This window comes from Massilia sp. MP_M2 (assembly GCF_039123635.1).
In the GTDB taxonomy this organism is placed as follows: domain Bacteria; phylum Pseudomonadota; class Gammaproteobacteria; order Burkholderiales; family Burkholderiaceae_D; genus Telluria.
Window position 1 is genome coordinate 1 of the sequence record NZ_JBCHJF010000015.1, and the last position, 57,671, is coordinate 57,671.

Annotated in this window: 41 protein-coding genes (1 of these 41 running past the window's edge); 17 read left to right on the forward strand and 24 right to left on the reverse strand. The window is 66.0% G+C overall.

What is annotated here, in order from left to right; genetic code table 11:
* The first annotated feature begins 111 nt into the window (after positions 1-111).
* Complete coding sequence (locus RCH14_RS23010) at positions 112-570, forward strand: hypothetical protein (protein ID WP_343028430.1); 459 nt, start codon at positions 112-114, stop codon at positions 568-570.
* Between the two features lie 89 nt (positions 571-659).
* Here the strand turns inward: RCH14_RS23010 and RCH14_RS23015 are convergent, their stop codons facing one another.
* From RCH14_RS23015 to RCH14_RS23025, 3 genes are all read right to left on the reverse strand, one after another.
* A complete protein-coding gene (locus RCH14_RS23015) occupies positions 660-1,796 on the reverse strand; it encodes a PQQ-dependent sugar dehydrogenase (protein WP_343028431.1) in 1,137 nt (378 codons plus the stop codon).
* Between the two features lie 337 nt (positions 1,797-2,133).
* Positions 2,134-3,213: a glycoside hydrolase family 43 protein gene (locus RCH14_RS23020; protein WP_343028432.1), complete on the reverse strand. Its 1,080-nt coding sequence runs from the start codon at positions 3,211-3,213 to the stop codon at positions 2,134-2,136.
* Positions 3,210-4,202 carry a family 43 glycosylhydrolase gene (locus RCH14_RS23025; RefSeq protein ID WP_343028433.1) on the reverse strand — a complete coding sequence of 331 codons (993 nt, stop codon included), beginning with the start codon at positions 4,200-4,202 and terminating at the stop codon, positions 3,210-3,212. Before RCH14_RS23025 ends, RCH14_RS23020 begins: the two co-directional genes overlap by 4 nt.
* A 186-nt stretch (positions 4,203-4,388) precedes the next feature.
* Between RCH14_RS23025 and RCH14_RS23030 the strand changes: the two genes are divergently transcribed.
* The 6 genes from RCH14_RS23030 (at position 4,389) to RCH14_RS23055 (ending at position 12,947) form a co-directional block, all read left to right on the forward strand.
* Positions 4,389-5,918 (forward strand): family 43 glycosylhydrolase, encoded by a 1,530-nt coding sequence (locus RCH14_RS23030; RefSeq protein ID WP_343028434.1) that lies wholly within the window; start codon positions 4,389-4,391, stop codon positions 5,916-5,918.
* Positions 5,919-6,056: 138 nt separating this feature from the next.
* Positions 6,057-8,411, forward strand: coding sequence for a glycoside hydrolase family 2 TIM barrel-domain containing protein (locus RCH14_RS23035; RefSeq protein ID WP_343028435.1), 2,355 nt, complete (start codon positions 6,057-6,059; stop codon positions 8,409-8,411).
* Between the two features lie 105 nt (positions 8,412-8,516).
* A complete protein-coding gene (locus RCH14_RS23040) occupies positions 8,517-10,769 on the forward strand; it encodes a carbohydrate-binding protein (protein ID WP_343028436.1) in 2,253 nt (750 codons plus the stop codon).
* Between the two features lie 37 nt (positions 10,770-10,806).
* Positions 10,807-11,343 (forward strand): PEP-CTERM sorting domain-containing protein, encoded by a 537-nt coding sequence (locus tag RCH14_RS23045; RefSeq protein ID WP_343028437.1) that lies wholly within the window; start codon positions 10,807-10,809, stop codon positions 11,341-11,343.
* A gap of 129 nt (positions 11,344-11,472) precedes the next feature.
* The gene (locus tag RCH14_RS23050) at positions 11,473-11,613 is read left to right on the forward strand and encodes a hypothetical protein (RefSeq protein WP_343028438.1); all 141 of its coding nucleotides are present in this window, start codon (positions 11,473-11,475) and stop codon (positions 11,611-11,613) included.
* A gap of 35 nt (positions 11,614-11,648) precedes the next feature.
* The gene (locus tag RCH14_RS23055) at positions 11,649-12,947 is read left to right on the forward strand and encodes a glycosyl hydrolase family 28 protein (protein WP_343028439.1); all 1,299 of its coding nucleotides are present in this window, start codon (positions 11,649-11,651) and stop codon (positions 12,945-12,947) included.
* On the opposite strand, the gene galK is transcribed toward RCH14_RS23055, so the two are convergent.
* The 4 genes from galK to RCH14_RS23075 form a co-directional block, all read right to left on the reverse strand.
* Positions 12,922-14,139: a galactokinase gene (gene galK, locus RCH14_RS23060; protein ID WP_343028440.1), complete on the reverse strand. Its 1,218-nt coding sequence runs from the start codon at positions 14,137-14,139 to the stop codon at positions 12,922-12,924. The two genes, RCH14_RS23055 and galK, sit on opposite strands and share 26 nt — an antisense overlap.
* Before the next feature lie 7 nt (positions 14,140-14,146).
* Positions 14,147-15,208, reverse strand: a complete 1,062-nt coding sequence (locus tag RCH14_RS23065) for a UDP-glucose--hexose-1-phosphate uridylyltransferase (protein WP_343028441.1) — start codon at positions 15,206-15,208, stop codon at positions 14,147-14,149.
* Between the two features lie 34 nt (positions 15,209-15,242).
* A complete protein-coding gene (locus tag RCH14_RS23070; RefSeq protein WP_343028442.1) occupies positions 15,243-16,913 on the reverse strand; it encodes a sodium:solute symporter family transporter in 1,671 nt (556 codons plus the stop codon).
* 184 nt (positions 16,914-17,097) lie between these two features.
* Positions 17,098-17,907 carry an NAD(P)-dependent oxidoreductase gene (locus tag RCH14_RS23075; protein WP_343028443.1) on the reverse strand — a complete coding sequence of 270 codons (810 nt, stop codon included), beginning with the start codon at positions 17,905-17,907 and terminating at the stop codon, positions 17,098-17,100.
* 296 nt (positions 17,908-18,203) lie between these two features.
* Between RCH14_RS23075 and RCH14_RS23080 the strand changes: the two genes are divergently transcribed.
* From RCH14_RS23080 to RCH14_RS23090, 3 genes are all read left to right on the forward strand, one after another.
* Positions 18,204-21,296 (forward strand): TonB-dependent receptor, encoded by a 3,093-nt coding sequence (locus RCH14_RS23080; protein WP_343028444.1) that lies wholly within the window; start codon positions 18,204-18,206, stop codon positions 21,294-21,296.
* A 65-nt stretch (positions 21,297-21,361) separates the two neighbouring features.
* Entirely contained in the window at positions 21,362-22,375 is a 1,014-nt protein-coding gene (locus RCH14_RS23085; protein WP_343028445.1) for a glycoside hydrolase family 43 protein, read from the forward strand.
* A 67-nt stretch (positions 22,376-22,442) separates the two neighbouring features.
* The gene (locus RCH14_RS23090; RefSeq protein WP_343028446.1) at positions 22,443-26,261 is read left to right on the forward strand and encodes a beta-galactosidase; all 3,819 of its coding nucleotides are present in this window, start codon (positions 22,443-22,445) and stop codon (positions 26,259-26,261) included.
* 168 nt (positions 26,262-26,429) lie between these two features.
* Here the strand turns inward: RCH14_RS23090 and RCH14_RS23095 are convergent, their stop codons facing one another.
* From RCH14_RS23095 to RCH14_RS23120, 6 genes are all read right to left on the reverse strand, one after another.
* Positions 26,430-27,836 carry an FGGY family carbohydrate kinase gene (locus tag RCH14_RS23095; RefSeq protein WP_343028447.1) on the reverse strand — a complete coding sequence of 469 codons (1,407 nt, stop codon included), beginning with the start codon at positions 27,834-27,836 and terminating at the stop codon, positions 26,430-26,432.
* Between the two features lie 19 nt (positions 27,837-27,855).
* Positions 27,856-28,908, reverse strand: a complete 1,053-nt coding sequence (locus RCH14_RS23100) for an ABC transporter permease (RefSeq protein ID WP_343028448.1) — start codon at positions 28,906-28,908, stop codon at positions 27,856-27,858.
* Entirely contained in the window at positions 28,905-29,924 is a 1,020-nt protein-coding gene (locus RCH14_RS23105) for an ABC transporter permease (protein WP_343028449.1), read from the reverse strand. Before RCH14_RS23105 ends, RCH14_RS23100 begins: the two co-directional genes overlap by 4 nt.
* 20 nt (positions 29,925-29,944) lie before the next feature.
* Entirely contained in the window at positions 29,945-31,531 is a 1,587-nt protein-coding gene (locus tag RCH14_RS23110; RefSeq protein ID WP_343028450.1) for a sugar ABC transporter ATP-binding protein, read from the reverse strand.
* A 61-nt stretch (positions 31,532-31,592) separates the two neighbouring features.
* Positions 31,593-32,612 (reverse strand): rhamnose ABC transporter substrate-binding protein, encoded by a 1,020-nt coding sequence (gene rhaS, locus RCH14_RS23115; protein WP_343028451.1) that lies wholly within the window; start codon positions 32,610-32,612, stop codon positions 31,593-31,595.
* Positions 32,609-33,469, reverse strand: a complete 861-nt coding sequence (locus tag RCH14_RS23120) for a DeoR/GlpR family DNA-binding transcription regulator (RefSeq protein ID WP_343028452.1) — start codon at positions 33,467-33,469, stop codon at positions 32,609-32,611. Before RCH14_RS23120 ends, rhaS begins: the two co-directional genes overlap by 4 nt.
* A gap of 377 nt (positions 33,470-33,846) precedes the next feature.
* Between RCH14_RS23120 and RCH14_RS23125 the strand changes: the two genes are divergently transcribed.
* The 4 genes from RCH14_RS23125 to RCH14_RS23140 all read left to right on the forward strand — a co-directional run bounded on the left by RCH14_RS23125 (position 33,847) and on the right by RCH14_RS23140 (position 39,158).
* Entirely contained in the window at positions 33,847-35,955 is a 2,109-nt protein-coding gene (locus tag RCH14_RS23125) for a bifunctional rhamnulose-1-phosphate aldolase/short-chain dehydrogenase (RefSeq protein ID WP_343028453.1), read from the forward strand.
* 98 nt (positions 35,956-36,053) lie between these two features.
* Entirely contained in the window at positions 36,054-37,349 is a 1,296-nt protein-coding gene (gene rhaI, locus RCH14_RS23130; RefSeq protein WP_343028454.1) for an L-rhamnose catabolism isomerase, read from the forward strand.
* Between the two features lie 65 nt (positions 37,350-37,414).
* A complete protein-coding gene (locus tag RCH14_RS23135) occupies positions 37,415-37,738 on the forward strand; it encodes an L-rhamnose mutarotase (RefSeq protein WP_343028455.1) in 324 nt (107 codons plus the stop codon).
* A gap of 241 nt (positions 37,739-37,979) precedes the next feature.
* Positions 37,980-39,158, forward strand: a complete 1,179-nt coding sequence (locus RCH14_RS23140) for a GGDEF domain-containing protein (protein WP_343028456.1) — start codon at positions 37,980-37,982, stop codon at positions 39,156-39,158.
* On the opposite strand, the gene RCH14_RS24070 is transcribed toward RCH14_RS23140, so the two are convergent.
* The 6 genes from RCH14_RS24070 to RCH14_RS23165 all read right to left on the reverse strand — a co-directional run bounded on the left by RCH14_RS24070 (position 39,155) and on the right by RCH14_RS23165 (position 44,855).
* On the reverse strand, positions 39,155-39,412 hold the full coding sequence (locus RCH14_RS24070; RefSeq protein ID WP_407070109.1) for a DUF6869 domain-containing protein: 258 nt from the start codon (positions 39,410-39,412) through the stop codon (positions 39,155-39,157). The two genes, RCH14_RS23140 and RCH14_RS24070, sit on opposite strands and share 4 nt — an antisense overlap.
* A 73-nt stretch (positions 39,413-39,485) precedes the next feature.
* On the reverse strand, positions 39,486-39,893 hold the full coding sequence (locus RCH14_RS23145) for a BLUF domain-containing protein (protein ID WP_343028457.1): 408 nt from the start codon (positions 39,891-39,893) through the stop codon (positions 39,486-39,488).
* Positions 39,894-40,774: 881 nt separating this feature from the next.
* Positions 40,775-41,746: a dienelactone hydrolase family protein gene (locus tag RCH14_RS23150; protein WP_343028458.1), complete on the reverse strand. Its 972-nt coding sequence runs from the start codon at positions 41,744-41,746 to the stop codon at positions 40,775-40,777.
* A gap of 242 nt (positions 41,747-41,988) precedes the next feature.
* Positions 41,989-42,348 carry a VOC family protein gene (locus RCH14_RS23155; protein WP_343028459.1) on the reverse strand — a complete coding sequence of 120 codons (360 nt, stop codon included), beginning with the start codon at positions 42,346-42,348 and terminating at the stop codon, positions 41,989-41,991.
* A 205-nt stretch (positions 42,349-42,553) separates the two neighbouring features.
* Positions 42,554-43,489, reverse strand: coding sequence for an alpha/beta hydrolase (locus RCH14_RS23160; protein WP_343028460.1), 936 nt, complete (start codon positions 43,487-43,489; stop codon positions 42,554-42,556).
* 16 nt (positions 43,490-43,505) lie between these two features.
* Complete coding sequence (locus tag RCH14_RS23165; RefSeq protein ID WP_343028461.1) at positions 43,506-44,855, reverse strand: hypothetical protein; 1,350 nt, start codon at positions 44,853-44,855, stop codon at positions 43,506-43,508.
* Between the two features lie 154 nt (positions 44,856-45,009).
* Between RCH14_RS23165 and RCH14_RS23170 the strand changes: the two genes are divergently transcribed.
* Positions 45,010-47,337 carry a DUF6250 domain-containing protein gene (locus tag RCH14_RS23170; RefSeq protein WP_343028462.1) on the forward strand — a complete coding sequence of 776 codons (2,328 nt, stop codon included), beginning with the start codon at positions 45,010-45,012 and terminating at the stop codon, positions 47,335-47,337.
* A gap of 16 nt (positions 47,338-47,353) precedes the next feature.
* The gene (locus RCH14_RS23175) at positions 47,354-48,778 is read left to right on the forward strand and encodes a glycoside hydrolase family 88 protein (protein ID WP_343028463.1); all 1,425 of its coding nucleotides are present in this window, start codon (positions 47,354-47,356) and stop codon (positions 48,776-48,778) included.
* Positions 48,779-48,829: 51 nt separating this feature from the next.
* On the opposite strand, the gene RCH14_RS23180 is transcribed toward RCH14_RS23175, so the two are convergent.
* From RCH14_RS23180 to RCH14_RS23200, 5 genes are read right to left on the reverse strand one after another with little or no spacing between them, the layout of a single operon-like run.
* A complete protein-coding gene (locus tag RCH14_RS23180) occupies positions 48,830-49,816 on the reverse strand; it encodes a glycoside hydrolase family 43 protein (RefSeq protein ID WP_343028464.1) in 987 nt (328 codons plus the stop codon).
* Complete coding sequence (locus RCH14_RS23185) at positions 49,813-51,126, reverse strand: rhamnogalacturonan acetylesterase (protein WP_343028465.1); 1,314 nt, start codon at positions 51,124-51,126, stop codon at positions 49,813-49,815. The genes RCH14_RS23180 and RCH14_RS23185 overlap by 4 nt, the downstream gene beginning before the upstream one ends.
* A complete protein-coding gene (locus RCH14_RS23190; RefSeq protein ID WP_343028466.1) occupies positions 51,123-53,852 on the reverse strand; it encodes a Tat pathway signal sequence domain protein in 2,730 nt (909 codons plus the stop codon). The genes RCH14_RS23185 and RCH14_RS23190 overlap by 4 nt, the downstream gene beginning before the upstream one ends.
* Before the next feature lie 2 nt (positions 53,853-53,854).
* Positions 53,855-55,087 (reverse strand): DUF4861 family protein, encoded by a 1,233-nt coding sequence (locus RCH14_RS23195; RefSeq protein ID WP_343028467.1) that lies wholly within the window; start codon positions 55,085-55,087, stop codon positions 53,855-53,857.
* Positions 55,088-55,098: 11 nt separating this feature from the next.
* On the reverse strand, positions 55,099-56,970 hold the full coding sequence (locus RCH14_RS23200; RefSeq protein ID WP_343028468.1) for a rhamnogalacturonan lyase: 1,872 nt from the start codon (positions 56,968-56,970) through the stop codon (positions 55,099-55,101).
* Between the two features lie 212 nt (positions 56,971-57,182).
* On the opposite strand from RCH14_RS23200, the gene lldD reads away from it, so the two are divergent.
* Positions 57,183-57,671, forward strand: the 5' portion of a protein-coding gene (lldD, locus tag RCH14_RS23205; protein ID WP_343028469.1) for an FMN-dependent L-lactate dehydrogenase LldD. It continues 651 nt past the right edge of the window; only the first 489 of its 1,140 coding nucleotides appear in the window; the start codon lies at positions 57,183-57,185; its stop codon lies off the right edge, out of view.

The following is a 57,671-nucleotide window of genomic DNA, read 5'->3' on the forward strand; positions in this document are numbered from 1 at the left end:
CAACATGGCCCTCGGTGGTATTACGCCAAAACAGAAACTGGCGCTCGCCGCTTAACCTCTACTTTTAGCGTGCTCTAAAAATGGGGGGATTACCGCCGACAAGGAATAATCATGAGTAACGAAGACATTGTGCGGGCGAACTTCTGGAACGAATCGACAGGGCACTGCGATTGCTGCGGTAAGCAATCCAAGACTATCTGGGGAGATTTAGCGGACTCGTCTGGAGCGAAGGCTGTCTACTTTGTGCAGTGGACAGTTGACGAGCCAGAGCATATGCCGAACTTCGACATGGTCATTGGGCCATGGGGAGATGGAACCTTGCCAACTGACCGCGTGTTGGTTTCCTTGTTATATCAGCCTCGTCCAGGTGGCGGGTCATTCATGGTGGCAGACGGCAAAGGAAGGCGTGTGGATGACCGTAGCGTCTGCGGCCGGGCACTTGAGCGAGCGGAAGTCGTCGGTACCCCGTTAGCGAATCAAGTGTTTTCGCTAGTCGATTCGCTCTGGCTGACAGAACCACGGCTAGAAGGAATTCGGGCTTTGGATACCCTCGCACACTCAAGAATTTGAATGGCTGCTTCGGGTCGATCCCTACCGTACACTGCACGATAGAAATCGGCCAGGAGCGGGCATCCCCGCTCCACGCAGTCCCCGCTGACCTACTTCTTCGGTGTCAGGGTCAGGAGCTTGCCGCGCGGACCGTCCTCCAGCAGCCATAGCGCGCCGTCCGGCCCAGTGCGAACGGCGCGGATGCGTTCCCCCATGTCCCAATGGTCGACCTTGCTCGCATTCTCGCCGTCGAGGGTGATGCGGTCGAGCGACTTGCCCGAGAGACCGGTGATGAACAGGGAATTTTTCCACTTCGGGAACAGGTCCGCATCGTAGTAGGCGAGGCCGCCCGGTGAGATGGCCGGATCCCACGACACTTTCGGGGCTTCGAAGCCGTCGCCAGGCGCGTGGTCGGGGATGTCCCGGCCGTCATAGTGGCTGCCATTCGATGCTTTCGGCCAGCCATAGTTGAGGCCTGGCTTGATCAGGTTGATCTCGTCGCCATGGCGCGGTCCCATCTCCATTTCCCACAGGCGCCCCTGCCTGTCGAAGGCAATGCCCAGCAGATTGCGATGGCCATACGACCAGACGGCTGGATGGAAACCTTTGGCCGCGAGCGGGTTGCCAGCCGCTGGCGTGCCGTCGAGATTCAGGCGCAGCACCTTGCCGAGTGTCGACTTGGGGTCCTGTGCCGGATCGAAAAGCTGGCGGTCGCCACTGGTGAAGAAGAGATACTTGCCATCCGGCGAGAGGCCAATGCGGCCCGAATAGTGCCCGCCAGTCGACGCATCCTGGCTGCGGAAAATCACCTTGGTATCCTTGAGCGTGCCGCCTGTCTGATCCAGTGTCGCAGTTGCGAGCACGACCCGGCTCCCGGCACCGGAACCCGCTTCGGAGTAGCTGAAGTAGAGCAGCTTGCTCGCCGCGAAATCGGGAGCGGGCACGATGTCCATGAGCGCGCCCTGGCCCTTGCTGCTGACGGCGGGTGTGCCGGACACTGTCCGCTTGGTACCGGTGGCGGGATCGAACAGAATCATCGTCCCCTCTTTTTGCGTCACCAGCACGTTGCCATTGGGCAGAAATGCCATGGCCCATGGGCTCTTGAATGTGCCAACCGGCTTGACCTCGAAAGGCAGGTTGGCGGTTGCGGTTGCACTGGCCTGCGCGTTTGCGACCGCCGGGGTGGCGGCTAACGCGAGCAGGGTGAGCGAGAAAGTGGTGGCAAGGCCGTGCATGCTCAAATTCATGTTTTCCAGTTCTCCATTTGCGGATTGATGCCAGGTTGTTGACGCGATGCGCACACGTCGCCCAGACGCCCGAAGTACGCGCCGGCGCTGTTGGTCCAAAGGGGCGATAGGAAGTGTAGAGCAAAAATCCCATTACCGACGCTGCGCTGTTCGCGACCGGCCCGCTCAGCGCCTTGGGCGGTCGGTTGGCGGTGGCACGCGACAGCGTCGCGCCCTCGAGAAAACGCGGTAGCTTCATGGAGAACCCTGTGGCAGACTTTATTGCATGACTCCACCCGGGGCATGCACCGGCCTGGGTCAACCGGTCGCGGCACGGCCAGATGGCGATAGCGTCGCGTCATAGCAGGCTTGCGTTGCGGGTCGAGCCGACCGGCCACCGGGCCTGCAGGCGCCGGTATTCGTCGGTCGTGATATTGAGGATGGACCCGTGGCGCTTCTTGCTCTGGCCATAATCGACACTCGCGGCATCGACACGGCGCATGCGCTCGGGGCGTGACAGGTCGTCGCTGACCAGGGCCAGGTAGCCGCCCTTGCGTGCGTACTGGTCGACCCACATCCCCCATTCGCCGGTCTGCGCGATCTTGAAAAGGATGGGGCCTTCGACGTCCTTGCCGGTCAGGCCCAGCGGTTGCAGGTCGCCCAGGATGTCCCACTTGCCCATCAGCGTCGTCGCGCCTTCGACCGTCAGTTGGCCGTCGCCCGAGGCGCGCACGTAGCGGTAGCGCGCCGTGGGATCGTCGACCTTCACGATCTGGGTGTCGATCAGCCCTGTCGTGCCGGGCCGGTCGATATAGAGCGTGGCCGGGGTGAAGCTGACGAAGTCGCGCGTGCGGGCGGAATAGATGCGTGGCTTGGTGATGCCGTCAGCCGGCGAGATGGTCGCCCAGTAGACGAGGTAGTCGCCGCTGGCCTCATCATAAATGGCTTCCGGCGCCCAGGCGCAGCCGGCGTCGGGAATGGCGCCGGCGACGTCCACCAGGCGCGGTGCCGACCAGGTGACCAGGTCGGCCGATTCCCAGATCACCAGCTTGGTGCTGCCCTTGTTCATGGCGGCGGGCCAGCCTTTGCCGTTCGCGATACGCAGGTCGGTGGCCAGGATCCAGAACTTGTCGCCGTCCGGCGAGCGGACGATTGCCGGGTCGCGCACGCCGCCGTCGCCGAGGGTGCTGCGCAGCACGGGCTTCGATCCATTCAGGTCGGTCCAGCGGTAGCCGTCCTGGCTCGTGGCGAAGTAGAGCTGTTCGCCATCGACGGTCTCGCTGGTGAAGTGCACCAGCAGGTAGTTGGGCTGCGCCGCGGCCGTGGCGCTCGGGGATGGGGCGGTACCAGGCGCGCTGCAGGCGGACAGCAAGCCGACGCTGGCGGCGCACAGGGCGCACATGGCGATCCTGGCGGCGCTTGGGAGCATCGTCATCATGGCGTTGGCACGCCCTTGCCGCCGATGAGTGGTTCGCCCATGTCGCCCGGCTGGAAGGCCGGCTGCATCGGGTCCATCGGCAGGATGTTCCCTTGCGCGTCGAACGTCATCTTCGCCAGCACCGTCTGGCGCCGGTAGCCATTGCCGTCCGGGATCGCGTGACGATGGTAGGCGACGTACCAGCGGTCGGTGCCCGGCACATTGACGACGCTGTGGTGGGCGGTGCCGACTGCCGGTCCGTTTTTCTGCAGGACGATGAAGTTGGTCTGCGCCGCCCGCACCGGTCCCAGGGGCGAGTCGGCCGTGCCCCAGCCCACCCGGTAGTTCGGGCTGCGCGCGTCGTCGATCGACCACATGAAGTAGTACGTGCCCTGGCGCTTGAAGACGACCACGCCTTCGCGGAAGTCCTTCATCGGCATGCGGTGCACGGCCCCGTCGAGCGTGACCATGTCCGGTTTCAGTTTGCGGACGTTGGCTTCGTCGCCGTTGCCCCAGTAGATGTAGGCCTGGCCATCGTCGTCGATGAACGGGTAGGGGTCGATGGTGTTCGTGGTCATCGTGGCGTCGCGCACCAGCAGCGGCTTGCCGAGTGCATCGACGAACGGGCCGATGGGGGATGTGGCGGTCGCAACGCCAATCTTGTGGTCGGCGCTGAAGTAGAAGTAATAGGTGCCGTTGCGTTCGATGGCGTCCGGCGCCCAGGCCTTGATATTGGCCCATGCCAGGCCATGGCTGACGTCGAGAATCATGCGCTCTTTCTTCCACGTGAGCAGGTCATTCGATGACCACACCGAGAAGTCGGTGGTCATCCAGTTCGGCTTGTCCGAGGTGGGGTAGAGGTAGTAGGTGTCGCCGAAGACCCGGATCGCCGGATCGGCAGTAAAGCCGTCGAGGGCAGGTGCCGGCGCCTGCGCCTGTGCGTGGGAGAACACCACGACGCTGGCCACTGCCACTGCCACGGCGATGGTCGACAGGAGGGAACGATGCATGCTCGGATGGACTCCGCAGGAATGGACATCCCATTATGGGCGATGTCGCTGCGTGCATCCGGGGCCGGCGGCGAGTGCTCAGCATCTTGATTGATTCGGCGTCCCGCGTTCTCACGCCACCCTCCGCTTTATACTGCCGGGCCAGGCACCGCCGCGCCGCGCCGCCTGTCCCTACTGGAGATGTCGATGACCCAATCGTTCCGCCGTCCGCTTGCCTGCCTGGCCCTGGGCCTCGGCATTGGCATCAGCCTTGCCAGCAGCTCGCTCCACGCCGCAGGGGCCGACACGACAATCCGCAATGGCGTGTTCTGGAAAGACACCACGGGCACACCGATCTACTCGCAGGGCCGCGGCATCCTCAAGATCGGCGCCAGGTATTACTGGTATGGCGTGAAGTATGCCGAGGCGGTCACCTATGCGCGCGCGCCGGGACCGACGACCGACCAGCCGCACTTCAGCGCGGTCACGGCGTATTCGTCGACCGACCTGGTGAACTGGACCTTCGAGGGCGACGTGCTCACGCCAGTTGGCCTGGGCCAGCAGTACGACCCGAATGCCTGGCTTGGCCGCATGGGCGTGGTGTACAACAAACAGACCCGCAAGTACGTGTTGATCACCCAGTACAGCAGCAAGGGCACGGGTGGCGGCGTGCTGTTTGCCACGAGTGACAGTCCGGCCGGTCCGTTCGTCTTCGAGCGGCTGCAGGCGCGCATCGATAACGTGGCCACGCCGACCTCGGGCGACCAGACCGTCTTCATCGACGACGACGGCAAGCCTTACCTCATCTTCAGCAACAATGGCGACCGCCGCCAGCTGTACGTGGCGGCGCTGCGCACGAGCGACTACCTGGCGGTCGAACCCGCGACGCACATCTACAGCGCGCCAGCCGGCGGGCGCGAAGGCAATGCGATGTTCAAGTACAAGGGCCTGTACTACTTCTGCTCATCCGACCTGCACGGCTGGAACGCGTCGCGCAGCTTCTACATGACGTCGCCGAACATCACCGGGCCGTTCACGCCGGAGAAGATCATCGAGGGCACTGAAGCGGACTTTTCGCACGTGTCGCAGAACGGTTTCTTCATCCCTGTGCACGGCAGCGCCGGCACCACGGTGCTGTATGCGGGCGACCGCTGGAGCAATTTTGTCGGCAATGGCCACGGCTACAACGTCTGGGCGCCACTGTCCTTCGACGGTGCGGTCCCCAGGTTCAATTCGCTCAGCGAATTCGTGCTCGACGCGCCCAGGGGCACATGGGAGGTCGGCAAGGGCAACAACTATGTGCGCAATCCCGGCTTCGAGGCGGACCGGGTGCGCCAGACGAGCGTGGCCGGGTGGGTCAGCAGCTGGACCAGCCTGAAGGGCGACGCGCCATTCATGAACACCGCGGGCGGCCGCGCCAGCAAGTGGGCCTTGACCCTGCGCCATCCGGGGCAGACGATGGGAAGCGCGATCCAGAACGTGACGCTGCCCAACGGCAGCTACACCCTGAAAGCGTGGATCAGGAGCAGCGGCGGCCAGCGCGTCGCGCGCCTGTACGCGGCCGGCCACGGCGGCGCGACGATCGCGCTGGCCCTGCCGGACCAGCTGGAACAGTGGACCGAAGTCACGCTGCCCGGCATCCGGGTCACTACCGGCAGCGTCCAGGTCGGCGTCTACTCGGAAGGCAAGGAAGGCGATTGGCTCAGCCTGGACGATGTGAGCCTGGTGCGCGACTGAGCACGCCCCGCGTCCATGCGGCGCGGTCGAAAATCTCAAAACCGTGAGTGTTTCATGCGCCGCGACGATATCGCTTGCGACGCTTGGCGGGATGTACCTAGACTGGCAATCCGCTCCAGCTGCTTCAACACCACCACCATGACCTTCTTCGATTTCGCCGGCGCAGCGCGCCTGCGCAAGGCCGCCGTGCGCCTGCTGCCGCTGTGGTTTGGATTGCTCGCCCATGCGCATGCCGCCGACATGAACCTGAACGCGGGCTGGCAGTTCTACCGCATTGATGACCGCCAGATCGCCAGCGCCGAGCAGGTGTCGGCCGGCGCCTGGACCCGGGTCGACCTCCCGCACGCAGCGCGGCTCGAGCCGCGCGCGCCCACGGCGCCCTGGCAGGGCACGGCGTACTACAAGAAGCGGCTCGACGTAACGCTGCGCCCGGGCGAGCGCGCGATCCTGCGCTTCGAGGGCGTCATGAACGTGGCCGACGTCTGGTTGAACGGCACGCACCTGGGCCAGCACCTGGGCGGCTACCTGCCGTTTGCGTTCGACATCACCGCGGCCCTGAACGCCGGCGGCGTCAATGAACTCGTCGTGCGCGCCAATAACGAGGACAACCCGGTCACCGGTCCCAAGCCGCTCAAGGACCTCGACTACATCCAGCACGGCGGCATCTACCGCGACGTGCGGCTCATGATCAAGCCGGAGGTGCACATCACGGACGAGATGCTGTCGAACACCCCGGGCGGCGGCGGCGTGTTCGTCACGTATCCGAAGGCGGGCAAGGTGGCGGCCGTGGTGCAGGTCAAGACCGAGGTCGCGAACACGTCGGACGCCGTGCAACTGGTCACGCTGCGGCACGCGCTGGCGTGGCAAGGCAAGGCGGTGGGCACGGCGCAGGAACAGGTGCGCCTGGCGGCCGGCGAACGCCGCCACGTCACGCTGTCGATCGCGCTGAAACGGCCGAAACTGTGGTCGCCCAGGGAACCCAATCTGTACGCGCTTGCGTCGACGGTCACCTCAGCGGCAGGCCTGGATGCGGTGACGCACCGCATCGGCGTGCGCCGCCTTGCCTTCGAGGGCGCGCGGCTGCTGCTCAATGGCGAGCCGCTGCAGCTGCGCGGCGTCAACCGGCACCAGGAATACCCGTATGTCGGCTACGCGCTCTCGCCGCAGGCCGATGCGCGCGACGCGCTGTTGATCAAGCGCTACGGCTTCGACTTTGTGCGCCTGTCGCACTATCCGCAGTCGCCGGCCTTCATGCGCGCGGCCGACGAACTCGGGCTGATGGTGCTGCCGGGGATCCCCGGCTGGCAGTTCCACAACCCGGACCCGGCGTTTGCGCGCCAGGTGGTGCAAACCTGCGCCGACATGATCCGGCGCGACCGCAACCACCCGAGCGTCGTGGCCTGGGAATGTTCGCTCAACGAGACGCAGATGCCGGACCCGTTGATCAAGGCGCTGCACGCGACGGTGCACGCCGAATACCCGGGCGACCAGGCCCACTCGGCCGGCTGGGTGCCGCAGACCTATGACCTGTACCTGCAGGCGCGCCAGCACCGCATTGGCAGCAGGCATCCGCTGCCGGCCAAGCCACTGATCGTCTCGGAATACGGCGACTGGGAGTACTACGCGATGAACGCGGGCTTCAACCAGACCGCCTGGGCCGACCTCAAGCCGGCCGACCGCTCCAGCCGCCAGAGCCTGGGGCAGGGTGAAGCGCGCCTGCTGCAGCAGGCCCGCAACGTGGCCGAGGCCCGCGACGACAATGCCGCCACGCCGGCCTTCGCCGACGGTTACTGGGTCATGTTCGATTACGCGCGCGGCTATGCGCCCGATCTGGAAGAATCGGGCGCGCTGAGCATCGAGCGCCTGCCCAAGTTTGCGGCCCAGTTCTTCCGCTCGCAGAGAAGCGCAGTGGAGCGCGGGCCGCAACACGGGCCGCAGTGGGGCGGCGGCCCGATGGTCTTCATCGCCAGTTACTGGCAGGCCGGTTCGGCGCCGCGCGTGCGGGTGTTCTCGAATGCCGACGCAGTCGAGTTGCGCCTGAACGGCAAGCCGGTGGGCCGTCTGAAGAGCGGATCTTCGACAACCCACCCGCACCTGGCGCATCCGCCGCTGGAATTCGAGACGGGCGGGTTCGTTCCTGGCGAACTGGTGGCGCGCGCGTATACCAAGGGCCGTCTCGTGGCCGAGCACCGCGTGCGCACGCCGCAAGCGCCAGCATCGCTGGCGCTTGCGCTCGACGACATGGGCGTGCCGGTGGCCGAGGGCGACCTGGTGTTCCTGCGCGCACGCGTGCTCGACGCGCGCGGCACCACGGTGCCCGCGAGCGGCCGCGAAGTCGCGTTCTCCGCAATTCATGGCGCGCAGATCGTCGGCAGCGCTGTCGCAACGCTCGAGGCAGGCGTCGCCAGTGTGCTGGTGCGCATCACGGGGCCACGCGCCGGTGTCACTGCGCAGGCGCAGCTGGGCGCGCTGACAGGCAGCCTCGAACGCTGACTAGCGCCACGACCTCTCGACCTTTTTTTCAACGGGCCGTCCTGACCCGGGCAGCGCAATTCAGGCATACGCAGGCATCACCAATCGTTAGCTAACGGAGACAAAATGATCCAAAATAAAGCTAGAGCCTCGTACTTCCTGCTCGCACTGCTGGCCGCGGCCGCAGCCGGTAGTGCGAGCGCCGTCATCACCATCCCGGGCAAGCAGATCGAACGGCTGGACCGGGGCGCCGTCGCCATCAGTGCCGGTGCCGGTGTTGGCGCCGGCGTATTCATCAGCTGGCGCCAGCTCGCCTTCGATGCGCCCGGCACGCGTTTCAATCTGTACCGCGGGGCCACGCGCCTGAACGCCGCGCCGCTCGATGCGCTGAACTACACCGATCCGTCCGGGACGACAGCGCATGCCTACACGGTGCGCGCCGTCGTCGGCGGCGTGGAACAGGCGGGCGTCGCTGCAGGCGCCACCTGGAACAAGCCCTATCTGTCGATCCCGGTGCAGGCGCCGACATCGGGCACCACGCCAGACGGCGTGGCCTACACCTATGAGCTCAACGACGGCGCACCAGCCGACCTCGATGGCGACGGCGCCTACGAAATCATCGTCAAGTGGCAACCGACCAACGCCAAGGACAACTCGCAGTCCGGCTACACGGGCAACACCTACCTGGACGCCTACAAGCTCGATGGCACCCGCATGTGGCGCATCGACCTGGGCAAAAATATCCGCGCCGGCGCCCACTACACCACCTTCGTGGCCTACGACTTCGATGGCGATGGCCAGGCCGAGGTGATGGCCAAGACGGCCGACGGTACCGTCGATGGCAAGGGCGTGGTCATCGGCTCGGCCACGGCCGACCATCGCAGCCCGAACGGCTACATCCTCACGGGGCCGGAATTTCTGACCGTGTTCAACGGCTTGAGCGGCGCGGCCATGAAGACGGCAAATTACCTGCCGGCGCGCGGCAGCGTGGCCGCCTGGGGCGACAACTACGGCAACCGGGTCGACCGCTTCCTGGGCGGCGTGGCCAATCTCGATGGCAACCGCCCGAGCGCCGTCTTCTCGCGCGGTTACTACACGCGCGCGGTGATCGCGGCCTGGGACTGGCGCGACGGCGTCTTGAGCAGCCGCTGGGTCTTCGATACCGACGTCGCCGGGGCGGCCGCGCGCGGCCAGGGCGCCCACTGGTTCGCAACCGGCGACGCCAATGGCGACGGCCGCGACGACATCGTGTACGGCGCGGCGACGATCGACAGCTATGGCCAGCTGCTCTACACGACGGGCCTGGGCCATGGCGACGCGCTCCACTTCGGCAAGTTCGACCCGAACCGCGCGGGCCAGCAGATCTACATGATCCACGAAAGCCCGTCATCCTATGGCGCCAACGGCTCCGGCATGCACGACGCGGCCACGGGGGCGCTGATCTGGGGCGCGAGCGGCGCCAATGCGGACGTGGGCCGCGGCGTGTGCTTCGATATCGATCCGGCCTACGCTGGCACCGAATGCTGGGCCTCGCGCGGCGGCCTGCGCAGCGCCACTGGCCAACTGATCAACGCGACGCCGCCCAATTCCATGAACTTCGGCGCCTGGTGGGACGGCGACCTGCTGCGCGAAGTCGTCAGCGGCGCCGCGGTGCAGAAGTGGGATCCGGCGACCCGGACCCTGGCCACGCTCATCGACGGCGCAGCCAACGGCGCCACGACCAACAACGGCACCAAGGCGACGCCGGTGCTGAGCGCAGATCTGTTCGGCGACTGGCGCGAAGAGATCGTGCTGCGCAACAGCAGCAACACGGAACTGCAGATCTACAGCACCACGATCCCCACCGGCACCCGCATCACGACCCTGATGCACGACCCGCAGTACCGCAGCCAGGTGGCGGGCCAGAACGCCGGCTACAACCAGCCGCCGCACCCGAGTTTTTACCTGGGGCATGGCGCGACGGCGTTCCCGCAGGCGCCGGTGCACGTGCCGTTTGACGGCAGCGGCGCCGTGCAGGCCGAGACCGCGATTGTCGGTGGCAATGTGCAGGTCATGACCGACCGCCCGGGCTTTCGCCACATCGGCTTTCTCAACTTTCCGTTAAAAGGCGGCAGCGCGCAGTTCCAGCGCATCAACGGCGGTGCGGGCGGCGTGACCACCATCATGATCCGCTACGCCAACGGCAATCCGACGCCACGCACGGGCGTGCTGCGCGTGAACGGGACCGCGCAGCCGGTCACCTTCCGCCCGACCGGCGCCTGGAACAACTGGCTGACGATGAGCGCGAGCGTGAACCTGGCCGCCGGCCAGGACAACACGCTGCGCTTCGAATCGACCGGCCAGGGCCTGGGCAATCTCGACGAACTGACGGTGCCGTAAGCCGTTCTCTTTCCTCTTTTGATGACAAGGTAACCCCATGAAAAAGCTTCACATGCTATTCGCGATGGTGCTGTACATGCTCTTTCACTCCGCCTGGGCGGCGCCAGTTGGCTGGTACGACCTGAAGGCGACCTGGCGCGACGGCACGTTTGACGGGCAGTTCTACTACGACAGCAGCGCGTCCACGCACGTCACGGCGGTCCAGGGCACGCTGGTCGACCTGGTACGCACCGTCGCCATCGACCGTGTCTGGAACCTGGGCCAGGACGAGCCCCAGCCGTGGATCTTTCTGAGCAATACCAATCCCGCCGATCCGGGTGGCCATGACGCCGGCTTTTACCTGACCCTCGTCGACCTGGGTACGTCGCTGACGCTCGACCTGGCCGGGATGAACGGCCTGTACGACTGGAGCGACTGGGATGTCTACAATCCTGGCCAGCTCGACGATTCGCCGCTGCTGTCGTTCAGCATCGTGCAGGCGACTGCCGTGCCCGAGCCGGCCAGTGCGATGCTGCTGCTGTGTGGGCTGGCGGGACTGCTGGCGCTGCGGCGCCAGCGCGCCGTCAACGGTTGACGCACAGGCCCGTGGCTGGCCCCGGGGGGGAGAATCGATCGTCCAGATGATTATTGCTGACCAAGCAGCGACCGCTGGGCGGCGCGGTTGCATACTCCATCGCACCCATAGTGATGATGGAGACGTGATTTGCCCACCTTCCTCCCGGCCCGGCGGCGCTTCGTGCAGCTCGCTGCCGACCTGGCCCTGCGCGCCTGGTGTGAACTGTTCGCATCGGACTTCATGAAGGCGCATGCGCAGGCGCGCCAGCACCGCACGCTGCGGCCATGATCTTCCACGACAAACCCCCACAGAGAAAGCCTGAGATGTCCACGCCTTGTTCCAGCCGTCGCCGCACCACCATGTCGCTCCTGGCCACGCCCTTGTGCCTGGCTGCGTTTCCGGCCCTGGGCGCTGGTGGCAGGCAGGCCGACATCACGGCCCACGGCGCCGTGCCCGACGACAGGACAGTCAACACCGGCGCCATCCAGAAGACCATCGATACCCTGGCCTCTAGCGGCGGCGGTACGGTCGTCGTGCCGCGCGGCGTGTTCGTCAGCGGCGCGCTGTTCTTCAAGCCGCAGGTCAACCTGCACCTGGCCAGGGGAGCGGTCCTGAAATGCTCGACGGACCTGACGCATTTTCCGGCCGGGCGCACCCGGATCGAGGGCCACTTTGCCCCGCACTTCAATCCGGCCCTGATCAATGCCAATGGGTGCGATCACTTCCGTATCAGCGGCGAAGGCACGCTCGATGGCGCCGGGCGCCCGATCTGGGACCAGTTCTGGAAGCTGCGCAACGCGGCCCGAGACCCGGGCAACTTCCCGAACATCAACGTCCCGCGCGCGCGCCTGGCGCTGATCGAGCGCTCACGCGGCGTCATCGTCGAAGGCGTGACATTCAAGGATTCGCAGTTCTGGAACCTGCACCTGTACCGCTGCCAGGATGTGTTGGTGAAAAATGCGCGCTTCGTGGTGCCTGACGACTACCAGCAGGCGCCCAGCACCGACGGGATCGACCTCGACAGCTGTCAGCGCGTGACGATCGACGGCTGCTACTTTTCGGTGACCGACGACTGCATCGCTGCCAAGGGCTCGAAAGGCCCGTTCGCACTGGACGACAAGGACAGCCCGCCCGTGGTCGATATCCGTGTGCGCAACTGCGAATTCCGGCGCGGGCACAGCGTCATGACGCTCGGCAGCGAAGCGACACTGGTGCGCGACGTGCTGGTCGAGGATTGCCGTGTGACCGGCCAGGTGCTCAATGTGGCGGTGCTCAAGCTGCGGCCGGACACGCCCCAGCACTACGAGAATATCCACCTGCGCAACCTCACGCTCGACTCGCCGCGTGGCGCGATCGTGTCGGTGCAGCCGTGGACGCAGTATGTCGACCTGAAAGGTGCGCCGCCGCCGAAGTCGATTGTACGTAATCTCAGTCTGGTGGGCATCAAGGGACGTTACGGCGGCTTCGGCAAGATCGCCCCGAATCCAGGCCAGACCGAGATCAGCGACATCGTGTTCAGGGATATCGCGCTGACCCTGGCCGACGCGCGCCCGGACATCACTGGCGCGAGCGGGGTCCGCCTGGAGAATGTCGTCGTCAATGGAAAGCAGGTGACGCTGTAAGGTGCTGGCGCGGTGGAGACGCCGCTTCGACCGGGCCTGCGCCGGCAGCGGCGCGGCACACGTGCACGGTGGCCAGCTCGCCATTGGGCGCGCGGTAGTCGCGCGCCACGGCCAGGCGGGCCGCGTCGACCAGAGATTCCGGCACCAGCGCCACGACACAGCCGCCGAAGCCGCCGCCCGTCATGCGCACGCCGCCGGCCTCGCCGATCGCCGACTTGATGATCTCGACCAGGTGGTCGATGGCGGGCACGGTGATCTCGAAGTCGTCGCGCATCGAGACGTGCGACTCGGCCATCAGCACGCCCATGCGCGCAAGGTCGCCGGCGGCGAGTGCCAGCGCGGCCGCTTTCACGCGCGCGTTCTCGCTCACCACATGGCGCGCGCGCTGCAGCACGACCGGATCGAGGCCGGTGCCGAGAAGCTGCAGGTCGGCCAGGTCGACGTCGCGCAGGGCCGACACGCCAAAGTGGCGCGCGGCTGCCTCGCACTGCTCACGGCGCGTGTTGTAGGCGCTGTCGACCAGGCCGCGCGTGATGTGCGACTCGACGATCATGATCGCTGCGCCCTCAGGGATCGGCACCGGCCGGACGTCCAGCGAACGGCAGTCAATCATCAACGCATGGTCCGCGACCCCGCAGGCCGAACTGATCTGGTCCATATTGCCGCATTTGCAGCCGACGAAGTCGTTCTCGGCGCGCTGGGCGACCAGTGCGCCTTCGATCGGCGTCAGGTCCTGGAACGCCGGCTGGGTGGCGAACAGGGTGCAGACCGCCACCGATAACGAGGCCGACGACGACAGGCCGGCGCCCTGCGGCACGTCGCCCGCGATCGCGAGGTCCATGCCGCGCGCGGCGCCGTGCACCGATTCGCGCGCCAGCAGTTCACGCACCACGCCGCGCACGTAGTTGGCCCACATCGGAGCGGCCAGGCGTTCGATCGGCGCGTCCAGCGAAACCGTGTCGACGGCGTCGTCGTAGTCGGCCGCCACGACCCGCAGCAGGCGGTCGTCGCGTTCGCGCGCCACGATCACCGTGCGGTAGCCGATCGCGCAGGGCAGCACCAGGCCATCGTTGTAGTCGGTATGCTCGCCGATCAGGTTGACGCGGCCTGGCGCCTGGACCTTGACCGTTGGTGGCTGGCCGAACGCGGCCAGAAAGACATCGGCCGCGCGGGCCGTCAGGGAATCGCTCATCGTGTTGTCAAAGGGTGGGTTCGGTCGGGAGGGCATCGAGGTAGTGCACGTCCGCGGACACGGCGCGCAGCATCGCGGCCGCCTGCTCCGGCGTCAGGTCGCGCTGCGCTTCGGCCAGCATCTCGAAGCCCACCATGAATTTGCGCACGGAGGCCGAACGCAGCAGCGGTGGATAGAAATGGGCGTGCAGCTGCCAGCCGTCAGCATTGTCATCCGGTCCATACGGGGCGCCGTGCCAGCCCATCGAGTATGGGAACGAGGTCTGGAACAGGTTGTCGTAGCGCGTGGTCAAGCGCTTGAGGGCGAGCGCCAGGTCGGTGCGGTGGGCAGCGGTCAGGTCGTCGAGGCGGCGCACCGGAAAGCGCGGCAGCAGCAGGGTCTCGAACGGCCACGCGGCCCAGTAGGGCACGACGGCCAGCCAGTGTTCGGTGGCCACCACGACCCGTTCCTGGGCTTCGGCTTCGCGCTCGACCACGTCGAGCAGGAGCGTGCGGCCATGCTCGGCGCAGTAGGCGCGCTGCTGCCGGTCTTCGCGCGCCGGCAGGTCGGGCAGGAAGCTGGTGGCCCACACCTGGCCGTGCGGGTGGGGATTGGAGCATCCCATGGCCGCGCCCTTGTTCTCGAAGACCTGAACCCAGCGGTAGCGCTCGCCCAGCTCGGCCGACTGCGCGCACCAGGTATCGATCACCTCACGCAGCGCCGGCAGCGCCAGCTGCGGCAGCGACTTCGAATGGTCGGGCGAGAAGCAGATCACGCGGCTGGTGCCGCGCGCGCTCATGCTCTGGAACAGCGGGTCGGCAGCGGGCGGCGCGTCGGGTGTGTCGGGCGTCAGTGCGGCGAAGTCGTTCTCGAACACATGGCTGCCCTGGTAGTCGGGGTTGCGCTCGCCGTTGACGCGCGTGTTCCCGGCGCACAGGTAGCAGCCGGGGTCGTGGGCCGGGCGGGCGGCGCGGTCGACGGCCTCCTGCTGCCCCTGCCAGGGCCGCTTGGCGCGGTGGGGCGATACCAGCACCCAGTCGCCGCCGAGCGGATCGTAGCGGCGGTGCGGATGGTCGGAAGGATTGAACATGATGGGGCCCTGTCTGGTTCTGATAATCGGCAGACTACCATCCGAACCCGTAGATGGCGACCAGCAGCACGCAGATCACGGCCGAACCCAGGGCGAAACCGCGGTCGACCCGGAACAGCGTGCGGTCGATCTGCATGCGCTTGTGCGCGCCGTCCTGCCGGGCCATCGTGCTCATGACAACCATGCCGATGACGACCATGACGAACACGATCAGCATCCGGTCGAGGAACGGGATCTCGTACACGCCGGCGCCATTTTGGACGGCGAAGCCGATCGGCGCCAGGAAGCCCAGGTCCATCGCGAGCGGCAAAAACTTCAGGAAGATCGAGAATACCAGGCCGCCGATGGTGGCGAACATCGCCGCCGCGGCGGTGGTCTTGCGCCAGTAGAAGCCGAGCAGGAACATCGCCAGGATGCCGGGCGAGACGAAGCCCGTGTACTCCTGGATGTACTGGAAGCCGCCTTTCTTGTCGATGCCCATCAGCGGCGCGAGCATGACCGCCAGCGCCATCGAGACGACCACCGACACGCGGCCGATCCACACCATGCGCTGCTCGCTGGCTTCGCGGTTGAAGTGCTTGTGGTAGACGTCGAGCGTGAAGATCGTGGCGATGCTGTTGGCTTTGCCGGCCAGCGATGCGACCACCGCCGCCGTCAGGGCCGCGAAGGCCAGGCCCTTGATGCCGGCCGGGAGCAGGGCGAGCAGGGTCGGGTAGGCGCGGTCGGGATTGAGTTCGCCATTGACGCGCATCGCGTCGCCCAGCGTGCCCGACTTGTCGAGTGCATACGCGGCGATGCCTGGCAGGACCACGATCACCGGCATCAGGAGCTTCAGGAACGCCGCGAACAGCAGGCCCTTGCGGGCAGTATGCAGATTGGCGCCGAGCGCGCGCTGGATGATGTACTGGTTGCAGCCCCAGTAGTTCAGGTTCACGATCAGCATGCCGCCGATGATGGTCGACATGCCCGGCAGGTCCATGTAATGCGGATCGTCGCGCGAGAGGATCATGTCGAAGTGCTCGCCCGCGCGCAGGTACAGTTCGCTCATGCCGCGGATGGCGCCCTGGCCACCGGCCAGCGCTGCTACCAGGTCGAGCGCGATCCAGGTGGTCACCAGGCCGCCGATCACGAGACACAGCACCTGAATCACATCGGTATAGCCGATGACCTTCATGCCGCCGAGGGTAATGATGGTCGCGAACACCGCCAGGAACAGCATGCAGGCCATCACGTCCAGGCCCGCGATGCTGCTGATCGCCAGTGCGCCGAGATACAGGATGGCGGTCAGGTTGACCACCACGTACAGGCCGAGCCAAAAGATCGCCATCGTCGTGGCCACCGCCTTGCCGTAGCGCTGTTCGAGGAACTGCGGCATCGTGTAGATGCGGTTCTTGAGATAGACCGGCATGAAGAAGATGGCCACGATCACCAGCGTCAGCGCCGCCATCAGCTCGTACACGGCGATCGCCATGCCGATGCGGTAGCCCGAGCCGCTCATGCCGATGAATTGCTCGGCCGAGATGTTCGAGGCAATCAGCGACGCGCCGATGGCCCACCAGGTCAGCGATCCTTCCGCCAGAAAGAAATCGTGCGTGGCCTTGCCGGTGGTGCGCTTCTTGCGCCAGTAGATCCAGATGCCGTAGGCCGAGATGGCCACGAAGTAGACCAGGAATACGAAGGTGTCGAGGGTGGTGAATGGGGTCATTGAATTCGCTGTCTCTGTGCGGCCGGGTACGAGCGTCCCGCCTGCTGTTATCTGCCTGACGCGGCGCGCGGCCATCGCCCCCAGTGCACTGTATCGGTACGCCGGGATACCAATAGTACTCTGCGGCACGTCCACTGCCGCAGGCATGACCACTCAATCTGGTGATTGATTGACAGCGCAATGGTCAAGCCGGATACCTGGGGCCCGTGGTCACGAATATCCCACCCTGCAGGAAAGTACTCAGGTCATCCTCCGGCGGGAAGGCGAACCGCTGGCCTGCGTCCACGGTGAACGGCGCCGAACTGTCCTTCGCCTGGAACGCCAGGTGGCGCGCCTCGCGGTCGTCCCACCAGCGGCCCGGATTATCGGACACGCCGAAGGCGATCGTATGGCCCACGCGCGGCGTCACCAGCGCGCGGCGCAGCAGTTCGACCAGGTCGTCCAGGCTCAGCCAGGTCACCATCTGGCGGTGCGTGACCGGCTCCGGGAAGCAGTAGCCGATGCGGATGCACACCGTCTCCACCTTGAACCGGTCCCAGTAATAGCGCGACAGGTTCTCGCCCCACACCTTGGACAGGCCGTAATAGCCGTCCGCGCGCGGCAGCATGCCAGCGTCGACGCGCTGGCTCGTTTCGTACATGCCCATCGTGTGGTTGCTGCTGGCGAAAACGACGCGCCGGATGCCCAGCTTGTGCACGGCTTCGTACAGGTTGACCAGTCCCAGGATATTGGCCTGCATGATCGGTGCGAATTCGACCTCGGTCGACACGCCGCCAAAGTGCAGGACGGCGTCCACGCCGTCGCACATCCGCATCACCTGGTCGCGGTTGGCCAGGTCGCATTGCACGACCTCTTCGCCAGGGCCCGCGGGGCCGATATCGGCCACGTCGGCCAGGCGCACGATGTCGGCAAAAGCATGCAGGCGTTCGCGCAGGCGGCGGCCCAGGTTGCCGCCTGCGCCGGTGAGGAGGATGCGTCGGAATGGTTTGCTCATGGTCGTGGGTAAACAGGAAGAACGTCGGAGCGCCATTACCGGGCGATTTCGCGCGAGCGTCAATGCGGCCAGCGCGATCGGTCACGATGTTGAGCGAAATGGCCAGCGCACGCGCATATCGCTCAGGTACATGATTCTTTCAAGGCTTCATGGAATGTCGCAACGCTCCACACATAGAATGTTTTCAAGGCCGAGCAGTACACCGATAACAGAGCCCATGGAGACGATTGATGAATCATGTAACGACACGCACGCAAGTGCTTCACCCGACCCGCTGCGCGCGAGCGGTAGCCACAGTGATTGCCGTTCTGGCTGCGCACGGCGCGATGGCCCAGGAAGGCGCGCAGGCGACCCCGGCGCCTGCGGCCAGTACCGCGCCAGCCACCATCAGCGACGCGCAAACCGCGCCCGCCGTGGTCCACATCGCGGGCACGCGCCGCTCGGTGGCTTCGGCCATCGACCGCAAGCTGCGCGCCAGCACTGTCTCTGACTCGATCGTGGCCGAAGACATCGGCCAGTTCCCTGACAAGAACGTCGGTGAAGCGCTGTCGCGCGTGACCGGCGTGCAGCTTTCGCGCGATTTCGGCGAAGGTTCGCAAGTGTCGATCCGTGGCGTCGAGCCTGACCTGAACCGCATCGAGATCAACGGCATGTCGGTGCTCAGTACCGGTGGCGGCGCCGGCCGGGGCGCCGAATTGCGCGAACTCGCCTCGGAGCTGATTGGCTCGATCGACGTCTATAAAGGCATCACCGCCGACATGACCGAAGGCGGCGTGGGCGGTTCGGTGTCGATCAAGACGCGCAAGCCGCTCGACTTCAAGGAGCCGACGATCGGCACCAGCATCTCGGCCGAACACGCGACCTCGCGCGGCGGCGTGCAGCCGCGCGCTAACCTGTACATGGCCGACAAGTACCTGGACGGCAAGCTGGGCCTGATGGCCAACTTCGTCTACGACAAGGTCCATACGCGCAACGACTACGCCCGCAACACGTCGTGGCGCTTCATCCAGGACTGGGACCGCTCAGCGGAGAAGACGGTGGTCAGCCGCGACGCGGCGCTGGCGGCGATTGGCGACCAGGCCGGCTGCTCGGCGGCCGGCCTCACCACCGCGCAGCGCACCGCATGTCTCAGCCAGTGGTACGACTACTCGCCGGGCATCGCGCGCTACGGCATCTGGACCCGCGACCACAAGCGCTCGTCAGGCGAGGTCACCGCGCAGTACGAATTCAGCAAGGACCTCAATGCGTGGGTCAGCTACCAGGCCAATATCCAGCGCCAGCGCCTGAACGACCGCAACTTCGGTACCGACTTCCCGAATGCCTCGCGCCTGGCCAACACCGGCACGGCGCCGGTCTACAACCCGGCCACCGGCGTGCCGAGTACTGTCGGCCGCTGCAATGCGCCCACCACGACGCCATCGGACATGGTGATCACGAATCATCATGTCACGTCCTACACGGTCGGCAACTGCCTGTTCGCTGCCGGCCAGGGCGGGCAGGGCGCGTTCGGCACCTCGTCGCGCGACTTCCAGCTCGATATCGATTCGCGCTATACCACCTCGGGCTTCAACTTCAAGCGCGACCGCCTGGAGATCGATGGCCTGTTCGGCACCTCGAAATCGCTGTACGACAGCGACAGCAACAACATCTCGCTGACCCAGAACGCACCGGGCCTGAAAGTGACGCTGGACGAGCAAGGCCTGCCGCGCTTTACCTTCCCGGCCGGCTACAGCCCGGATGATCCGGCTTCCTACGTCCAGGCGCAGCTGCAATACCGCCCGAGCGAAACGAAGAACAGCGAAGACCAGGCCAAGATCGACCTGCGCTACCGGCTGTCCACGCCATTCTTCACCAGGGTGCACTTCGGCGCGCAGGCACGTCGTGCCGAATCGACGCAGTACAACGGTGGCGGCTTCCTGGCCAGCAATGGCGCCAACCTGAGTTCGACGGCCGACGACATCAACGTGCGCGGTGCGAACGTCAACCAGACCGCGATTTACGATCCGCTCTACACCGGCGGCGCGCAGCGTCCGAACGACGCACAGTCGTTCATCAATTCGGGCTTCGCCACCAGTTATCTCAACGCGGCGCAGATGGCGACGCTGATCAGCGCCGTCAGCGGTCGCTCGCCGGGCACCTTCTTCGGCGGGCTGGGCGACGTCAAGGGCCTGCCGTCGGGCTGGATGTCGCCGGTGTATGCGAACGCGGTCCCGTTCTTCGACACCTCGGCCTTCAACCACGACTACCTGTACAACGCGCCCGGCAGCGATGGCAAGACGTATGCGCAGATCCCGGCATTCGGCGTGAAGGAAAAGATCGCCGCAACCTACCTGCGCCTGGATTATGCGACCCAGCTCTTTGGTTACGAGGTCGACGGCAACTTCGGCATGCGCTACACCCGTACCGACAACAGCTCGTCGGGCCTGTCACGCTACGCGGTGCGCACCGCCACCTCGCCCGGTTCGGCCACCTTCACCGACGTCGTCGTGAGCAACGCGGTGTCGACGGTCGATAATACCTACCATGACTGGCTGCCTAGCTTCAATGGCGCCTTCTGGTTCATCGACAACAAGTTCCTGGCGCGTGTCGGCTGGGCCAAGGCGATGGCGCGGCCGCGCATGGACTTGCTGGCGCCGAACGCCACCTGCGTTTTGAACAGCGGTAACCCGCAGTTCGGCGGCGAAGGCGTGGACACCTGCACGGCCGGCAATCCCGACCTCAAGCCGTACCGCTCCACCAACACCGATTTCAGCCTCGAGTACTACCCGACCCGTGACAGCCAGCTGTCGCTGGCGCTGTTCGAGAAGGACATCTCGAGCTACGTGATCGAGCGCGTGCTGACGCGCGACGTGGACCTGTTCAAAAATGGCCAGCGCTTCAACGTCACCCAGGCCGTCAATGGCGAGGGCGCGACCACCAAGGGCATCGAGCTCGCGGGCCGCACGGCGCTGACTTTCCTGCCAGGCTGGCTGGGCGGCTTCGGCGTGGACGCGAACTACACCCGCATGGACTACAAGTATGCAGCGGGTACCGAGCGCCTGAATATCCTCGACGGCACCGTCCTGCCTTACCCGGGCATGTCCAAGAGCGCGTACAACCTCTCGCTGTGGTACGACCAGGGTCCGATCAATGCGCGCCTGGCATACACCTGGCGCGACCGCTTCTTCACTGGTAGCAACGATGTCTCGGGCAACCCGGTGTTCCAGGAACAGACGGGCTTTCTCGACGCGAAGATCCAGTACCGCTTCAACGACCGCGTGTCGCTCTCGCTCGAAGGCAAAAACCTGACCGACGAATCGCAGCGCACCGACGCCGGCGACCCGTTTCGTGTCAACGAACTGGCCTGGTCGGGACGCCGCTACTTCCTGACCCTGGGCGTCAAGATCTGATTCCTGCCTGTCTGTCTGCAGCCAGTCATCTCCGGGTGGCTGGCTTTTTCGTTTGAGAGGACACGATGCATATTGCCTACCTTCCCGCGCTGGGCATGCTGCTGGCGCTGGCCGGCTGCCAGGTCGCGGGCACGCCGCCGACCGAACCCCGCTTCGCCAATCCGCTGGTGCAGCAGCGCGCCGATCCCCATGTTACGTTGCAGCCGGACGGCTGGTACTACTTCACGGCCACGGTGCCCGAATACGACCGCATCGAGGTGCGCCGCGCGCGCAGCCTGAACGACCTGGGCAAGGCCGAGGCGAACGTGGTCTGGCGCAAGCACGCCAGTGGCGAGATGGGCGCCCACATCTGGGCGCCGGAACTGCACCGGATCGACGGCAAGTGGTACCTCTACTTCAGCGCCGGCCGCGCCGACAAGGTGTGGGAGATCCGCCTGTACGTGCTCGAAAACAGCGCCGACAATCCGCTGGAAGGCGAATGGATCGAGCGCGGCCAGCTCAGGACGGGCTGGGAAAGCTTCGCCCTCGACGCGACCACCTTCGCGCACCGCGGCCAGCGCTACCTGGCCTGGACCCAGGGCGCGCCCGACGGCAGCAAGGGGACCAATATCTACCTGGCGCGCATGGACGGTGCGCTGGCGATCCGTCAGCCGGCAGTGCTGCTCACGCGACCCGACCTTCCCTGGGAACAGATCGGCCACCACGTCAACGAAGCGCCGGCGGTGCTGGTCAAACATGGCCGCGTGCTGCTGACGTATTCGGCCAGCGCCACCGACGCCAACTACGCGCTGGGCCTGGTCAGCGCGCGCGACGACGCGAACCTGCTCGATCCCGCGTCCTGGACCAAGTCGCCAGTCCCGGTGCTGCGCAGCAGCGAGGAGAACGGCCAGTACGGCCCGGGCCACAACAGCTTCACCACCAGCCTTGACGGCAAGACCGATATCCTGGTCTACCATGCGCGCAACTTCCGCGAGATCGTCGGTGAGCCACTGCGCGACCCGAACCGGCATACGCGCGCGCAGCCGATCACTTGGCGCGCAGATGGCATGCCGGATTTCGGCGCGCCAGTTGCGGATTGATGTTTTTTGCGGCGCGGCGCGACCATCCCGCCCGTCTTGATGAAGATTTGCAGCAAAGGAGTGCGGTATGAAGTGGCTTGACACGATGGATGAATATACGATGCGCAGCATGGCGGCGGCATTGGCCACGGCTGGCGCTGCGCTGTGCGGGGTCGCCGCGGCGCAGGAACTGGGCATTCCCCAGGGGTCGGGGTTGGAGGCCGCGGCCCTCGCCGCCAAGGCCGGGGACGCCGCGGGCCAGGTCATCCTGATGCCGGCGCTGAGCGCCGGTGCGGCCAACGTGCTGAGCATCCTGGCGTCGAACGACGGCGTCGACTTCACGTCGCTGGCATCGGAAACCTGGACCCCGCCCGCTGGCGTGCTGCGTGACCCGGCGCTGGTGCGCCACACCGATGGTCGTTACTACCTCGCCTATGCGAACGGCGCCGGTGGCGTTGGCCTGGCGCGGTCAAGCAATTTGCGGCAGTGGGAATTCGTGCGCGACGTGCCTGCGGGCGGCGCGGCCAGGCCGGGCTGGGTGCGCGACCGTGACGGGCGGCTACACCTGGTGCTGGGGTCGGACAGCGGCGCGCAGGTCGTCACGCCCGATGCGGCGTTGCAGGACTGGCCGGCGGCACAAGCGCTGCAGGGATTGGCCGGCCATGCCGGCGCCGTGGTGCTGGCGGATGGTGACGGCTATCTGGCGGTGGCGCGCGCGCAGCAAGGCGGCCAGCTCGTGCTGGTGCGGGCCCCTGCGCTGGCCGGGCCGTGGCGCGTCGGGGCCACGCTGGCCGGTTTCGGCAAGGACGTGACGGTGTCGGCATTTGTGCGCCATGGATCGGCGCTGCGCCTGTATGGCAGCGACGCGCAGGCCCGTGCCTGGCATGCCGACAGCGCCGATGGCGGGCGTACCTGGGGCGAACGGCGCGCCTTGAAAGGCACGGCGGCAATGGTGTCCGGCTTCGGGGCGATGCAGGACGAGGCCAGGCTGTTCTCGGCCGCTACCGCGCGCAAGGGGTCACCGAAGCAGGTGGCCTGGGACCAGTATTCGCTCAAGATCGACGGCAAGCGGGTGGTGGTGTGGTCGGGCGAGATCCATCCGTTTCGCCTGCCCAATCCGTCGCTGTGGCGCGACGTGATGCAGAAGATGAAGGCGCTGGGCTTCAATGGCGTAGCGTTCTATTTCGACTGGGGCTACCATTCGCCGGCGCCGGGCGTGTACGACTTCTCGGGCGTGCGCAACGTCGAGCGCGCGCTGGAAATCGCGAAGGAAGAGGGCATGTACATCATTGCGCGCACCGGCCCGTACATCAATTCCGAGCTGACGGGCGGTGGTTATCCGGGCTGGATGTTCCGCAACCGCGGCGAGGCGCGCACCGACGATCCGGTCTATCTGGCCGCGGTCGACGAGTGGATGACCCAGGTAAACGCGATCATCGCGCGCCATCAGGTGACCGATGGCGGCGGCACCGTGATCGCTTATCAGCTCGAGAATGAACTGGGCAAGGTCGAGCCGAAGCACGTGCGCCAGATGGCGCACCTCGCGCGCAAGGCGCGCCAGGACGGCATCACGGTCCCGTTTTTTCACAACGCCGCCGGGCGCCTGCCCGACTGGACGCCCAAGAATTCGACCGCGCCCTGGGCCAACCCCGGTCCGACCGATATGTATGCCTTTGACGGCTATCCAGGCGGCAGCTGCGACGTGCACGCCAACCCGGCCGGCGCCAACAAGGCCCCGGACTGGGGCATCTACGCAGCGCCAGGCCCGCGCGCCGGCGCGCTGTCCTCGCCCGGCACGCCTGGTTTTGCGGCGGAACTGGGCGGCGGCTGGTTCGACTACTGGGGCTCGAACGGCACCTATGCCTGCACGGCCGAGCGCCAGGGCAAGGGCTACCAGCGGGTGTTCTACGGCACCAACCTGATCAACCGGATCACGATCCACAATGTCTACATGACCTTCGGCGGCACGTCCTGGGGCTGGCTGGCGGGGCCGGTCGTGTACACCTCGTACGATTACGGCGCGGCGATCTCGGAAGACCGCGGCCTGCGCGAGAAAGCCTACGCCCTCAAGCAGCAGGGCATGTTCGTCCAGGCCGCCGAAGCCGTGCTCGCCGAAATGGACAAAGGGCCCCCGCTGGCTGCAGAGGGCGGCAAGGTCAAGGTCTATCACAACATCAACCGGCGCCTGGGCACCCATATCGTGTTCGCGGCCCACAATCCGGCCGACGGCCAGGGCGAGGAGCGCTTCAGCGTCAGGCTGGCCACGCGTGACGGCGACTACACGATCGCCGCGAGCGTGCGCGGCCAGGATGCGCGCATGCTGCTGGCGTCCTACGACATGGAGCGCCAGCGCCTGGTGTACTCGACGTCCGAACTGCAGACGCACCTGCGCGACGGCGAGCGCGATATCGCGCTGCTGCACGGGCGCGACGGCATGGCCGGCGAGACGGTGCTGCGCTACGCGAGCGCACCAGCGGTCGAGGTCCTGGCCGGGACCGTGCAGTCACGCTGGGATGCAGCGAAGGGTGACCTGGTGCTGAGCTACGAGCACGACGGCCTGGCGCGGGTACGCATCTCGGCCGGTGGCCGCGCGCCGCTGCTGCTCCTGCTGGCCGACGAGAAGACCAGCATGCGCTTCTGGACCCAGGACACCGGCGCCGGCCGCGCGTTGCAGTTCACGCCGGCGCTGGTGCGTTCGGCCACGCTGGCCGGCGGCAAACTGGCGCTGCGCGGTGATATCGACGGGGATGCGGGCATCGAGATCTGGGGGCCCGCATTCGAGAGCGCCAGCTTCAATGGCCAGGACCTTGCGTTCACGCGCCAGCCCGATGGCAGCGTGCGCGCCGTGGGTCTGAAGGGACCGGACGCGGTGCGTCTGCCGGACCTGGCCCGCGCGGCCTGGACCCGGCGCATGGACAGCGTGGAAGCGGCGCCCCGCTTCGATGACAGCGCCTGGGTCCAGGCGGACCGCCGCCCCTCGGCGGCCCAGACCTGGACCATGCCCGAGCGCGGCCAGCCGACGCTGGCGATGAGCGACTACGGTTTCCACCACGGCGACGTGTGGTACCGCGGCCGCTTCACGACGACCGATCCGAAGGCCAACCAGCTCGAACTGTTCTATGGCGCGGGCGGGGCCGGCATGATGCAGGTATGGGTCGATGGCCGCTTCGTCGGCCAGCACGAACTGGACGTGGGCCGCGCCTTCCCGGAAACCACGGACAGCGTCAAGCTGACCCTGGGCGACCTGAGGCCGGGCGAACACGTGGTGGCCGTCATGGTGCGCAACAACGCCCATAACTGGAACCTGATGGCGGACGATTTCCACCGCGAAGCGCGCGGCCTGATCTCGGCCTCGCTGACAAGCCGCGGCGGCCAGCGCTTCGGCACCCCGATCGCCTGGCGCATCCAGGGCCGCCATGGTGGCGAAACGCTGGTCGATCGCGTACGCGGCCCGATGAACAACGGCGGCCTGTACGGCGAACGCAGCGGCTGGCACCTGCCATCCGCATCATCGCAGGGCTGGACCAGCGCACGCCCGACCGCACCGCCGCCGGCCGCCGGCACCTTCTGGCTGCGCACGCAATTCAAGCTCGACCTTCCGCGCAACCACGACATCCAGCTCGGCCTGGCCTTCGGCGACACGACACAACCCCGCTCCGACCGCGAAAACCGCGCGCTGATTTTCGTCAACGGCTGGAACATGGGCCAGTTCATCGCCCACATCGGCCCCCAGCGCACCTTCGTGATCCCGCCTGGCATCCTGAACCCCAACGGCGACAACACGATCGCACTGGCCGTCACCACGAACGGCCGCCCCGAAAACGCGCTCGAACCCGTGCAACTGATCAACCTGCGCACCACCCGAGGCGGCGTCCCCCTCGAACTGATGCAAGGCGCCGACCAGTAAAACAATGAGGGTCAGCGTCAGATTGTTTGCCAACTTCAGTAAATCAATTGGCCAATAATTCGACTCTGACCCTAATTGTTGTTGGGGTGAGTGGTAGAACAATCAGGGTCGGAGTCAGATTGTTTGCCAACTTCAGTAAATCAATTGGCAAATAATTCGACTCTGACCCTAATTGCTGGTTGTGGCGAGCTGATGTGCGGGTGTGTGAAGGCTGAGGGCGCTGCGCCAGGCGCTGCGGTAGGCGGAGAGGCCCCCGATGGTGCATGGGGGTGTGGGGTGGTGCTGGCCGGGTGGGGTGGCGGCGCGGTAGCGCAGGAGCCAGCCGCCGCAGGTGGTGCCGCTGGCGTCGTCGGAGTAGCTCACGGCTTGCTGCGGGCGCAGGCTGGCCAGCAGGGGGCCGAACCAGGGGTTGGCGGTGAAGCTGCCTTCGACGGTGATCGGGCCGCGCGCGCCGAGCGCGTCGAGGCAGTAGTCGGTCATCAGGACGCAGTAGAGCGTCGCCAGCGCGAAGCGTTCGCCAGCGTTGATGGGCGCGGGGCCGTCGATGCGGCCGGCCTTGCCGGCGAAGGGCCCGCCGCCATCGGCGAAGCACGGGATGGCCATCGTCCCACGGCCGACCATGTGTTCGAGCTGGTCGAACGAGCAGGTCACTGGCTGCTCGCCGGCCAGGGCGCCGAATTCGCGGCCGCCCATGAAGCGCATGCAGGCCACCGGTTGGCCGAGGGCACTGGTGTTGGCCAGCATGTCGGCGTCTTCGCGCAGGCCGGCCAGGTCGGCGCCGAAGGCGGCGGCGATGAGCCATGTGCCGGTGGAGAGCACCGTGCGCGGCGTGGTGGCGCTGTCGCCGCCGAGGTAGCGCATCAGCGAGGCGTTGCTGTCGTGGATGCCGCACAGGACTTCGCAGTCGGCAGGCAATCCCGTGGCTTGCGCCACGTCCGGGCGCAGCACGCCGAGCGTGGCCCAGGGAGGCGCCAGCGGAGGCAGTTGGGCTTCCCAGCCCATGCGCGCGACCAATGGTGAGTAATCCTGGCGCACCGGGTCCCACAGGTCGGTGTGGCAGCCGAGCGAGGTGGCCTCGCCGGCGGCCACGCCGCACAGGCGCCAGGCCCAGTACTGCGGGTACATCAGGATATGGCGCGCGCGCGCGAACGCGTCGGGATGCTCTTGCTCGAGCCAGGCAAGCTGGCGGCCCAGGTTCAGGCCTGCCGGCAGCAGCGGTGAACAGGTCTGCGCATAGGCCGGGCGCAGCGCCGCATAGTCCAGGCCCGGCAGCGCCGCCTCGTAGTCGAGCACCGGCAACACCAGGCCGTCGTCGTTGACCAGGGCCGCGGTGGCGCCATGGGTCACCGGGACGATGGCCGAGATGCGGGCACGGCCCGCGAACGCGCGGCAGGTAGCCAGCATCCAGGTCCAGATGCCTTCGGTGTCGTGGTGGGGGTAAGGGCCGTCGTGCAGGATCGCATTGGGCCGGCGCTGTTCGGCGATCAGCCGTCCGTCGGCGTCGACCAGGGCCAGTTTGACATTGGTCTTGCCGATATCGAGGACGATCAGGGCGTCGCCCGGAAGTGCATGCATGTAAATCCGTTCTTTCTTGCTAGTGGCGGGTTGATTTGCCGCGCATCAGGCGCGATAGCGAGATCGTGGCCAGCAGCAGCACGCCGACCACGATCGTCATGTAGATGCCGGGCACATTGGCCAGCGCCAGGCCGTAGGTCACCGCGCCCATTGTCAGCACCGCCAGCAGCACGCCGCCGATGGTGCCGGCGCCGCCGGCGATGCTCACCCCGCCCAGGATCACCATCGTGATGATCTCCAGTTCCCAGCCGGTAGCGATATTCGGCCGCGTGCTGCCGATGCGGCCTGTCAGCAGGAAGGCCGCCAGGCCCGCCATGGCGCCGGTGAGCATGAACAGGCCAAGGCGGTAGCGGTCCACGGCGATACCCGAGAAGCGCGCGGCGTCCGGATTGTTCCCGATGGCGAAGATGCGCCGGCCGGGTGTCGTCGCGTGCAGCACCACCGCGAACAGCAGCGCAAAGCCGAGCAGGATCACGAACGCGCGTGGCACCACGCCGAAGAAGGTGCCCTGGCCCCAGTCGGCCATCAGCTGCGGGTAGTTGGTGAAGGCCTGGTCGCCCAGCGCGACGCTGGCCAGGCCCCGGTACAGCGCGATGGTGCCGATGGTGACGACGATCGAGGGCAGCATGAAGCGCGTGACCAGGAAGCCATTGAGCCAGCCGCAGGCCAGGCCCGTGCCGACGGCCACGAACACGAGGGCTTCCGGCGGCGCGCCGGCCTGGTGCGCCATGCCCATCGCCACCGAGGACAGGGCCAGCGTACCGGCGACCGAGATGTCGATCTCGCGGCAGATGATCAACAGGGCCATCGGCAGCGCGATCAGCGCCTTCTCGCTGAAGTTGACGGTCCCGTCGAGCAGGTTATACGGGTCGAGGAAATGCTCGAGCGAGACGCCGCCGATGACGAATACCGCCAGCAGCAAGAGCGCGAGAAGGGTCTCCCAGCGCGCCAGCACGTGGCGCAGGGTCGGCTTCTGGCGGTCCAGGATCGTATAGCGGGACGTGGTCACGGTCTCGGCGTCTGGTGTTACTGGTGGTCTGACATCAACCGGGGCGATGGTTCGCGCATTCATGCGGCGCTCCTTGCGGCAGGTAGTTCGGACTGGTGCAGCGGCAGGATCTGGCGGCTGCGCTGGCGGTTGCCGCGGGCGTTGAGCAGGACGGCGACCAGGATCACGGTGCCGGTCAGCGCGCTTTGCCAGAACGGCGAGACTTGCAGCACCGGCAGCGCGTTGCCGATCACCGACAGAAACAGCGCGCCGAATAGCGTACCGAGCACCGAGCCCACGCCGCCGGCGATGCTGGCCCCGCCGATGACGCAGGCAGCGATCACGGTGAACTCGAAACCATAGGCGATCTCGGTATAGGCCACGGCGTAGCGCGCCACCCACAGGTAGCCGCACAGCCCCGCGACCATGCCCGACAGGCCGTAGGTCCACAGCAGCCGGCGCGCGGTCGGGATGCCGATGTAGGCGGCGCATTGCGGCGCGTTGCCGATCGCGTACAGGTCGCGCCCGAAGCGGGTGTGGCGCGCCACGAAGGCCATCACCAGCACTGCGGCCAGCGCGATCCATACCAGGTGCGGCAGGCCGAGAAGGCGCTGCAGCGGAAAGGCGACGAAGTTCGCGGGCATGTGGTGCGCCGACACCCAGGCACCGCCCGAGATCACGAACACCAGCCCGCGATAGACGCTCATGGTGCCAAGCGTAACGACGATCGGCGGCAGCGCCAGGTAGCCGATCAGATAGCCGTTGACCAGGCCCAGGGCCAGGCCGGTGGCGGCCGCCGCCAGCATCACGAAGGCCAGCGGCAGGCCGGGATTGGCGGCAGCGAGCATCGCCGCGACCATGCCCGCCAGCGCCAGGTTAGAGGCCACCGACAGGTCGATGCCGCGCGTGACGATCACCAGCATCTGGGTCAGCGCCAGCATCACGAGCAAGGTGCTGTCGGTGAGCAGGTTCGACAGCGAAGCGGCGCTGACGAACACCGGGGAGCGCAGGCCCACCAGCAGCACCAGCGCGACTACCATTAGTGCCAGCAGCGCCTCGCGCTGCCTGAACAGTTCCGGGATGTTCATATGCTTGCTCATGTGCGTGCTCATGTGCGTGCTCATGCTGCCGCCTCCAGACCCAGGTCAACCCCGGACGCCGCAGCGACCACGGTTTCGGGCGTGGCCTCGGCGCGCGTGAATTCGCGCACCACACGGCCCTGGCGCATCACGACCACGCGGTCGGCCAGCCCAAGCACTTCGGGCAGCTCGGACGAGACCAGGATCACGGACAGGCCGCGCTCGACCAGTTCGCTCACGAAGCGGTGCACGGCGGCCTTGGAGCCGATGTCGATGCCCTTGGTCGGCTCGTCGAGAATGATGACCTTGGGGTCGGTGGCCAGCCATTTGCCGAGCACCACCTTCTGCTGGTTGCCGCCCGAGAGTTCGGCGACGTGCTGGGTCAGGAACGCGGCCTTCAGTTCGAGCTGTTCGGCAAAGCGACGGGCCAGCGCCGCCTCGGCGCGGGCGCGCGGGAAGAAGCCGAATGTAGACAGGATCGGCAGGGTGATGTTGTGCATGATCGGCAGCGTCAGATGCGCGCCATGGTGCTGGCGGTCTTCCGGCACATAGGCCAGGCCGCTGGCAATCGCTTCGCCGGGCGTGCGAAACACCGCCGGCTTGCCCTCGAGGCGCACGGCGCCGCTCACCTGCGTGCTCAAGCCGAACAGCGCCTGCATCACTTCCGAGCGGCCAGCGCCCACCAGGCCATAAAAGCCCAGGATCTCGCCCTTGCGCAACGTGAAGCTCACGTTGCGAAATTCGGTCGGATGGCACAGGCCTTCCACTTCCAGCAGCGGCGCGCCCAGCGCCACGTCGGCCTTCGGATACGCCTGGTGCACGGCGCGGCCCACCATCAGCGCCACCAGTTCCGGTTCGCTGATGTCGGCAAGGCGCCCTTCGGCGACGAACTGGCCGTCGCGCAGGACCGTGTAGCAGTCGGCCACCTCGAAGATCTCGTCGAACTTGTGCGAGATGAAGATGACGGCGGTGCCGCTGGCGCGCAGCTGGTCGATGATGCGGTACAGCTCGCGGATCTCGCGCTGCGACAGCGCGGCGGTCGGCTCGTCCATGATCACCACGCGCGCATCCTGCGACAGGGCGCGCGCGATCTCCACGAAGTGGCGCTGGGCCACCGACAGGTCGCGCACCCGGGCGCGTACCGGCAGCGCCACTTCCAGGCGGGCGAACAGCTTCTCGGCTGCGGCCTCGATGCCGGCCCAGTCGATGCGCCCGCTGATGCCGCGGGTCGGATGGCGGCCGACATAGATGTTCTCGGCGACGGTCAGTTCGTCGAACATGACGGTTTCCTGGTGCACGGCGGTGATCCCGGCCGCCATCGCTTCCTGCGGGCTGCCGAAGGCCATGGCCTTCCCGTCGAGCAGGATGGCGCCTTCGTCGGGCCGGTGGATGCCGGTCAGCGTCTTGACCAGGGTCGACTTGCCGGCCCCGTTCTCGCCGATCAGGGCCATGACTTCGCCGGGACGGATGGACAGGCGCACGCCATTGAGCGCGCACACACCGTTAAAGCGCTTGGTGATGCCAGTCAGCTGCAGGACCGGCGTGATGGACGCGCCAGGGCGTGCTGCTGCATCGTGTGCGCCGTCAGTCGGGCGCAGGGGAGGGCTTGTCAGTTGGTTCACTGGCATTCGGTGTAGCAAAACAGGTGAGGGGCGCCGCGCGCGATGCGCGCGCGGCGGACGGGCCGGGTCAGAACAGCCTGGCAAACTTGTCGACGTTGCCGGCGTTGTACGTGAACGGCGGGCCGAGGGCGGCTTCGCCGTTGGCGTCCAGCGTCACGGCGCCGAGACGGCCGACCGACACGCTGGCGCCCGCGCCGGCCGTTGCCTTGCCCGTCACGAACTGGTGCGCCGCATAGGTGGCGGCATACCCGAGGTCGATCGGATTCCAGATCGCGAACTCGCGCACCGCGCCGCTCTTGACGTGGCCCGCCATCTCGGACGGCAGGCCGAGGCCCGTGACGAACACCTTGCCGACCAGGCCCTCGTCGGCGACGGCCTTGCTGGCCGCGACGATGCCGACCGTGGTCGGGGCGATGATCGCCTTCAGGTTCGGGTGGCTGCGCAGCAGGCCGATGGCTTCGCGGTAGCTCTTGTCCGACTGGTCGTCCCCGTAGACGGTGGCCACGAGCGTCAAGCCGGCGTACTCGGGCTTGCCGAGCGTTTGTTTCATCACGCCGATCCAGATGTTCTGGTTGGTCGCCTGGGCCGATGCCGACAGGATCGCGAGCTCGCCCTTGCCCTGCAGTTCGGCAGAGGCCATCTCGATCTGCTTCTCGCCGATCAGCTGCGCGTTCGACGGGTGCAGCTGCATCTGGCGCCCGCCCGGGGCCACCGCGCTATCGAACGAGATCACCTTGATCCCGCGCTGCATCGCCTTCTTGGTGATCGGCAGCAGGGCGTTCGGGTCGTTGGCCGAGATCACGATCGCGTCGACCTTCTGGCTGATCAGGGAATTGATGATCTCGATCTGGCCTTCGGCGCTGGGCGTCGTCGGGCCGGTATAGATGATCTCGACGCCGCCAATTTCGGTGGCGGCATCCTTCGCGCCCTGGTGGGCGGCGTCGAAGAAGCCGTTGCCGAGACTTTTCACGACCATCGCGATGCGGGTTTTTTCAGGCTGCTTGTCGGTGTTCTTGTCGGCGCAGCCGGCCAGGCCGGCAAACACGCCGACCGCGGCCGCGGCGAGCAGGAGCTGTCTGATCTTCAATGGGAAATCTCCATCAGGGCGGCGGACTGCATGTCATATTGTGGGTTGAAGCGCGAGGCGCGCAGCGCCAGCGATTCGCCGTCGGGTTCGACCGTGACCACCTTCACGCCATACTGCTCGAGCAGCTGCACGGCCTTGTCGGACGCGTCGGTATCGGTGATGACGGTGGACACGCGGTCCAGTCCGCACAGGATCAGGCCGGCCTTGCGCGCGAACTTCGAGCTGTCGGCCAGCACGATCAGTTCCTCGGTCTGGCTGATCAGGCGCTTCTCGGCCTGGATCAGCATCGGGTCTGCTTCCATCAGGCCCAGCAGCGACAGGCCATACACGCTCATGAACATCTTGCCGGCGTAGTGGTGCTGGGTGATGTCGTTGTCGAACGGCGACAGGATGACGTTCTGTTCGCGGTACACGCGCCCGCCCGGGACGATGATCTCGTTCTCGCTCGAGACCAGGAGGCGCTCGGCCATCAGGAACGAGTTGGTCAAGATCTTGAGCTGCTTCTCGGTGAGGAACTCGGCCATCATGAAGGTGGTGGTGCCACCGTTGATGATGATCGTCTCGCCGTCGGTGCACATGCCGGCCGCATAGCGGGCGATGGCGCGCTTGCGCGACGCGAAGCACTGGATATTGTTCTGGAACGTCTCGCTCGTGAGCGGGAACTGGCGGGTCTTGGGCAGCAGGTTCTCGGCGCCGCCGCGGTTGCGCGTGAGCAGGTTGCGGCCGGCCAGCCAACTGATATCGCGCCGCACCGTTGCCGGGGACGCATTGAGCCATTCAACAAGCTGCTGGACCGTTACCGTCTGATGCTCGGCAAGCAGTTTCAGCAAACGCTTGCGGCGTTTGTGATTCACCATCGTTGTCTCCTCCTAATGCCGTCTGTATTTTTTCGCGGCGTAAAATCCGTCGTTCAGGCCTCTTTTTCAGCCGGAATCGCGGTTTGTTGGAAAAGAGTAATTTCTAGATGCAATAAGGTCAATCACCCAATGATCAATTGGTTGATTATTTGCGCACGTTGCAGTGCACAAACGCGCAATCCAATCACGTTGCTGATTGATTCGAACTTGCTCAGCAAGTTGATTGCTTCGTCGTTGACACCCCGGTGGCCGCTGCTTTCTACTGTCTGCCGACGCCGTATTGCTGTAGGTACGCCGGCCGCAGTACTGAAACGCAGGACATGGAAGAGACGCATCGATCATCGGTCGATGACAAAACAATCAACTAGGAGAAATTGATGGGCGCTTTGAGCGAAATGAACCAGCGTGAACCGATCACCTCGCGCTGGGATGCCGGCGTCGCTGCCACGCTGAGCGAGCCGGAACTGCTGCTGTACCGGTCCAACCTGCTGGGTTCCGACCTGCGGATCACCAATTTTGGCGGCGGCAACACGTCGGCCAAGATCGACATGGTCGATCCGCTCTCGGGCGAGCAGGTCGAGGTGCTGTGGGTGAAGGGCTCGGGCGGCGACCTGGGCAGCATCAAGCTCGACGGCTTCTCGACGCTCTACATGAGCAAGCTGCACGCGCTCAAGAACCGCTACCGCGGTCTCGAGAACGAAGACGAAATGGTCGCTTACCTGCCGCACTGCACGTTCAATCTGAACCCGCGCGCGGCCAGCATCGACACCCCGCTGCATGCCTACATCGCGCGCCGTCACGTCGACCACATGCACCCGGATGCGTGCATCGCGATTGCCGCCTGCAAGAACAGCAAGGCGCTCACCGCCAACATCTTCGAGGGTGAACTGGGCTGGCTGCCATGGCAGCGCCCGGGCTACGACCTGGGCCTGAAACTCGAAGCCGTGTCGCAGGCAAACCCGCAATTGAAGGGCCTGATCCTGGAAGGCCACGGCCTGTTCACCTGGGGCGATACCTCCGAGTCGTGCTACGAAACCACCCTGGCGGTCATCAAGCGCGCCGAGGATTGGCTGGCGGCGAACATCCAGCAACCGGTGTTCGGCGGCCAGGCCAAACAGGTCTTGCCGGCCGCCGAGCGCGCCGCACTGGCCGGGCGCCTGATGCCTCTCCTGCGCGGCAAGATCAGCAAGGACGAGTTCAAGCTGGGCCATTTCGACGATAGCGACGCGGTGCTCGAATTCGTCACCAGCGCCGACCTGGCGCCGCTGGCGGCCCTGGGCACCTCGTGCCCCGACCACTTCCTGCGCACCAAGATCCGCCCGCTGGTGCTGGACTTCGATCCGGCCGCGCCCGACTTCGACCGCCTGGCCGCGAGCCTGGACCAGGCGCTGGTCGACTACCGCGCCGACTACACCGCCTACTACGAGCGCTGCAAACGCAGCACCAGCCCAAAGGTCCGCGACGCCAACCCGATCATCTACCTGATCCCGGGCGTGGGCATGCTGGCCTTCGCCAAGGACAAGGCCACCGCGCGCATCGCCGGCGAATTCTATGTCAACGCGATCAATGTGATGCGCGGCGCGAATGGCGTCGACACCTACGTCGGCCTGCCGGAACAGGAAGCGTTCGACATCGAATACTGGCTGCTCGAGGAAGCCAAGCTGCAGCGCATGCCCAAGCCGAAAAGCCTGGCCGGGCGCATCGCCCTGGTCACGGGCGGCGCCGGTGGCATCGGCCAGGCGGTTGCCCGCCAGCTGCTGCAGGAGGGCGCATGCGTGATGCTGACCGATATCGATCCGGAGGCGCTCGAACAGGCGGGCCGCGACCTGGTCAAGGTCAGCGGCACGGACAGCGTCGGCATCGTGCGCGCCAACATCACGAGCGAAGACGACGTGGCCGGCATCCTCGAAGCAGCGTCGCTGCGTTTCGGCGGCGTCGACCTCCTGGTCTCGAACGCCGGCATCGCTTCGGCCGCGCCGCTGGACGAAACGACGCTCGACATCTGGAAGCGCAACCAGGACATCCTCGTCACCGGTTACTTCCTTGCCAGCCGCGCCGCCTTCCGCATCATGAAGCAGCAGGGTCTGGGCGGCAGCATGATCTTCGTCGGCAGCAAGAACGGCCTGGTGGCGTCGGCCGGCGCTTCGGCCTACTGCACCGCCAAGGCCGCCGAGCTGCACCTGGCGCGCTGCGTGGCGCTGGAAGGTGCCGAATACGGCATCCGCGTCAACGTGGTCAATCCGGATGCCGTGATCCGCGGCTCGCGCATCTGGGACGGCAAGTGGAAGGAAGAACGCGCCGCTTCCAACAAGATCGAAGCCGACGATGTCGAGGAGTTCTACCGCAAGCGCAGCATGCTGAAACTGGCCGTGCTGCCGGAGGATATCGCGGAAGCCGTCTACTTCTTCGCCAGCGACAAATCGGGCAAGAGCACCGGCAACATCCTGAATGTGGACGCCGGTAACGCCGCCGCCTTCACCCGATAAGTTAAGATAGATAAAATCACAACATGCCGGGATGCGGCCCCTTGTGGGCACATCACCGGCAATCGGCGGGCTCGCCCGCCGGCCTCAAGGAGACAAGTATGACGAGCGTAATCGACGCGGGCCTGGTCGCGGACCAGAATGCGAAGCACCACGCACAACTGCAGGCCGACTATGACGCATTGGGCGGCATGCTGGATCGCCGCGGCCTGGACATCGAACAACTGACCGCGCTGGCGCAGACCTTCGCCGTGGCTGTGCCGAGCTGGGGCGCCGGCACCGGCGGCACGCGCTTTGCCCGCTTCCCGGGCCGGGGCGAGCCGCGCAATGTGTTCGAAAAGCTCGAAGACTGCGCCGTGATCCACCAGCTGACCCGCGCCACGCCGAGCGTGTCGCCGCACTTTCCATGGGACAAGCCGACCGACACCGCCGAACTGCGCGAGACGGCGCGCGCGCTGGGCCTCGTGTTCGACGCGGTCAATTCCAACACCTTCCAGGACCAGCAGGGCCAGGACCATACCTACAAGTTCGGCAGCCTGACGTCCAACAGCGCCGCGGTGCGCGCCCAGGCCATCGCCCACAATATTGACTGCATTCAGGTCGGCCAGGCCATCGGCTCGAAGGCGCTGACGGTCTGGGTCGGCGACGGTGCCAATTTCCCGGGCCAGCACAACCTGCGCGGCGCGCTCGAGCGCTACCTGGAGAGCATGCGCGAGATTTACGCCGCGCTGCCATCGGACTGGAACGTGTTCATCGAGCACAAGCTGTTCGAGCCGGCGTTCTACGCGACCACCATCGCCGACTGGGGCACGAGCTTCGCTTGCGCCACCGAGCTGGGGCCGAAGGCCAAGTGCCTGGTCGACCTGGGCCATCACGCACCGAACACGAACATCGAGATGATCGTGGCGCGCCTGGCGCAATTCGGCAAGCTGGGGGGCTTTCACTTCAACGACAGCAAGTACGGCGACGACGACCTCGATTCCGGTTCGATCAATCCGTTCCAGCTGTTCCTGGTGTTTAACGAGCTGGCCGACGCCGCCAAACGCGAGGGCGACGCCTTCAATCCGGCCTATATGCTGGACCAGTCGCACAATGTGACCGATCCGATCGAAAGCCTGATGAGCAGCGCGGTCGAAGTGCAGCGCGCCTTCGTGCAGTCGGCCCTGGTTGACCGCGTCGCACTGGCCGGCCTGCAGGAGCAGAACGACGTGCTGGAGGCTGCGCAGACGCTCAAGCGCGCCTTCCGCACCGACGTCAGCCCGATCCTGGCAATGGCGCGCGTGCGCCTGGGCGCCGCCGCCGACCCGGTGGCGTGCTACCGCGCCAGCGGCTACCGCGACCGCGCCGCGGGCCTGCGGCCCGTCAAGCCGGGCGCCAGCAGCAGCGGCATCGTCTGATCCACCCATCGGCGCCCTTGGGCGCCGATCTCCTCTGCGACATACCTTCAGGAGCAGCAAGCCCCATGAGCAGCCACACCACGCGCGCCTTCCGCATGAAACTCAAGGCCGGCAACGAAGCCGAATACCGCCGCCGGCACGATGCGATCTGGCCCGAGCTGGCCGCGCTGCTGGCCGGCGCCGGCATCCACGACTATGCGATCTTCCTCGACGAGGCAACGCTCGACCTGTTTGCCGTGATGAAGCTGCACCCGGGCCACGACCTGGGCCCGCTGCCGCAGCATCCGGTGATGCGCAGATGGTGGGACTACATGGCCGACCTGATGGAAGTCGAACCGGGCAACCGGCCGAAGGAATGGCCGCTTACGCAGGTGTTTCACCTGGCGTGACGTTCTGAAACAGCTGCGACCGAGTTCGTCACTGACCTGACAATCGCCGTATCACTACCGACGCAGCCAGGGACCGGAATTGCGCCCGGCAGCTTGCGACCCGAAGCTGGTATTCACTATTACTCGTAAAAATTGGCAAGAGAACTTGCTTTACTTGCAATAAATATTCGGCTACATTGTCGGACTTTCAACAAAGCGACAGTCACCATGACGTTCCGTCTGCTCATTTCGGACACCCGTCATGTCCTTTGATATCGCTTCAATACTTGTCGCCATGACGCTCACGATGGTGACCATGGCGTTAGCACTCTTTGCCGTCATGGATGGGGCTGACAGGGCGGCGAGGTTTGCGCAAGTCAGCGCAGGATTACAAGCCTGCGGATGGTCGCTGTTGCTTGCATCTGGCTCAGTTGCGCCGTACAGCAGTGCCGACGTCCTATTGTCGACCCTCTCGATGGCATGCATTTCCGGCAGCTTCGCCTGTAGCGCTGCTGCGTTCGAATTGTGGGCCGGTCGCAAGGCCATCGACAAAACCCCTGTCGTTCTGGCGATATTCTTGACAGTCGGCTACGCAGTTGGTTTTGCCAACTATGCCTTCCGGGTAGGTTGGGCCAACGGACTGCTCGCCCTGCAAATGGCATTCATCGTTGTCACCCTGCTGAAAAAGCCGCATGCCAAAAGTGCGCGCTGGCGCTGGCTACCGATCGTTGGACTCACGGTCCAGGGCCTGGTCACCGCTTGCCGCGCGGTTCTCGGGGCGTTCTATCCTGCTGATTTTCCTGCTTTCCTGACACCGCATCCAATCAACGTCGCTTTCGCGTTCGCTGGCAACTGCACGGTCGTGTTGCTCATGATAGGCATGCTGCTGGCATATCGCGAGGACGCAGCACAGGCACTTGAGCGGCTGGCGACGACTGATGGTTTAACTGGTGTTCTCAACCGGCGAGCGTGGCTTGCACTGGCAAACGCAAAGCTCGCAAGTACCGATGTCGACGATCGATCACTCAGCGTTGTGATCATGGATATTGACCACTTCAAGCAAATCAACGACACGCGCGGGCATGATGCCGGCGACCGCGCACTTCAGTTGTTTGCCAAACTGATGCAGGAGGCCAGCATGTCCGGTGAGCTGATCTGCCGGTACGGAGGAGAAGAGTTCTGTGTGCTCATGGCAGGAGAGCAAAACGCCGTGCCGAACTTCGATCAACGACTGCGGGCTCGTCTGGCAGGTACGGTGTTCGAGAAGCTCGGGCACCAGATGACGTACAGCGCCGGCCTGGTAACGCGCAATTCGACCGACAGGCAAATTTCCGAGTTGCTTTTACGTGCAGACCAGGCTCTCTACCATGCCAAAACGACCGGAAGAAACCGCACAATCGACGCTGCGGATCTGCGTTGTCTGACTGAAGTGGCGGCTTAGAGAGCAGTCGCGCAGCACCCTGTTGTGATCCGCACGCTGCGGACACGAGACCTTGTGACGGTTGGCGCAAGTTCTTGAGGCGCTTGCAAAGAAGCGCATGCAGTGCACGACTTTTGTTGCGCTTGCTTCCAGATCGGCTCAGGCATTGCCGACTGCCAGACGCCGCCGAGTAGCGTGGCGAGCTTCGCATTCGACCAAGCATTTCGTTCGATCCGCTCGATGAAGTTCGGACCGTGTCGATCTGACCCCGTCACCTGACCCCGTCACCGAAGGGCTCGATAGCCGGCCTGCTAACCCGGTTGCAGCGCGCAGGGCAACTCTGCTCACCTACGTCGCGTCTCGCAGCCTTTGTGCAAACTCGCGCATCGTCTCCGTGAACTTACTCGACTCGATGACCTCCAGGCGCCGGGCGCGTAATTTGGAGATGAATTGAAATTGCAAGGGATCGCTGTCGATGCCCCCCATCGACCACTTTTCAAAGATTCGATCGTTCGCCGGGGAGATATAAAGAATCTGTGCGTCGCTGTGTCTGGGATCATCTAGAATTTTCACGTATTTCCGCAGCACATCCTGTTCCGGTCCTTCTAACACTTGCATGAATAGTCCGCCACCGTGGATCAGGATACCCGTGATACTGCTGGCCAAATTATTTCGGCGCGAGGACAGCAGGATGTCCTGCACTTGTTCATCCGATATTGTGGGGGCTGCGTGGCTGATATACAGAAGTCGAATCATTGAGTTATTTTCGTAGGGCCAGACGCAACGGCATGAGGGTTCTTGTTGAAATGGATCGCGAACGTAAGGTTGAAGCGTTATTTGTTGTCTTGGTCATAGGGCTGGATAATGCGCCAGACCGGAATTCATTTTTCTGAACGGCGGCATCTGGCCGAACTGGGCCGCTCGCGTCAGCTTGGGAGGTTGCCGTGCTGGGAAAAATCACACACTTTCTCGACCGGCAGCGGTCGGCCGGTAGCGGGCAGTCGATTCGTTGTGTCGCCCGCAGAGCGGCTGACTGAAATAAGGGAACTCGGCACGATGCGCATCCCGAGTGCCGGCACATCCTTTGCCCGTTTAACTAGCCTGATACCGGGGCCTGCCGGTCAAGTCACCGATTCTTCCAGTTGCACAGCGTCACGCGAGCGACGTCCAGAGGGGCCTAAGTCCTGAGCGATTCCCTCACGCATGTACAGTTTGTCGGCAGCTGCGCGTGACCAGTGGGTTAGTTTGGGGTCGGCACCAACACGTCAGGTTGTCAGGGAACGCGCGGTATTCTGACACATATTTCCATCATGGAAAGTTTTATATAAGAAATAAATGATGCGAAATAAGCATCAAATGGGCCTTGAGAGTGACAAAATGTCTGGATGGCGTGTTGGGAATCTGGTCTCGCTGAGCCCTTGTCCATAGCGCGCATCGTCTGACGCTGTGCGCCGCGGGAAATTCGATCCCCCGAATCACACATTGAGCTCACCGAAGTCGACGAACTGGCGGCAACGGTCTTCAGTCCAACTACTGTGCCGGATGTCCTGCACATTCCTTTCGACCTCGCCTTTTAAATGGGCAAGCTCGTCATTATGAGCTCGCCTCATTGGGTACTTATAATTATATAAAAGAAACTACAAGTATTTCTTGAAGTGGGCAATGATGCTGGTGTTGAAGTGCCGGTGGAATGCGCTGCGGTCGAACGCCTTGTCGCTGGCGCAGATTTGTGGCGCAAGCGCTGACAGCTTTTCGGAACACGGCGCGAGAAAATCGAAGTGGCCGGCGTGGGGAACGACATGGTAGTCCGGTTGACGGGGCAACGAAACCCGCACCTGTTCCGCATACCACGGATGCGGAACGATCATGTCATCTTCGGCCCGCCATAGTTGTATCGGAATGCCGACCTTGTTCAGGGCTGGAGCGTCGAAGGTGAAACCCAGCGCCGGGGCAGCAATGACGGCGGCGCGAATGCGGCGGTCGTGCATGCTGTCGCTCGCAGCCTTTGGTGCCTGATCGGCCCCGGGCCCGTCGCGGTCTACGAGCATGCATGCATACTGCGTCGGATGAGCGGCGCAATGGCTGAAAACCTTGGCCATGTCGGGTGCCCCACCGATGTTGACCAGCGCCGTGAATCCACCAGACGAAAAGCCAAAGATGCCAACCCGGCGAGGCGCAATACGGTCCCTGTGCTCCCAATGTTGGAGCACGAAGTCGAGTGTTGAAACGACATGTTTCGGTCGCTCCAGTATGTCAGTTGCCTGACTCTGATCTGCGTAGTTGTCACCGGGATGGGTCAGCGCCACCACCACAAAACCGGCATTGGCCAAGTCGAGAGCGGTGTCAAGGTGACTATATTTATAGCCGCCGTTCCCGTGGGAAATGACCACCAAGGGCAGTCCCGCGCCTTCGATCGCGCCGTTGATGGCCACGTCCTGGCTGAAAGCCCCCATGCTGCGGGCCTGAGTCGGCGCCAGGCTTGGGTACCAGATTGCCAACGATATCGGCTTGGTGCCAGGCCCTGGAATTTCCATGGTTTGAAAACCGGCTGCTTGGACCTGAACGGCGCAAAGCAGCAAGATCAGCCCCGCAATAATGTGATTCATCATCTCTCCGAATGGTGTATGTGCGCAGCAGTGTATCGGAGCTATGTGCGTATCCGACGACGTTGCGACGAAGGTGCATGAATCCGGCGCGAAATGATGCCAGACACGACCGAGCCACCTAGCTGTAGCGGCTCGCGCTTGAATGGGCAATGCTCGCATTCGACGGCGACGTGGTCGCGCTAACTGCAAAAGAAAATACCGCTACGTCGACAAGCCGCTTCCGACCCCAAGCAGCCGCATGATGCCTAAGCTGTTCGATCAGACCAGACTGCCAACTCATACCCATCAAGATCTTGAAAATGGAACCGACAGCCACCGGGAAATTCAAAGACAGGCTTGGTGATGACTGCACCGGCAATCTCAAGCCGTCGCTGAGTGTCGACCAGATTGTCTGCGTAGATGATGACAAGCGCGCCACCGGGGCGGGGCGCTTCGCCCGTAGTGAACCCGCCCGTCAGCCGTCCGTCTGTGAATTCGGTGTATGCAGGACCGTAGTCGGTGTACTGCCAATTAAATGCGCTTGCATAAAATAATTTACTTCGCTCAATATTTGCAACGTTGAATTCGATGTAGTCAATCTTTTGGTCGCGCGTTATCGATGTCATCTGTTCGTCTTTAGATTAAGAAGTTGTCACGCTGGTGTGCATGCATTGGAATGACCGATTTTTGCCGAAAGCACAAGTTTGTCGCAGCCAGTCTAATTCGGCAAGAAGCGTTGAACCTCGCAACTTCACGCCGGGTAGTGCCGTCATTTCCAACACGTCGCATCGATTCCGCAAAGTCACACCTGTCTTGACAGGATAGCGCCAGTCAGCGGGCGCGATCAAGCAATCCGCGCGCACGCAGCCATTCCTCGGCCCGGCGCGGCCACAGCGAGGCGGTGCCCAGTCCATCGCGCATGCCCATGCCGTGCGAGCCCTGCTCGAACAGCAGCATCTCGGCCGGTACCTTCGCGCTTGTGAGCGCCTGGTAGAACAGGATGCTGTTCTCGACTGGCACCGCCTGGTCGGCCTGCGTGTGGAGCAGCAGCGTGGGCGGCGTGCGCGCCGTCACCTGGCGCTCGAGCGACATCAGTGCGATGTCGGCCCGGGTGGGCGCGGCGCCCAGCAACGCCTGGCGCGAGCCCGCGTGCACGGCGGGGCCGTCCATCGTGATCACCGGGTACATCAGCATCAGGAAATCGGGCCGCGCGCTGACGCGGTCGAGCACCGCTCCGGTGCGGCCCATTGAATGGTCGAACAGCGTGCCGGCGCTGGCGGCCAGGTGCCCGCCAGCCGAACTGCCCAGTACCCCGATCCGGTCCGTCCGCACGCCGAAGCGCGCCGCCTCCGAGCGCACCAGGCGCACGGCGCGCAGCACGTCCTGCAGCGGCGCCGGGTGGCCGAAGTCGCGCATGCGGTACTTGAGCACGAAGGCGGTGACGCCGAGCGTTGTGAGCCAGCGCGCGGTCTGCTCGCCCTCGCGGTCCATCGACAGGCGCTCGTAGCCGCCGCCTGGGCAAACAATTACCGCCGTGCCGTTCGGGCGGTCGACCGCCGGCAGGTAGAGCGCGAGATCCGGATCGATCACCTGGCTGACGCGGCCGTTCTCCGTCTTTTCGGGCCCGAGGCCGGCGCGCATCCCCGGCACGCCCTCGGGCCACAGGGGCAGCACGGTGGGCGCGGCCGCCCGGCCATGCAGCGGGATGGCGGTAGCCAGCATGCCGGCGCCGATTGCGTGCAGGGTGCTTCTCCTGGATGCATGCATCGCGTGGTCCTTTCGATCAGCGCGCCGGCGCGCCGCGCTTGAGCCAGGCGTCCGGCACCGGCACCACCACGATGTTCATCGAGCGGCCGTCTTCGGCCAGCATGGCGGACTGGATCTGGATGCGGGTGCCGTCGGCATTGAAGGTCGGGTGCGGATGGTCGGCGGCCGTCGTCTTGTGGCCGGTGGTGAGTAGCATCATCTCGCGGTTGCGGCGGTCGATCAGGTAGACGCTGCGGCTGAAATCGTCGCCGACGGCAAAGCGCCCGTCGCTCGAGCCATGCACGTGCCACAGGCCGCTGCCCGATTCGGTCTGGCCGACGATCTGCATCTGGCGCGTGCGCAGGTTGACGATCGCCAGACCCGTCGGCTTTTCGCGGGTGCCGGTGGCGCCCCAGCCATCGTCCTGGCCGGGGTTGGCGCCGCTGGCGCTGGTGGCGGGGCCAGCGACCGCGGCGGCCGCGCCGGGAATGGCGCGGTGGCCCATGATCGCCATCGCCACTTCGTCCTTCGAGATCACCGCTTCGTGCGTGACCCATTCATACGGCGCTTCCGGGTACAGCGGGCGCAGGCCGGTGCCGTCGGCGCGCACGGTCCAGGTGCGCTGCGGCGACTTGCCGCCGGTCTCCCAGCAGAACACGATCTCGCCCGGGTTCCACAGATTGGCCTGGATGTGGCCGACCTGGAACGGCACCGAGACCACGTGTTTGACGTCGCCGGTGCGCACGTTCAGGCGCGCGATGCCCTGCGGGCCGGCGCCCATCTGGCGCGGGCCGAACGCCGCTTCGATCTTCGTGCCCGGCGCGAGGTGTTTGGCGGCCTGGCCGGGGCCAACCTTGAAGTAGACCCACTCCTCGTCGGCGTCGAGCGCGAGGTCGCCGCCCGCTTCCAGTTCGGCTGGCAGGTTCGAGACCACGCGCTGGTACGTGGCTGCCGGCTGCATGCGCCTGGCGGCGCTGTCGGCGAGCAACCGTGCCAGGTCGGTCTCGACGATCTGCAGGCCAGTATCGGCCTTGCGCATGTAGTACAGCTTCATCGATTTGCGGGCCAGGTTCAGCATGCCCGTGTAGCCGCCTTCGGTCACCTGGACCAGGTCGCCCGTCTGTTCGTTGACCGCCAGCGCCTCGCTGCCGGCGAGGGTCGAGCGGAACACGAGCCACTTGCCGTCCGATGTCCATTGCGGGTGGGTCGGGTAGATCTTCGAGTTGCCGTGCGGTTTACTGGTCAGGAAGGTCAGCATCGTGCCGGTGACCGGGTCCTTGACGAGCTTGCGCTCGGACGGGAAGCGTTTGCCGATCTGGGCCGACGCATCGGTGCACAGCAGTAGCGCGACGGCCAGGCCGATCGCGGACATGAAAAGAGGGCGCATGCGAGTGTCTCCGTATTGTCGATGTTGTCCGCTCATTGTTGCAGTACGTATTGCTCAATTCCAATCAGTTTGTTGATTCTTTCTGCGGTTTGACTGCCGCTGCCGGCAGCGCCGCATAAAATCCGCATACAACAAGACCATGGAGACCCTGACGATGACTTCCCTGCGCGCCCCGCACCGCATGCTGGCCCTGGTGCTTGCCTGGCCCTTGCTTGCGTGGCTCGTGCTGGCCTGCGCCGCGGCGCGCGTGCAGGCGCAGGTGCCGGCGGCGGCCGCGGCCGTCAATACGGACCCCGCGCGCGCCCAGGTCGTGCTGCCCGAGCCGGCCAATCCGGCGCTGCCATCGATCATCCTGATTGGCGACTCGACCGTGCGCAATGGCCACGACGATGGCCAGGGCAAGGGCGCGCAAGGGCAGTGGGGTTGGGGCAATCCGCTGGCGGCTCACGTCGATGCGTCGAAGGTCAACCTGGTCAACCGCGCGGTGGGCGGGCTGTCGAGCCGCACCTACATCAGCAGCGGGCACTGGGCGCGCACGCTGGCCCTGGTCAAGCCGGGCGACATCGTGATCATGCAGTTCGGGCACAACGACGCGTCGCCGGTCAACGACGACAAGCGCGCGCGCGGCTCGATCCGTGGCGTGGGAGACGACGTCCAGGAGATCGACAACCTGCTGACGGGCAAGCGCGAAACGGTGCATAGCTATGGCTCGTACCTGCGCAGGTTCATCGCCGACACGCGCGCGAAGGGCGCAACGCCGGTCGTCGCCTCGCTCATCCCGCGCAAGGCCTGGATCGACGAAGGGCCGGAGCAGGGCAAAGTGCGCCGCAACCGCGCCGACTATGCCGGCTGGGCGCGTGACGTGGCGCGCAGCGAACAGGTGGGCTTCATCGACCTGAACGAACTGGTGGCGCGCCGCTACGACGTGCTGGGCCGCGAGGGCGTGATGGCGATGTTCCCGGCCACCGTGCCCGAGGAGCGTATCCACACCAACTGGGCCGGCGCGTCGCTCAATGCGCAGGTGGTGGCGACCGAACTGAACGCCCTGGGCGACCCACGCATGGCGGGGTTCCTCAAGCCCGTGGACGACGTGCGGCCCGTGGTCGACGCGCGCACCGTGCGCGACGAGGCGGCGCGCGACCCGGCGCTGCCAACCCTGTTCCTGGTGGGCGACTCCACCGTCAAGAGCGGTGGTCAGAATGGCGCGATCGGCTGGGGTGAGCGCATCACGCCGTTGTTCGATACGCGCCGGATCAATGTGGTCAATGCCGCCATCGGCGGGCGTAGCAGCCGTACGTTCTTTACCGAAGGCCGCTGGGACCGGGTGGTCGCGCAGCTCAAGCGCGGCGACATGGTGCTGATCCAGTTCGGCCACAACGACGGTGGGCGCATTGGCGACCCGGCCTCGAAGAACCGCGCGTCGGCACCCGGCACCGGCCTTGATACGGTCGAGGACACCCGGCCCGACGGCAGCAAGGAACAGGTGCACAGCTTCGGCTGGTACCTGGCGCGCTACGTGGCCGACGCCAGGGCGAAGGGCGCGACCGTCATCATCGCCTCGCCGATCCCGCACCGCGACAAGTGGCAGAACGAGCGCGACTTCGCCAATTTTGCTGACTGGGGCCGGCAGGTCGCGCGCAGCAGCGGCGCCCATTTCATGGACCTGACGATGCTGGTCTCGGACGGCTACCGCGCCATCGGCGCGGCCACGGTGGATACCTTCTTTTCCGACGCGCGCACCCACACGAACGCTGCCGGCGCCGAATTCAATGCCCGTCAGGTTGTCGCCGGCCTGGCCGCACTGTCGGGCAACCCGCTGCGTCCGTACTTCGCGGCGCAGGGGGTTGCCCGGCAGTGCGACAGCTGGGGCGAGCGCGGCGCGCTGCTGCACCGCGACGATTTCGACGGGCCGCTGACGGGCTACATCAGCGAATACGCGAGAAAGCCAGGCAACGTCGTCGCCAACGTCGACGGTCGCCTGCTGCTCGATGTCGATTCGGGTGCTACCGTCTGGCTCGACAAGCCGCTGTCGGGCAATCTGTTGATCGCCTACACGCGCAGGGTGGTGCTCGACGGCGGGCCGAACGACCGCCTGTCGGACCTGAACCATTTCTGGATGGCGCAGGATCCCCATCGCACCAGCCTGTTTACCCGGTCCGGCACATTCGAGGAATACGACGACCTGGATCTGTACTACGCAGGCATCGGCGGCAACGGTAACACGACCACGCGCATGCGCCGCTACGGCGCCGGCAAGAAGTTACTGGTCGGCGAGCGCCTGGCGCCGAACGACCTGCTCGAGGCGAACCGCGATTACCGGATCGAGATCCTCGTGCGCGACGGCTGCACGCGCATGCGCGCGGACGGCCGCGATCTGTTTACTTATCACGACCCGCAGCCCCTCACGCGCGGGTATTTCGGTTTTCGTACCACGTGGTCGCGCCAGACGATCGACGGACTGACCATCCATCAAATCAAATAACAAGGAGACTTCACCCATGCATTCCCTCAAGCCGCGCCAGACCCTGATGGCCATTCTCGTCGCGGGCCTGTTCCCGTTGTCCCTGGGCGCGAGCGCGCAGGACGCGCCGCCACCGCAGGAAAAGGGACCGGCAGCGGCCGACGCCATGCTGCATGCGCTGGAGGTGAAGTACCCGACACCCTACCGCGCGATGGACGCGGCCGAGGTCAAGACTGTGCTCGACCGCGTGTTTACCTACCTCGAGCGCACCACGCCGGCTGAACTGATCGACAAGACCACGGGCGCAGCCATTCCCGATGCCTCGGCGGCCAATCCGAACGCGGTGCTCAAGCCGGGCGACTTCCGCCTGACCAGCTACGAGTGGGGCGTGACCTATATCGGCATGCTGGCCGCGGCCCAGGCCACGGGCGACGCGCGCTACCAGGATTACGTCACCAGGCGCCACACGCTGCTGTCGCAGCTGACCAGAACTTACCTGCCGGTCGTGCGCGCCGATACGGCGAACTCGCATGCGCCGATCAAGGGCTTCCTGAACCCGCACGCGCTGGACGACGTTGGCGCGCTGTGCCACAGCTTCATGAAGGCAAAAGTCGCCGGCTCAAAGATCGACTACAGCCAGATGATCGACATCTGTGGCGACTTCGTCACCAAACAGGAGTATCGCCTGAAGGATGGCACGCTCGCGCGTGGCGGCCCGGATGGCAAGGGCGGCCGCAAGATGCGTCCGCTGCCGGATACCCTGTGGCTGGACGACATGTTCATGGGCGTGCCGACCATGGCGTACCTGGGCAAGACCACGGGCGACACCAAGTACTACGACGACGCGGTGCGCCAGGTGCAGCAGTTCTCCAAGCGCATGTTCAATCCGAAGCTCGGCATCTACATGCATGGCTACGTGGTAGGCATGCGCGATCATCCGGAACTGCGCTGGGCGCGCGCCAATGGCTGGGCGGTGATGTCGATGGTCGAGGTGCTCGAAGTGCTGCCGAAGACCCACAAGGGCTACAACATCGTGCTCGAGCAGCTGCGCGCGCATATCCGTGGCCTGGCCAGTTACCAGAGCCGCGACGGCTTCTGGCACCAGCTGATCGACCGCAACGACACCTACCAGGAGACCTCGGCCACCGCGATCTATTCGTACGCGATCGCGCGCGCGGTCAACCGCGGCTACGTCGATGCGGCGATGTACGGGCCGATGGCGAACCTGGCCTGGAATGCGGTGGCCAGCAAGGTCAGGCAGAATGGCGAGATCGAAGGGATTTGCGTTGGCACCGGCATGGCGTTCGACCCGGCCTTCTATGCCTATCGCCCGACCAGCGTGAAGGCGGCGCACGGCTATGGCCCGACCCTGCTGGCAGGCGCCGAGATCATCCAGATGAACAAGAAGTTCAAGTTTGGCCTGAACGATAGCGGGTTGATGTTCCAGGGCGGCCGCGACTGATACAGCGAGGGCTGCGCGCCCTCGCAGCCAGCGCCCTAGCAGCTTCCATGCTCAGGGCGCCAGCGCCCTGAGGTGCTCGATCAGGCTGGCTGGCGCCGCGAACGCGGTCCCGTGCCGCATCTTGTGCGGAAAGCGCATGCGCGCGCTGACATCTTCCCACCGGCGCATGTCGCGCGAACGCAGCGCGCCGTAGTGCCCGGCCGTGTAGGCGTCGAAATACAGGATCACCTCGTCGCCCACCTGCAAGCCGCTTGGTCCCTCTGCCCACAGTCCCGCCGGCGTGATCGGCGCACCCAGCGGGCCAAAAGGCCCTTGCAGGCTGTCGGCGGCGGCGACCTGCAGGTACTTTTTTGGCGGATACCGCGTCTCGTCCTTCACCACCAGCCAGTCGCGTCCCAGCGCCTGCACGAACGTGGCGTCGATCACCGAGAAGCCCGGCTCATAGAACAGTGTCGTTGGTGTGAAGCTGGCGAAGTCCTTCGTGGTGGTGGCGTAGATGCGGTGGTTGTACTTCTGGTCGCCGGCGGCGTCGCCTTCGGCCTCGGTCTGCGGGAAGCGGCCGGGAATCGTCGACGACCACAGGATCAGAAAGTGGCCGCGCGCCGCATCATGCATGATCTCGGGCGCCCAGGCGTTGAGCGCCTGCGGCTCGTGTCCCATCACCGGCAGGTCGCGCTGGGTCGACCACTGCACGAGATCCGGCGAGGACGCGTAGCCGATGCCGGTATCGTTCCAGCCGCTGGTCCAGACCATGTGAAACATGCCGTCCGGCCCGCGCGCGATGCACGGGTCGCGCATCAGCCGGGCCTTGCCGACGGTCGGCGTCAGAAAGCTGGCGCCGCCGCGCAGCGCGTCCCATTGGTAGCCATCGCGGCTGGCGGCGAAGTGCAGGCCATCGGCGCCATTGCCCAGAAAGTACGAGAACAGGTAGGCCTGCTCTTCGCCCGGACGGGCGCTGCCCTGCATCCCGCTGCAAGCGCCGAGCAGGCCGCCGGCCAGCAGGCCCAGTGCGCGCCGGCGCTTCATTGCGTGCTTCATTGCGTGCGCCCGTTGACTGTTTTGGGGCCGACGGGTGGATTGCCCTCGTCGCCGAGGGGCCGCTGCTGCGTGCGGCGCGGGCTGGGTGGCACCGTGAAACCGGCCACCGGATCGGGATGGGCCGGGTCGAACCGGAATTCCGGAACCAGGTGGACAGCGAGCGGAATGCCGGCCTGGCGCATGCCGAGGGCAACCGCCTTGGCCATCAGGTAACTGCCGTAGCTGTTGTGGTGGGTGTTGTCCAGCTTGCCCGGTGCGGGCGACGCGAAGGCCGCTGTCGATCCTTCCACGCCGAGCGCGCCGTAGATCGTCTTGCTGTACGTGTTCAGGTCGATGAACGGCACGTCCAGTTCGCGTGCGCTCTGGCGCGCCGCTTCGGCGTAGTCCGTCAGCGAGGGCTTGACCTGGCCGGCCTCGTCGAAGGCGCGCCGCTCCACGGGCGAGACCAGCACCGGCAGGCCGCCGCGTGCCCGCACCGCGTCGACGTGGGTCTTGATCTCGGCCTTGTAGGTGGTGAACGGCCCGCTGCGGCCATCCTTGATCTGCTTCTGGTCGTTGTGGCCAAACTGCATCAGGAGCGTGTCGCCCGGCTGCATCATGCTCAGGATCTTGTCGATGCGGCGGCGCGCCAGCGAATCGCGGTAGGTTTCGCCCGATTGCGCATGGTTCGAAACGGCGACGCCTGGCCCGAAAAAGCGCGGCAGCATCTGGCCCCAGCTGTTGAACGGCTCGCCCGGCTGGTCGCTGACGGTGGAGTCGCCCAGCAGAAACACGGTCGGCACCCTGGCCGGCACGATCTCCAGGCGCTGCACGGCGGTTGGGCTGCCATTGAATTCCAGCGTGAGGCGCCCGTCCCAGTTCCAGGCTTCGGTCTCGGTCTCGCGCGGGGCCTTCAGGTCGACGACGCCTGCGGCGACACCCGGCACGGCGGCGATGCGCGCCGTGCGCACGTTTGCGACAAAGGTGCGCACGACCTTCTGGCCGGCGGCGACAACGACGTTCTCGAGCATCAGGCGGCGCAGTTCGGACTTGACGGTTGTCGCCGTTACGCCCCCGTCGTCGCCCAGCACGACGGTGACGGCGTAGTTGCCCTCGGGGAGGTCGACCGAGAAATAGCGCGCGCCTTCTTCGGCGCCGGGCTCGAAGCCGTAGCCGCGCGCGGCGTCGTAGAGCGTCCCGGGGGCGACCCGGGTGTGGCCGGCGGGTGCGGCGGCGGCGCCGAACACGAAGCGGGTCGGCGCGGCGGCATGCGCCTGCGTGGCCAGCAGCGTGGCCACAGTGAGAGCGAGAGCAAGTGAACGGTTGGTCATGGCGGTGACATCGGATCAGGTGGGGGCAGCGCGTCGCCAATCAGCGCCAGGTTCTGGATCGCCGCCAGGCCCCATTGCGCCGTGTCGTTGGTCGTGACCCACGGCACCTCGGTGATGGGGTTGAGCGTGGCGGGGCCATCGACCTGGCGCGCGACGAATGGCGGATAGGGCCGGGCGGCACTGGCAAATTCGGTCCAGGCGCGGCGGGCCAGTGCCGGGTCGTTGCGCTTCCAGGCGGCATACGCCGTCAGGCGCGAGTGGCCGATCACCAGGACAGCAGAGCCGCCATGGGGCTTGCCCAGGCGGCGCACCTGCTCTTCTTTCGGCGCGCTGTACAGGGTGCAGTAGTCAAGCCAGGCGCGCTCAAAAGCCTTCTCGCCCGTGAGGGCAATCAGTTCGTCGAACACCTCGACCGCGCCGAATACGGCATTCAGGTGCGACGCCTTGACGTTGTCGCCTGCCATATTGTGCAGGTGGCCTGTGTCCGGGTCGTAGCCCATGCGCTCGGCGCTGAAGAAACCGTGCGGCATGGCGGCGATGTCGCGCATGCCGGTCACGATTTTGTCGCGGTAGCGGGTGTCGCCACTGCGCTCCCATTCGGTGAGCCAGTTGGCGGCCAGCGACGCCCAGTCGGTGCCAAAGCTGGCGCGCACGGGGTACGGTCCCTTGGGCGGCTGGTTGGCGAGTTTGCGCACCGGGTCAACCGCATCGAGCCGGCGGTCGGCGTCGAGCACCTCGCGCATCACGTCGCCCGTGCGCTCGTCGGCCGTCAGGTAATAGTACATGCGGCGGTAGACCGCGGTGCTGATGCGCACCTGCTTGGCGCTGCAGCCCCAGTGCTGGACATTGTGGCGGGTGCCCAGGCCCGCAAAGCGGCCCAGGTGGTAGGTGTCGACGTCGCTGGTGTGGCGCACCATCGCTTCACCCATCCGGAAGATGTCGGCGCGCCCGGTGCGCAGGAACGCGTACCACAGCCACAGGTCTGGCGAGAGTTCCGAGTTGGCCCAGGCATAGCCGCCGACGTCGTAGCGCCATTCGTGGCGGTCGGTGTCGTAGGTGTGGCGCACGTCGCCGTGGTCCCAGAAGCCATACCAGCGGCGCTGCTCGACCTCGTCGCGGTAGAACGCGAAATGGGCGTCGAGCCGGTCTTCGATGTGCGCCCTGGCCGGTGTGGAGCGGTCCGGCAGCGCAACCAGGTTGCCGAACGCGCGCGTGGCCAGGATGTGGGCGGGCGCCGCGACCAGCTGCGGCGGGGTCTGGACGGCGGCCGCCATCCGCACCATCGCCTCGCGCGCCGGCGTGGCATCCAGCGCCCACAGCGTGAACTCGCTGCTGCGGGCCACGCCCACCGGCGTGCCGAAGTCTTTTTCGTAATCCTCGTAGGTCACGTCCAGCGCCTGCAGTTCGTCGGCGTGCGACGCCATGCCCATGCCGTCGTGGTAGAAGCGCAGGTCCATCGCCGGCGCGTCGGGCGACCAGATCCACAAGGTCACTTGCGCCGCCTCCGTATGGGCATTGCGCACGTCGAGCTGGGTCGGATGGCGCTGCCAAAAGTCGCGCATGCCGAAGGCCAGGCCGCCGCTGGCGCCGCCGATATAGCCCAGCCCCGGCGCGCGCCGGCCCCAGGCCGCGTCGATCCAGCCATGACCGGCCTTGGTACGCTTGCGGATGCGGAAGCTGTCCGGCGAGAGTTGCGCCAGGCTGTAGTCGCCCCAGGCCGGGATCAGGTGCAGCGATTGGTTCACGCGTTCGGCGATCGGTGGCGTCGCCAGGCCCGCGAGCTGCGCCTTGCGCACGGCCTCGCCCGGATCGCGCCGCAGACCGGTGAGGTTGCGCACGCCCTCGGCCCACAGGCCGCCCGCTTCGCCAGCGAAGCGCACGTGGCGGTCGTGGGGCGCATCCGTGAGCGGCACGTCAAAGCGCAGCCCGAGGCCGCGCACGAAGTCCTTCTGCTCATCGCCGTCGAACACGAAGGTGTGCATGATGCGCACCGATTCGGCCCCGGCGTAGAAGTACAGGCGCACGGTGAACGGGAGCCAGGCCCGCTTGCCGTCGATGGCGCGGTGCATGCCTTCGAGCTTGACCACGCTGCGCAGCAAGCCGTTATGCTCGAGCGTGACGCGATCGAGGCGGCTTTCGTAGGCGCTCTGGCGCGCGCTGCCCTCGGGGCTGTCGTCGCACAGGGCCACCAGCCTGCCAGCGCGCGCGATCTCGCGCCCGCCGCGGCGGATGCTCCGCACGAGCTCGGCGCCCTGGCGCGGGATCGTGCATTCGATGACGCCGGTATCGACCACGATCGCGTCCGGCCTTTCGGTGATAGCCAGCCGCATGCCTGCCGGTGTGGCCACGCTGCCGGCACGCGGGGCGATACGCAGCCGCAGGCGTCCGGGCACCCTGGCCTGCGGCGCCAGCGCATGCGCCGTCCACTTGAGCGAGCCATCCGGCCAGTAGGCGGTCGGCCAGCTCTGGCAGGCGATGTCGCCATGCTCGCCGGACAGGACAAATGCCTGATCCTTATGGCAGGCACCGCGCGGCCACGGCACACCGAACGTGGTGCCGGTCATGAGGCCGGGCATGCCTTCCAGCCAGGCCAGGTCCACCGAGTCCGGCGCAGCGACGGCGGCCGGCGCGGCCGGTGCGGCGGCTTGGGCGGCGCGCACGCCCAGCGGCAGTGCCGCCGCCAGCGCGCCGGACTTGAAGAACGCGCGGCGTGACAGCGGCGCCATCGTCAGCGTCCCGCCATGACGCTCACGCGCACCGGCGCGCGCAGGCGCGCTGCTTCGTCAGCCACGTGCTTGCTGTACTCGGCCTGGGTCGTGAACGGGCTGCCACGGGTCCAGGCGGCGCCGACGTGGTAGCTGATCGGCTTGCCGGACGTGACCGGCGCCGTCACCAAGACATTGCGCTCGTCGGCGGCAAAGCCCGACGCCGGCGGCACGATCAGGGCCAGGCCGAAGTCGCCGAAGCTGCGCTGCGTCACCCACTGCACCAGGCTGGCGTCGGCCTTGTTCTCGCTGAACTCGACCTTCACTTCCTGGCCCTTGTCGCTCGGGCGTTTGTTCAGGCCCACGGCGGCGGTGAGCGTCGACGGGCCGCTGAACGTGAAGGTGCTGTCGATGCGGTCAAAGTAGCGCCCGGCGTCGACCGTGAAGCGCTTGACCTCCGTGACCTTGACGCCGGCGGCGTCCCAGGCGTCGTAGCGCAGTTCGAACACGGTGCGGATCGGGCCATTGGCCAGGATGGTCCAGTCGGTATAGTTGGCGCCGACGTGCAGCGTCTTGCCGTCCCAGATGCCAGTGCCGCCGGCGCCGCGGGTCGTGCCAACGTTGTACATGTCGATGCCTTCGCCCAGGTCGACGTGGTAGTGGTCGTGGCCGATGTTGTACCAGCGGTCGACAATCGGATACGGCACGCGCTTGAACCAGATATCCATGCCGCTCGTGGCCAGCACTTCCTTGCCGCTGCCAGCCGGCGCCGGCGCCTTGAGCGCCGGGCCATAGGCGCGGTGGGCCAGCTTGTCGTTTTCCCAGCCGAAGTCGTCGAGGCGTTCCTTGACGAAGCGCGCGTACGTCTTGGGCGGAAACGGCGGCACGACCGCCGTGGCCTTCTCGATGGTGAAGGTGGCGTTCTTCTCACCAGCCTTGAAGTCGTGCTGGAACAGCAGTTCGCCGTAGGCCGCGCCGACCATCTGCGGGTCCTTGGCCGTGGCGTTGAGGTTGGTGACCTGGTAGGGCAGGCTGCGCCCGGCCGCGTCCTTGATCACCAGTTGCTGCGAGCGCGCCTGGGGCAGCGCCTCGTTGACGCGGGCCCAGGGGATCGCAATGGTCTCGGCTGGCCGTGCGATGTCGAGCGCGTGGCTGGCGGTGACGGACAGGCGCTCGGCGGCGGTGGCGTCGAGCGCGAAGAGGGTGACGATGGCTGTGGCGAAGCCGGCAACGGGCAGGGAAAGACGCAGGATCATGGCGGGGACCGTTATCTGGGCTGTTGGGAAGCGGGCGGTGGCGTCATGCCTTCGCCAAGGAAGAAGCTGGGATGCGGCGGCTGGTTGTAGGCCGCGTTCTGCGCGGCCACCTGCACCCGGTACTGCGAATCGTGCATCAGGGTCGTGATGCGGTGGCGGGTCGGCGTGGTGGTGGAAAACACGAGCAGCGCGTCGTCGTTCGCGCTGCGCCAGACGACTTCTTCGCGCCAGTCGCCGAACAGGTCGGCCGACAGCACGGGATTGGCCTTGGTGCCGTTGATCGACGCGGCGCCATCGCGGGCGGCATCGAGCAGCGGCTCGAGGCGCCGCGCCTGCGGGTTCCACTTGTCGATCCTGGTGCCGTCGAGCGACTCGCGCAGCAGGTCGCCGTCCCACCACAGGCCGAAATTGAGCGAGCGCGGGCGCACGGCCGAGATCTGCACGCCGGCTGCGTTGTACAGGCCCCCCACGGGATTCGTGATGCCGCCGGTGCTGGCCCAGCATTCGTTGCCCGGGTGCGCCGGGTCGATGTCCATGCAGATGCCACGGCCCACATCGATGGTGCCCGGGATGTGCCACAGGACTTCGCCGGTGGCCGCGTCGTGCATTTCGGCGCCATGGCCGCGGTAGCACGCGGGCGACTCGTGGACCATGAACACCTGCAGGCCGGGCCGGTTCGGAATGTGCCTGCCGACGTGCAGCGCGTCGCCGTGGCACAGGCCCGTGCTGTACATCAGCGTGCCATCGCTCTTGATGGTCGCCGCGCCATACACGATGTCGTCGTAGCCGTCGCCATCGGCGTCGGCCACAGCCAGCCAGTGGGCGCCCTGGCCGGCGGCGTCCTGGTTGGCCGGGACGTCGCTGTCGAACACCCAGCGCTGCGTCAGCTGCCCGCCGCGCCAGTCCCAGGCCGCCACCACGGCGCGCGTATAGTAGCCGCGCGCGAAGATCGCGCTCGGGCGCGCACCGTCGAGGTAGGCCACGCCGCCGAGGAAGCGGTCGACCCGGTTGCCGCTCGTATCGCCCCAGGCCGCGACGTCGCCGCGTGGCGGCGTATAGGCACTGCTGGCCAGCGCTGCCCCGGTACGGCCGTCGAACACGGTGAGGAACTCCGGGCCTTCCAGGATGAAGCCATCCTTGTTGCGGTAGTCGGCCTTGGCGTCGCCGATCACCTTGCCCGCGCCGTCGACGGTGCCGTCAGCCGTCTTCGCCATCAGTTCGGCGCGCCCGTCGCCGTCGAAGTCGAAGGCCAGGTAGGTGGTGTAGTGCGCGCCGGCGCGGATGTTGCGTCCCAGGTCGATGCGCCACATGAACGTGCCGTCGAGCCGGTAGGCGTCGATCAGGGTCGACCCGGTATGGCCCCGGTGGGCATTGTCGTGCGCATTGGTCGGCTGCCACTTGACCAGCAATTCATAGGTTCCATCGCCATCCAGGTCAGCGGTCGAGCCGTCATTGACCGTATAGGTAAACGGCGTGCCGTCGGGCTCCACGCCACCCGCGGGCTTGCGCAAGGGGATGGTCTTGAACGGTTGGGGCCAGGCGGCGACGGCGCGCGCGCCGTCGTTGCGCTCGGCCCCTCGCAACACCGCGCGTACGCTGTAGGTCGCGCTGGCGGCGCTGCCGGCGTCGACGAGATTGGTCGCGGCGAGCGGCGTGGCGTTCACGCGCACGCCGTCGCGGTACAGATTGAAGGCGGTGGCCGCATCGTCGGTGCCGAGCGCGCGCCAGCTGACGAAATTGCCGTCCTGGGTATGGATTGCGACGACGCCGCGATCGAGCAGCTCGCGTTGCCGCCCGGAGGTGGTGCAGGCGGTGCAGGCCAGCGCCAGCAGGCCGAGTGCCAAGCCGCGCTGCAGCAGGTCGAGGTGGGGTAGGGATGTCATCTGGCCGAGTATTCATTTTCCATTCGGAACGTGTCAACCGGTTGGCGCCCGGGCGGTCCATTTAATCAGGCGCTTGAGCGTTTGCCCTGGGGCGTCAATACGCCCCGCCCGCTCACGGCGCTGATTATCCGCGCCCGGCAATGGACGGGCGCAACCGGGCCGGCATACACTGCCAGTTCGATCCGCTCACACTGCCGCTTCGCGCACCGTACATGATCATTTCGTCCGCCACCAATTTTCGCCAGGCAGCGCGCCGGCGCCTGCCGCCGTTCCTGTTCCACTATCTCGACGGCGGCGCCGGTGCCGAGCAGACCCTGCGCAGCAACGTTGACGACCTGCAGGCGATTGGCCTGCGCCAGCGCGTGCTGCGCGGCTCTGAAACGCAGGACCTGGGCGTGCAGTGGTTTGGCGAAGACTATGCACTGCCGATCGCGCTGGCGCCGGTCGGCCTGACCGGCATGTACGCGCGGCGCGGCGAAGTGCAGGCGGTGCGCGCCGCCTGTCGCCGCAACATCCCGTTCATCCAGTCGACCGTCTCGGTATGTCCGCTGGCCGAGGTGGCGGCGCAAGCTTCGCACCCGATCTGGTTCCAGCTGTACGTGCTGAAGGACCGTGGCTTCATGCGCGACGTGATGCGCCGCGCATGGGAGCTGGGTTCGAGGACGCTCGTGTTTACCGTGGACATGCCGGTGCCGGGTGCA

Coding starts and splice junctions, on each gene's coding strand:
- RCH14_RS23145 (WP_343028457.1), bottom strand. CDS start 39,893: ATGATTCGACTTCTGTATATCAGCCACGCAGCCCCCACAATATCGGAT.
- RCH14_RS23170 (WP_343028462.1), top strand. CDS start 45,010: ATGACTTCCCTGCGCGCCCCGCACCGCATGCTGGCCCTGGTGCTTGCC.
- RCH14_RS23085 (WP_343028445.1), top strand. CDS start 21,362: ATGCATATTGCCTACCTTCCCGCGCTGGGCATGCTGCTGGCGCTGGCC.
- RCH14_RS23110 (WP_343028450.1), bottom strand. CDS start 31,531: ATGCCAGTGAACCAACTGACAAGCCCTCCCCTGCGCCCGACTGACGGC.
- RCH14_RS23165 (WP_343028461.1), bottom strand. CDS start 44,855: ATGCGCCCTCTTTTCATGTCCGCGATCGGCCTGGCCGTCGCGCTACTG.
- RCH14_RS23160 (WP_343028460.1), bottom strand. CDS start 43,489: ATGCATGCATCCAGGAGAAGCACCCTGCACGCAATCGGCGCCGGCATG.
- RCH14_RS23095 (WP_343028447.1), bottom strand. CDS start 27,836: ATGCATGCACTTCCGGGCGACGCCCTGATCGTCCTCGATATCGGCAAG.
- RCH14_RS23135 (WP_343028455.1), top strand. CDS start 37,415: ATGAGCAGCCACACCACGCGCGCCTTCCGCATGAAACTCAAGGCCGGC.
- RCH14_RS23180 (WP_343028464.1), bottom strand. CDS start 49,816: ATGAAGCACGCAATGAAGCGCCGGCGCGCACTGGGCCTGCTGGCCGGC.
- RCH14_RS23070 (WP_343028442.1), bottom strand. CDS start 16,913: ATGACCCCATTCACCACCCTCGACACCTTCGTATTCCTGGTCTACTTC.
- RCH14_RS23100 (WP_343028448.1), bottom strand. CDS start 28,908: ATGAATGCGCGAACCATCGCCCCGGTTGATGTCAGACCACCAGTAACA.
- RCH14_RS23020 (WP_343028432.1), bottom strand. CDS start 3,213: ATGATGACGATGCTCCCAAGCGCCGCCAGGATCGCCATGTGCGCCCTG.
- RCH14_RS23090 (WP_343028446.1), top strand. CDS start 22,443: ATGAAGTGGCTTGACACGATGGATGAATATACGATGCGCAGCATGGCG.
- RCH14_RS23190 (WP_343028466.1), bottom strand. CDS start 53,852: ATGGCGCCGCTGTCACGCCGCGCGTTCTTCAAGTCCGGCGCGCTGGCG.
- RCH14_RS23150 (WP_343028458.1), bottom strand. CDS start 41,746: ATGATGAATCACATTATTGCGGGGCTGATCTTGCTGCTTTGCGCCGTT.
- RCH14_RS23075 (WP_343028443.1), bottom strand. CDS start 17,907: ATGAGCAAACCATTCCGACGCATCCTCCTCACCGGCGCAGGCGGCAAC.
- galK (WP_343028440.1), bottom strand. CDS start 14,139: ATGAGCGATTCCCTGACGGCCCGCGCGGCCGATGTCTTTCTGGCCGCG.
- RCH14_RS23010 (WP_343028430.1), top strand. CDS start 112: ATGAGTAACGAAGACATTGTGCGGGCGAACTTCTGGAACGAATCGACA.
- RCH14_RS23035 (WP_343028435.1), top strand. CDS start 6,057: ATGACCTTCTTCGATTTCGCCGGCGCAGCGCGCCTGCGCAAGGCCGCC.
- RCH14_RS23045 (WP_343028437.1), top strand. CDS start 10,807: ATGAAAAAGCTTCACATGCTATTCGCGATGGTGCTGTACATGCTCTTT.
- RCH14_RS23200 (WP_343028468.1), bottom strand. CDS start 56,970: ATGACATCCCTACCCCACCTCGACCTGCTGCAGCGCGGCTTGGCACTC.
- RCH14_RS23120 (WP_343028452.1), bottom strand. CDS start 33,469: ATGGTGAATCACAAACGCCGCAAGCGTTTGCTGAAACTGCTTGCCGAG.
- RCH14_RS23185 (WP_343028465.1), bottom strand. CDS start 51,126: ATGACCAACCGTTCACTTGCTCTCGCTCTCACTGTGGCCACGCTGCTG.
- RCH14_RS23065 (WP_343028441.1), bottom strand. CDS start 15,208: ATGTTCAATCCTTCCGACCATCCGCACCGCCGCTACGATCCGCTCGGC.
- rhaI (WP_343028454.1), top strand. CDS start 36,054: ATGACGAGCGTAATCGACGCGGGCCTGGTCGCGGACCAGAATGCGAAG.
- RCH14_RS23055 (WP_343028439.1), top strand. CDS start 11,649: ATGTCCACGCCTTGTTCCAGCCGTCGCCGCACCACCATGTCGCTCCTG.
- RCH14_RS23025 (WP_343028433.1), bottom strand. CDS start 4,202: ATGCATCGTTCCCTCCTGTCGACCATCGCCGTGGCAGTGGCAGTGGCC.
- RCH14_RS23155 (WP_343028459.1), bottom strand. CDS start 42,348: ATGACATCGATAACGCGCGACCAAAAGATTGACTACATCGAATTCAAC.
- RCH14_RS23195 (WP_343028467.1), bottom strand. CDS start 55,087: ATGATCCTGCGTCTTTCCCTGCCCGTTGCCGGCTTCGCCACAGCCATC.
- RCH14_RS23175 (WP_343028463.1), top strand. CDS start 47,354: ATGCATTCCCTCAAGCCGCGCCAGACCCTGATGGCCATTCTCGTCGCG.
- RCH14_RS23030 (WP_343028434.1), top strand. CDS start 4,389: ATGACCCAATCGTTCCGCCGTCCGCTTGCCTGCCTGGCCCTGGGCCTC.
- RCH14_RS23040 (WP_343028436.1), top strand. CDS start 8,517: ATGATCCAAAATAAAGCTAGAGCCTCGTACTTCCTGCTCGCACTGCTG.
- RCH14_RS23015 (WP_343028431.1), bottom strand. CDS start 1,796: ATGAATTTGAGCATGCACGGCCTTGCCACCACTTTCTCGCTCACCCTG.
- RCH14_RS23140 (WP_343028456.1), top strand. CDS start 37,980: ATGTCCTTTGATATCGCTTCAATACTTGTCGCCATGACGCTCACGATG.
- RCH14_RS23125 (WP_343028453.1), top strand. CDS start 33,847: ATGGGCGCTTTGAGCGAAATGAACCAGCGTGAACCGATCACCTCGCGC.
- RCH14_RS23105 (WP_343028449.1), bottom strand. CDS start 29,924: ATGAGCAAGCATATGAACATCCCGGAACTGTTCAGGCAGCGCGAGGCG.